General features: G+C 39.6%; 42 protein-coding genes and 1 pseudogene (1 of these 43 running past the window's edge). 37 read left to right on the top strand and 6 right to left on the bottom strand.

The features are described from left to right. Nucleotides 1-98 carry the start of a DeoR/GlpR family DNA-binding transcription regulator gene (locus IGI79_RS08210; RefSeq protein ID WP_071866246.1) on the bottom strand. It extends 679 nt beyond the left edge of the window, so the window shows 98 of its 777 coding nt (coding positions 1-98); its start codon is at nt 96-98; the stop codon falls past the left edge of the window. A gap of 226 nt (nt 99-324) precedes the next feature. Between IGI79_RS08210 and lacG the strand changes: the two genes are divergently transcribed. The 5 genes and pseudogenes from lacG (at nt 325) to IGI79_RS08185 (ending at nt 5,406) form a co-directional block, all read left to right on the top strand. Further along, a complete protein-coding gene (lacG, locus tag IGI79_RS08205) occupies nt 325-1,725 on the top strand; it encodes a 6-phospho-beta-galactosidase (RefSeq protein ID WP_071866247.1) in 1,401 nt (466 codons plus the stop codon). Nucleotides 1,726-1,741: 16 nt separating this feature from the next. Beyond that, entirely contained in the window at nt 1,742-2,053 is a 312-nt protein-coding gene (locus IGI79_RS08200) for a PTS lactose/cellobiose transporter subunit IIA (protein WP_010735223.1), read from the top strand. Between the two features lie 18 nt (nt 2,054-2,071). Then, a pseudogene (locus tag IGI79_RS08195) lies at nt 2,072-3,356 on the top strand (PTS transporter subunit EIIC); the annotation flags it as partial. Continuing rightward, nucleotides 3,356-3,754, top strand: a complete 399-nt coding sequence (locus tag IGI79_RS08190) for a lactose/cellobiose PTS transporter subunit IIB (protein WP_374955056.1) — start codon at nt 3,356-3,358, stop codon at nt 3,752-3,754. The pseudogene IGI79_RS08195 and the gene IGI79_RS08190, both read left to right, overlap by 1 nt. A gap of 20 nt (nt 3,755-3,774) precedes the next feature. Next, nucleotides 3,775-5,406 carry a glycoside hydrolase family 53 protein gene (locus IGI79_RS08185; protein ID WP_438845835.1) on the top strand — a complete coding sequence of 544 codons (1,632 nt, stop codon included), beginning with the start codon at nt 3,775-3,777 and terminating at the stop codon, nt 5,404-5,406. 60 nt (nt 5,407-5,466) lie between these two features. On the opposite strand, the gene IGI79_RS08180 is transcribed toward IGI79_RS08185, so the two are convergent. Both IGI79_RS08180 and IGI79_RS08175 read right to left on the bottom strand, forming a co-directional pair. Then, nucleotides 5,467-6,204, bottom strand: coding sequence for an amino acid ABC transporter ATP-binding protein (locus IGI79_RS08180; protein ID WP_071866250.1), 738 nt, complete (start codon nt 6,202-6,204; stop codon nt 5,467-5,469). Between the two features lies 1 nt (nt 6,205). Beyond that, nucleotides 6,206-7,699, bottom strand: coding sequence for an amino acid ABC transporter substrate-binding protein/permease (locus tag IGI79_RS08175; RefSeq protein WP_086334783.1), 1,494 nt, complete (start codon nt 7,697-7,699; stop codon nt 6,206-6,208). A 294-nt stretch (nt 7,700-7,993) separates the two neighbouring features. On the opposite strand from IGI79_RS08175, the gene uvrB reads away from it, so the two are divergent. The 9 genes from uvrB (at nt 7,994) to IGI79_RS08130 (ending at nt 22,062) form a co-directional block, all read left to right on the top strand. Then, on the top strand, nt 7,994-9,988 hold the full coding sequence (gene uvrB, locus IGI79_RS08170) for an excinuclease ABC subunit UvrB (RefSeq protein WP_071866251.1): 1,995 nt from the start codon (nt 7,994-7,996) through the stop codon (nt 9,986-9,988). Nucleotides 9,989-9,997: 9 nt separating this feature from the next. Then, nucleotides 9,998-12,817, top strand: a complete 2,820-nt coding sequence (uvrA, locus tag IGI79_RS08165) for an excinuclease ABC subunit UvrA (RefSeq protein WP_438845834.1) — start codon at nt 9,998-10,000, stop codon at nt 12,815-12,817. 262 nt (nt 12,818-13,079) lie between these two features. Continuing rightward, a complete protein-coding gene (locus IGI79_RS08160) occupies nt 13,080-14,345 on the top strand; it encodes a D-aspartate ligase (RefSeq protein ID WP_065096988.1) in 1,266 nt (421 codons plus the stop codon). A gap of 3 nt (nt 14,346-14,348) precedes the next feature. Further along, nucleotides 14,349-15,053 carry an amino acid racemase gene (locus IGI79_RS08155; protein WP_019723110.1) on the top strand — a complete coding sequence of 235 codons (705 nt, stop codon included), beginning with the start codon at nt 14,349-14,351 and terminating at the stop codon, nt 15,051-15,053. A gap of 375 nt (nt 15,054-15,428) precedes the next feature. Continuing rightward, a complete protein-coding gene (gene rapZ / locus IGI79_RS08150; RefSeq protein ID WP_010735232.1) occupies nt 15,429-16,313 on the top strand; it encodes an RNase adapter RapZ in 885 nt (294 codons plus the stop codon). Then, nucleotides 16,310-17,305 carry a gluconeogenesis factor YvcK family protein gene (locus IGI79_RS08145; protein ID WP_065096810.1) on the top strand — a complete coding sequence of 332 codons (996 nt, stop codon included), beginning with the start codon at nt 16,310-16,312 and terminating at the stop codon, nt 17,303-17,305. Before rapZ ends, IGI79_RS08145 begins: the two co-directional genes overlap by 4 nt. A 36-nt stretch (nt 17,306-17,341) precedes the next feature. Continuing rightward, nucleotides 17,342-18,277, top strand: coding sequence for a DNA-binding protein WhiA (gene whiA, locus IGI79_RS08140; protein WP_010735234.1), 936 nt, complete (start codon nt 17,342-17,344; stop codon nt 18,275-18,277). A 203-nt stretch (nt 18,278-18,480) separates the two neighbouring features. Continuing rightward, nucleotides 18,481-20,184 carry a hypothetical protein gene (locus IGI79_RS08135; RefSeq protein ID WP_065096809.1) on the top strand — a complete coding sequence of 568 codons (1,704 nt, stop codon included), beginning with the start codon at nt 18,481-18,483 and terminating at the stop codon, nt 20,182-20,184. 174 nt (nt 20,185-20,358) lie between these two features. Next, on the top strand, nt 20,359-22,062 hold the full coding sequence (locus IGI79_RS08130) for a hypothetical protein (RefSeq protein ID WP_065096808.1): 1,704 nt from the start codon (nt 20,359-20,361) through the stop codon (nt 22,060-22,062). A 75-nt stretch (nt 22,063-22,137) separates the two neighbouring features. Here IGI79_RS08130 and IGI79_RS08125 read toward each other — a convergent pair whose 3' ends face one another. Beyond that, nucleotides 22,138-22,653: a DsbA family protein gene (locus IGI79_RS08125; protein WP_019723107.1), complete on the bottom strand. Its 516-nt coding sequence runs from the start codon at nt 22,651-22,653 to the stop codon at nt 22,138-22,140. A gap of 291 nt (nt 22,654-22,944) precedes the next feature. Here IGI79_RS08125 and nifJ point away from each other — a divergent pair, with 291 nt between their 5' ends. The 4 genes from nifJ (at nt 22,945) to glmM (ending at nt 30,228) form a co-directional block, all read left to right on the top strand. Then, nucleotides 22,945-26,622 carry a pyruvate:ferredoxin (flavodoxin) oxidoreductase gene (nifJ, locus tag IGI79_RS08120; RefSeq protein ID WP_065096807.1) on the top strand — a complete coding sequence of 1,226 codons (3,678 nt, stop codon included), beginning with the start codon at nt 22,945-22,947 and terminating at the stop codon, nt 26,620-26,622. 170 nt (nt 26,623-26,792) lie between these two features. Then, nucleotides 26,793-27,677 carry a diadenylate cyclase CdaA gene (gene cdaA, locus IGI79_RS08115; protein ID WP_010735241.1) on the top strand — a complete coding sequence of 295 codons (885 nt, stop codon included), beginning with the start codon at nt 26,793-26,795 and terminating at the stop codon, nt 27,675-27,677. Then, nucleotides 27,674-28,849, top strand: coding sequence for a CdaR family protein (locus IGI79_RS08110; RefSeq protein ID WP_065096806.1), 1,176 nt, complete (start codon nt 27,674-27,676; stop codon nt 28,847-28,849). Before cdaA ends, IGI79_RS08110 begins: the two co-directional genes overlap by 4 nt. A 23-nt stretch (nt 28,850-28,872) precedes the next feature. Continuing rightward, entirely contained in the window at nt 28,873-30,228 is a 1,356-nt protein-coding gene (glmM, locus tag IGI79_RS08105; protein WP_010735243.1) for a phosphoglucosamine mutase, read from the top strand. Between the two features lie 368 nt (nt 30,229-30,596). Here glmM and glmS read toward each other — a convergent pair whose 3' ends face one another. Beyond that, nucleotides 30,597-32,405 carry a glutamine--fructose-6-phosphate transaminase (isomerizing) gene (glmS, locus tag IGI79_RS08100; protein WP_438845833.1) on the bottom strand — a complete coding sequence of 603 codons (1,809 nt, stop codon included), beginning with the start codon at nt 32,403-32,405 and terminating at the stop codon, nt 30,597-30,599. 391 nt (nt 32,406-32,796) lie between these two features. On the opposite strand from glmS, the gene IGI79_RS08095 reads away from it, so the two are divergent. The 7 genes from IGI79_RS08095 to yihA all read left to right on the top strand — a co-directional run bounded on the left by IGI79_RS08095 (nt 32,797) and on the right by yihA (nt 39,590). Continuing rightward, nucleotides 32,797-33,087: a hypothetical protein gene (locus IGI79_RS08095; protein WP_065097096.1), complete on the top strand. Its 291-nt coding sequence runs from the start codon at nt 32,797-32,799 to the stop codon at nt 33,085-33,087. Between the two features lie 11 nt (nt 33,088-33,098). Next, on the top strand, nt 33,099-34,124 hold the full coding sequence (gene sppA / locus IGI79_RS08090; protein ID WP_438845832.1) for a signal peptide peptidase SppA: 1,026 nt from the start codon (nt 33,099-33,101) through the stop codon (nt 34,122-34,124). A gap of 188 nt (nt 34,125-34,312) precedes the next feature. Beyond that, nucleotides 34,313-34,990, top strand: coding sequence for an RDD family protein (locus tag IGI79_RS08085; RefSeq protein WP_065097104.1), 678 nt, complete (start codon nt 34,313-34,315; stop codon nt 34,988-34,990). An 88-nt stretch (nt 34,991-35,078) separates the two neighbouring features. Beyond that, nucleotides 35,079-36,014 (top strand): hypothetical protein, encoded by a 936-nt coding sequence (locus IGI79_RS08080; RefSeq protein ID WP_065097098.1) that lies wholly within the window; start codon nt 35,079-35,081, stop codon nt 36,012-36,014. 151 nt (nt 36,015-36,165) lie between these two features. Next, complete coding sequence (gene tig / locus IGI79_RS08075; RefSeq protein ID WP_010735252.1) at nt 36,166-37,452, top strand: trigger factor; 1,287 nt, start codon at nt 36,166-36,168, stop codon at nt 37,450-37,452. A 187-nt stretch (nt 37,453-37,639) separates the two neighbouring features. Then, nucleotides 37,640-38,887, top strand: coding sequence for an ATP-dependent Clp protease ATP-binding subunit ClpX (clpX, locus tag IGI79_RS08070; protein WP_065097099.1), 1,248 nt, complete (start codon nt 37,640-37,642; stop codon nt 38,885-38,887). 115 nt (nt 38,888-39,002) lie between these two features. Beyond that, nucleotides 39,003-39,590 (top strand): ribosome biogenesis GTP-binding protein YihA/YsxC, encoded by a 588-nt coding sequence (gene yihA / locus IGI79_RS08065; protein WP_029594239.1) that lies wholly within the window; start codon nt 39,003-39,005, stop codon nt 39,588-39,590. 68 nt (nt 39,591-39,658) lie between these two features. Here yihA and IGI79_RS08060 read toward each other — a convergent pair whose 3' ends face one another. After that, nucleotides 39,659-39,808, bottom strand: a complete 150-nt coding sequence (locus IGI79_RS08060; RefSeq protein WP_010735255.1) for an SPJ_0845 family protein — start codon at nt 39,806-39,808, stop codon at nt 39,659-39,661. 126 nt (nt 39,809-39,934) lie between these two features. Here IGI79_RS08060 and IGI79_RS08055 point away from each other — a divergent pair, with 126 nt between their 5' ends. The 12 genes from IGI79_RS08055 to pcrA all read left to right on the top strand — a co-directional run bounded on the left by IGI79_RS08055 (nt 39,935) and on the right by pcrA (nt 57,656). Next, nucleotides 39,935-41,260, top strand: a complete 1,326-nt coding sequence (locus tag IGI79_RS08055) for a hypothetical protein (RefSeq protein ID WP_438845831.1) — start codon at nt 39,935-39,937, stop codon at nt 41,258-41,260. Nucleotides 41,261-41,514: 254 nt separating this feature from the next. After that, nucleotides 41,515-42,267 carry a DeoR/GlpR family DNA-binding transcription regulator gene (locus tag IGI79_RS08050; RefSeq protein WP_065097101.1) on the top strand — a complete coding sequence of 251 codons (753 nt, stop codon included), beginning with the start codon at nt 41,515-41,517 and terminating at the stop codon, nt 42,265-42,267. Beyond that, nucleotides 42,264-43,178: a 1-phosphofructokinase gene (gene pfkB / locus IGI79_RS08045; protein ID WP_108145453.1), complete on the top strand. Its 915-nt coding sequence runs from the start codon at nt 42,264-42,266 to the stop codon at nt 43,176-43,178. Before IGI79_RS08050 ends, pfkB begins: the two co-directional genes overlap by 4 nt. An 18-nt stretch (nt 43,179-43,196) precedes the next feature. Continuing rightward, nucleotides 43,197-45,128, top strand: a complete 1,932-nt coding sequence (locus IGI79_RS08040) for a PTS fructose transporter subunit IIABC (RefSeq protein WP_438845830.1) — start codon at nt 43,197-43,199, stop codon at nt 45,126-45,128. A gap of 404 nt (nt 45,129-45,532) precedes the next feature. Then, on the top strand, nt 45,533-47,740 hold the full coding sequence (locus IGI79_RS08035; protein WP_438845829.1) for a hypothetical protein: 2,208 nt from the start codon (nt 45,533-45,535) through the stop codon (nt 47,738-47,740). Between the two features lie 62 nt (nt 47,741-47,802). Continuing rightward, entirely contained in the window at nt 47,803-48,267 is a 465-nt protein-coding gene (locus IGI79_RS08030; protein WP_438846066.1) for a hypothetical protein, read from the top strand. A 28-nt stretch (nt 48,268-48,295) separates the two neighbouring features. Continuing rightward, on the top strand, nt 48,296-48,898 hold the full coding sequence (locus tag IGI79_RS08025) for a hypothetical protein (RefSeq protein ID WP_108145451.1): 603 nt from the start codon (nt 48,296-48,298) through the stop codon (nt 48,896-48,898). Between the two features lie 21 nt (nt 48,899-48,919). Further along, nucleotides 48,920-49,162, top strand: a complete 243-nt coding sequence (locus IGI79_RS08020) for an LPXTG cell wall anchor domain-containing protein (protein WP_065096849.1) — start codon at nt 48,920-48,922, stop codon at nt 49,160-49,162. Nucleotides 49,163-50,018: 856 nt separating this feature from the next. Beyond that, nucleotides 50,019-52,223, top strand: coding sequence for a hypothetical protein (locus tag IGI79_RS08015; RefSeq protein WP_195273120.1), 2,205 nt, complete (start codon nt 50,019-50,021; stop codon nt 52,221-52,223). A 105-nt stretch (nt 52,224-52,328) separates the two neighbouring features. Then, a complete protein-coding gene (locus tag IGI79_RS08010; RefSeq protein WP_195476000.1) occupies nt 52,329-52,697 on the top strand; it encodes a hypothetical protein in 369 nt (122 codons plus the stop codon). A gap of 151 nt (nt 52,698-52,848) precedes the next feature. After that, a complete protein-coding gene (locus IGI79_RS08005; protein WP_195475998.1) occupies nt 52,849-54,999 on the top strand; it encodes a hypothetical protein in 2,151 nt (716 codons plus the stop codon). Nucleotides 55,000-55,412: 413 nt separating this feature from the next. Further along, on the top strand, nt 55,413-57,656 hold the full coding sequence (pcrA, locus tag IGI79_RS08000; protein WP_065096853.1) for a DNA helicase PcrA: 2,244 nt from the start codon (nt 55,413-55,415) through the stop codon (nt 57,654-57,656). Nucleotides 57,657-57,671: the final 15 nt, after the last annotated feature.

Raw genomic sequence — 57,671 nt, 5'->3', positions numbered from 1 at the left:
TCAGAGACATTCAATTGTTCGATGATCTCACTGACCGTTAAAATCCCTTTTTTATTCACCATCTCACTAATTGTTAGTAAGCGCTCTCTTTTTAACATCTAATCACTCCCAATTCACAAATAATCTACCATATAATAGAATGGAGGTCAACAAAAACAAACACATGCAAACAAAAATAATCAACCTAAACAAACAATCCCCCCTTTTATTTCAAATAAATGCAATTTATTGATTGAATTTGTTTGTTTTTGTTGACAAATGTTTTGAATGCGATTACAATTCGTGTTGTTATATAAATTAGTAGACAAGAAGGTAGGGGAAGAGATGCTGAAATTACCAGAAGATTTTATTTTTGGCGGAGCAACAGCGGCATACCAAGTAGAAGGCGCAACAAAAGAAGGCGGAAAAGGTGAAGTTGCTTGGGACGAGTTTTTAGAGAAACAAGGAAGATTCAGTCCTGATCCGGCAAGTGATTTCTATCATCAATATGAAAAAGATATTGAATTATGTGAGAAGTTTGGTGTGAATGGGTTACGTTTATCCATTGCGTGGAGTCGTATTTTTCCTGATGGAACTGGGAAAGTGAATGAAGAGGGTGTGGCATTTTACCATAAGGTCTTTGCAGCTTGTGAGAAACATGGTGTACTTCCTTTTGTGACGCTCCATCATTTTGATACCCCAAAAGTTTTATTTGATCAGGGTGATTTTTTAAATAGAGACAATATAGAAGCGTTTGTTGCGTATGCAAAATTTTGCTTTGATGAATTTAAAGAAGTACGTTACTGGAGTACCTTCAACGAGATTTATCCAGTGGCAACGAATCAATATTTATTAGGGATTTTCCCACCAGGAATAACCTATGATTTTACCAAAATCATTGCTTGTTTGCATAACATGATGTATGCGCACGCAAGGGTGGTGAACTTGTTCAAGGACGAGGGATATGCCGGTGAAATTGGTGTGGTTCATTCTTTAGAAACGAAATATCCTGCATCGGACGCTTTGGAAGATCAACATGCAGCGTTCTTAGATGATGCGTTGTCGATCCGTTTCCTCTTAGATGCCACTTACTTAGGATATTACTCTGATGAAACATTGTCAGCGCTTGCTGAGATTTGTGAAGCAAACGGCGCAAGTTATGATTTTCCGGAAGAGGATTTGGCGGAGATGAAGCGTGCCTCGCACCGTAATGATTACTTGGGTATCAACCATTATCAATGTCACTTTGTCAAAGCGTATCATGGAGAGAATGCGATCCATCATAATGGAACAGGGGACAAAGGAACTTCTGTTTATAAAGTAAAAGGAATTGGAGAACGGATCTATAAAGAAGGAATCCCTCGAACGGATTGGGACTGGTTGATCTATCCAGAAGGGTTATATGATCTATTGTTACGTATCAAGGAAGATTATCCTCACTACAATAAAATCTACATCACTGAAAATGGGATGGGATTCAAAGATCAGTTCGATGATGGTGTGATCATGGACCAACCGCGGATCGAATATTTGAAAGTCTATTTAGAATCATTGAGCCAAGCTATATCTGCTGGAGTAAACGTGAAAGGCTATTTCCTATGGTCGTTAATGGATTTGTTCTCTTGGTCAAATGGTTACAACAAACGATACGGACTCTTCTATGTCGATTTCGAAACACAAAAACGTTACCCTAAAGAGTCCGCCTATTGGTACAAATTCGTCAGTGAAACAAAAACAATCATTTAAGTTGGAGGAATGGAAGATGAATAAAGAAGAATTGCAAATGTTAGGTTTTGAGATCGTGGCTTATTCAGGGGATGCACGTAGTACGTTACTCACATTATTAAGAGAAGTCCGTCAAGGAAAATTTGATCGTGTGGAAGAAGCCTTGAAGGATGCAGATGAGAATTTGACATTAGCCCATAATTCGCAAACAAAGATCTTAGCAGAAGAGGCTTCAGGAAAAGATATGGATATGGGATTTATTTTTATCCATGGACAAGATCACTTGATGACTACTTTATTGCTAAGAGATTTGATCCAAGATTTCATTGAGTTATATAAAAACAAATAATCACTAGGAGTGAAAAGCATGAATGGGATCATCAAGCAAATTGAAAAAGGCAAACCGATCTTTGAAAAAATCTCACGTAACATTTACTTAGGTGCGGTCAGAGATGGATTCTTGACGGCTATGCCAGCAATTTTATTTTCAAGTATCTTTATTTTGATTGCGGCAGTTCCTGAGATTTTTGGTTTTCAATGGCCAGAAGGAGTATCGACCTGGTTGTGGAAAATCTACAATTATTCGATGGGGGTCGTAGGCATATTAGTTTCTACAACTACTGCACGCTGTTTAGCTGAATCGATGAATCGGAGAATGCCGAAAAATAAAATCATCAATACTACATCGGTAATGCTTGCTTCTTTAGTTAGTTTCTTATTGTTGAGTGTTTCACCGATCGAAGGTGGTTTTTCAACAGAATATATGGGAACGAAAGGGTTGCTTGCTTCGTTCATCGCTGCATTTATTACTGTAAACATTTATAAGTTTTGTGTACGAAAAGATATTACGATCAAGATGCCAAAAGAAGTACCAGGAACAATTTCTCAAACGTTCCGCGATATTTTTCCATTTTCATTTTCTGTCTTTGCCGCCGTGTTGGTCGACTTAGCTGCACGTAGTCTTTTTGGCATCTCTTTTGCAGAAGCCATCATCACTTTATTGCAACCACTATTTACAGCAGCAGATGGCTATTTGGGGATAGCCGTGATCTGGGGTGCTATGGCATTTTTCTGGTTTGTTGGTGTCCATGGTCCATCGATTGTTGAACCAGCGATTGCAGCGATCATTTATGCGAATGTCGAAACCAATTTACAACTGTTCAATTCTGGGGAACAAGCTTCACATGTATTGACTGTTGGTTTAGGGAATTTTGTCGGAACGATGGGTGGAACAGGTGCGACTTTAGTCGTTCCGTTTATCTTTTTGCTATTTGCAAAATCCAAACAGTTAAAAGCGGTTGGTAAAGCTTCAGTTATTCCAGTCAGCTTTGCAGTAAATGAGCCGTTGTTGTTTGCGGCACCGATGATTTTGAATCCGTATTTCTTTGTTCCATTTTTATTGACGCCGATTGTAAACGTTTGCTTGTTCAAGTTTTTTGTTGATGTGTTTGGAATGAATAGTTTCATGTATGTCTTACCTTGGGCAACGCCAGCTCCGATTGGTTTAGTCTTAGGAACTGGCATGGGGGTTTTGGCGTTTGTATTAGCCGCAGTTTTGATTCTCGTCGACTTTGCCATCTATTTCCCATTCTGTAAGGCGTATGATGCGACGCTAGTCGAGCAAGAAGCGCGACAAGCAGAACAAGTAGCCATGCAAGAAAACGAAACAAAAGTGACCGTGACGATTCCGGCGAATGAAGTATTAGCAACAGAAGCGAGTTCTTTGGCTGATTCAGGTAAAGAAATCAATGTATTAGTTTTATGCGCAGGCGCAGGTACAAGTGCTATGCTTGCAAATGCTTTGAAAGAAGGAGCAAAAGAATTTGATGCACCAATCAGTGCTTTAGCAGGTGCTTATGGTTCTCATTACGAGATGATGGAAGACTTTGATATGATCGTCTTGGCGCCGCAAGTCCAATCTTACTATGAGGACATCAAGGAAGACACAGATCGTTTAGGGATTAAATTGGTTGCCACAAAAGGTGCAGAATACATTGGTTTGACAAGAGATCCTGAGAAAGCTGTTCGGTTTGTTTTAGATCAATTTTAAATCAAAGGAGAGATCGTTAAATGAACAAAGTAAAAGGTTGGCGAGTGTTGGTTGTCGGATTATTTGTTTCGTTAGTCAGTGTGGCATTAGGTTCAAAGCAAGTGGAGGCAAAGGAATTGATACGTGGAGCAGATATCTCGATATTAGCGGATATGGAAAAATCTGGTGCAGGATATTACGAAAATGGTGTGAAAAAAGATGCATTACAGATTCTAAAGAACAATGGCGTCAACTATGTTCGTTTGCGATTATGGCAAGATCCTTATGATGATCAAGGGAATTCATATGGTGCAGGCACGAATGATTTGAACACGACGATTGCTTTGGCGAAACGTGCGAAAAACCTAGGATTGAAAGTGTTACTTGATTTTCATTATAGTGATTTCTGGGTGGACCCTGGCAAACAAAACCTTCCGAAAGCATGGGAAAACTATAGCTTTGAGCAACTTGATGCAGCCTTATACGGTTATACGAAAAGTGTATTGACAGAAATGAAAAACAATGGTGTATATCCTGATATGGTCCAGATAGGCAATGAATTGAACAGCGGCATGCTTTGGCCTTATGGAAAATCATGGGGGGAAGGTGGTGGCGAGTTTGATCGATTAGCCACTTTCTTGAAGTCTGGGATTCGGGGAGTAAAAGAAACGCAACCAGTCGACACCCCAATCATGCTGCATTTAGCTGATGGTGGAGATACGGATGTCTTTACTTGGTGGTTTGATGAGATTACAAAACGTGGGGTAGATTACGATTTGATCGGCCTTTCCTATTATCCTTATTGGCATGGCTCGATGAATGCCTTGCAAACGACAATGAACACAATCAGTGCCAGATATGATAAAGAAGTCAATGTGGTAGAGACTGCATATGGACACACAACTGCCAATGCGGATAGTATGCCCAATGCTTTTGGACCAGAACAAGAGATTGCAGGAGGATATGCGGCAACACCAGCAGGGCAACGAGAATATTTAAATGATTTGGTGACTCGTATCCAAACCGTGCCAAATGAGAAAGGGAATGGCTTTTTCTATTGGGAACCTTTATGGTATAACGGTAATGTCTCTTGGGCAACAGCTGCTGGAATGAACTATTTAGGCGTACAATCCCAAACAGGAAATGAGTGGGATAACCAGGCAATGTTTGATTTCAATGGGCAAGCACTTCCTAGCTTAAAAGCGTTTAAAGAAGCAGGGAGACAGCAAAATCTTCTGAAAAATCCTAGTTTTGAAAATGACGGTTTCACGAACACACCTTCAAATTGGTCTGTGTGGCGAGGCAATGGTGCAGCAATCGATACATTGAAAACTGAAACTGGTGGGTTTTCCGGAGCGTATAAAGCAACCTTTTGGGATGATCAAGCGTATCAAATGTCGATCTATCAAACTGTTGATGGATTAAGCAAGGGAACGTACACATTAACTGCTTATACCATGGCAGGTGGCGATTTGACCGCTAGTCAGATGTATGTCAAAAATCATGGTGAGAAAGAGCTGAAGGCTTCGATCACTAAAAGTGGCGAGTGGACAAAAGTAACGATCAAAGATATACCGGTTACTTCCGGCACGAGTGAGATTGGCATTTATGTTGATGCAAAAGCGCAAGGATGGGTATCGGTGGATCATGTAACATTCGTTAAAAATCAATAGTAAAGAGCCCCTAAGAACGCTTGGTTTTTCCAGACGTTCTTAGGGGCTTTCTTTAGTCGATCAGATATCTAATACTTTATCCAAGAAATCTTTCGTTCGCTCATTTTGCGGATCTTCAAATATTTGTTGTGGTGTGCCATCTTCAAGGAAGTTGCCGCCATCTATAAACATGACACGGTTCGCGACTTCTTTAGCAAAGCCCATTTCATGTGTCACGATGACCATAGTCATTCCTTGTTTCGCTAATTTTTTCATGACATTCAATACATCGCCGACCATTTCTGGGTCCAAGGCTGAAGTAGGTTCATCAAAGAGCATGATATCGGGATTCATTGCTAATGCACGAGCAATAGCAACCCGTTGTTTTTGTCCACCAGATAAGTTATCTGGGTACATATCTTTTTTGTCTTCTAAGCCAACTGTTTCTAACAATTTGATTGCTTTTTTCTCTGCTTCTTCACGAGAGAGTTTTTTTAGATCCATCGGTGCTAAAACGATGTTTTCCAACACAGAAAGATGTGGGAAAAGATTGAAATGCTGGAATACCATGCCTATATGTTGCCTTACTAAGTTGATATCTGTGTTTTTATCCATCAAATGAGCACCATCAATGATGATATCACCGGATGTTGGATCTTCTAAACGGTTCAAACAACGTAAAAAAGTACTTTTACCTGAACCAGAAGGTCCGATCACACAAACAACATCGCCTTCATTGATCGACACGTTGATGTCGTTCAAGACAGTGTTGTCTCCATATTTTTTTACAAGATGTTCGACTAAGATTTTTTCTGTCATCTTATTTCACCTTCTTTTCTAAAACTTTCGCTAATTTCGTCAATGCAGTGATCAAGATCAAGTACATTACTGCGATGATCAAGTAGACATACGTACTTTGAGTGGTTCGAGCAACGATGATCCGTCCAGTTTGTAACAACTCGACCACACCGATCGCTGAAATGATCGTCGTATCTTTCAATGAGATCACGAATTGGTTGACGAACGATGGAATCATGATTTTAAATGCTTGTGGTAAAATGATCTTTTGCATCGTACGATTATAAGACAGACCTAAACTTCGTGAAGCTTCCATTTGTCCTGTAGGAACAGCATTGATCCCGCCACGTACGATTTCGGCGATATAGGCACTCGCGTTCAAGGTCAATGTGATGATCCCTGCAATAAAGTCAGGAATCGTAAAGCCCACGATACTTGGTAGACCGAAAAAGATGAAGAAAGCAAGTACCATCATCGGAATTCCGCGAATGATATCTACATAGATGCTTGCAACTGTTCGTAAGGCGCGGATCGGTGCAACACTGAAAAGACCGAAGATCACGCCGACAACTAAAGCTAGTGCAAATGAAATCAAGGTTAATAGGATCGTTTGCCATAAGCCTTTCAATAGCGCTTTGTAATTGTTTTGGATCAAGCCAGTCAATGTCGATTCATCAACAGCTGGTGCTGCTGCACTTTCGTCTGTAGAGATGTATTGATTGATGATCTCTTCATATTGACCTGTTCGTTTTAATTCTTTTAAGCCTTCGTTGAACATTTCTAATAATTCAGGATTTTCTCCTTTTTTCACTGCGAAACCATAAGAGCCGCCAGTTTCTCGTTCGATTGGCGTTTCTAATTCCTGGCCATTTTTGATCGCATAACCGATTACTGGATAGTCATCCATCATTGCGTCAATTGCTCCGACTCTCAAACTATCATATAGCTGATCTGCGGCATCGAAATATTTGATTTCGTAGCCGTATTTCTCTTGGTTAGCGACCAAGAAATCTGCACTTTCGGTACCAACTTTCGCACCGACTGTTTTTCCATCTAAGTCTTCATAAGACTTGATCGAAGTATTGCCTTTTTTGACTGCGATTTGGATACCACTTTGGAAATAAGGGTCTGAAAAATCAAACGTTTTTTTACGTTCATCTGTAATCGTCATCCCCGCGATCATTCCATCTGCTTGTCCGGATTCCAATGCCTGTAACGCAGCAGAGAAACCTCGGAAGTCCATGCGGATATTGAACCCATGCATTTCTGAGATAGCTTCCATTAAGCTGACATCGATCCCCACATATTCGCCATCCGCATTTTGGTACTCGAATGGAGCGAAGGCCGAATCACTTGCAATCACATAAACGTCTTTTTTAGGTTCTATTTTTTGCATCGTCTCGCTAGTTGCTGTAGTCGATTGCGTCTCGTCAGCTTGCACAGGCGTATGCAGAGCGAATGTAACAAGTCCTGTCATTATGAAAAGGAATGTCTGTAACATGTTTCTTTTTTTCATAAATAACCTCCTATATAAATTTCGATAATTTCCAATATTTAACTATTATAGGCGAAAAGATATTCCTAACACAAGATTCCAAGAAAAAATAATTTAAAAAAGTAGCGATTTATTACATGCTATGTAAGAAAACATGACATGCGATAAAAGAAGGAGATTACAGGTAAGATCCAAAACTTTCAATTGGCGAAAGTATGTTCGCCGTGATATAATAGAAGAACAAGGAATGCCTTTGCTTTCCTTTTCTTTTTTTGATGAAATGAGAGAAGGAATGAACGAAAAGGAGGACGAACAATGATTGAAAGAGATACCTCCCGTCATTTTGAGTTGGTGTCAAAATACCAACCAGCCGGCGATCAACCAGAAGCGATCAAGCAGTTGGTCGAAGGTGTAAATGAGGGTAAAAAAGCGCAGATTTTATTAGGTGCGACCGGAACAGGGAAAACCTATACGATATCTAATTTGATCGAAAAAGTAAATAAACCAACTTTGATCATTGCACATAATAAGACACTTGCTGGCCAATTATATGGGGAATTCAAAGAGTTCTTTCCGAACAATGCGGTCGAATATTTTGTTTCTTACTATGATTATTATCAACCAGAAGCCTATGTACCTTCGAGTGATACGTACATTGAAAAAGATTCAAGTGTCAACGATGAAATCGATAAATTGCGTCATTCCGCCACAAGTTCATTGTTAGAACGAAATGACGTGATCGTGATTGCTTCGGTTTCTTGTATTTTTGGGTTAGGTTCACCATTTGAATATCAAAAACAAGTCGTGTCGATCAGACAAGGTGCGGAGATGGACCGTAATCAATTGATCCGAGATCTAGTCAGCATCCAATTTGAGCGAAACGATATTGATTTTCAGCGCGGTCGTTTTCGAGTGCGTGGTGATGTCGTGGAGATCTTTCCAGCTTCACGTGATGAGCGAGCATTACGCGTTGAATTTTTTGGTGATGAAGTCGAAAGAATCCGTGAAGTGAATGCGTTGACAGGTGAAGTATTAGGCGAAACAGAGCACGTCGCTATTTTCCCAGCCACTCACTTTGTGACCGATGACGATCATATGGAACATGCGGTCGCAAATATCAAAGCAGAACTTGAACAACGCTTGACTGTGTTGCGTAATGAGAACAAATTACTAGAGGCGCAACGCTTAGAACAACGGACGAACTATGACATCGAGATGATGTTAGAGATGGGCTATACTTCTGGGATCGAAAACTATTCACGTCATATGGATGGTCGTAAAGAAGGCGAACCGCCGTATACGTTATTAGATTTCTTCCCTGAGGATGCGCTGATGGTTATTGATGAATCTCATGTGACGATGCCACAGATCCGTGGAATGTATAACGGAGACCGTGCGAGAAAACAAATGCTAGTCGATTATGGCTTCCGCTTGCCATCTGCACTAGATAACCGCCCATTGCGTCTAGAAGAATTTGAGAAACATGTCAACCAGATCGTCTATGTTTCTGCTACTCCTGGACCTTATGAGTACGAACAAACAGATACGGTGGTCCAACAAATCATTCGACCAACAGGATTATTAGATCCAGTCATCGAGGTACGACCGATCATGGGTCAGATCGACGATTTAGTAGGTGAGATCAATGAGCGAGTTGAAAAAGACCAACGGGTATTTGTGACCACGTTGACGAAAAAGATGTCAGAAGACTTGACCGATTACTTCAAAGAGTTAGGGATCAAAGTAAAATACTTGCATAGCGATATCAAAACATTAGAACGGACAGAGATCATTCGTGATCTTCGTTTAGGCGAATTTGACGTATTAGTTGGTATCAACTTACTACGTGAAGGATTAGATGTCCCAGAAGTATCGTTAGTCGCTATTTTAGATGCCGATAAAGAAGGGTTCTTACGAAGTGAACGATCATTAGTCCAAACCATCGGACGTGCGGCACGTAACTCAGAAGGTAAAGTCATCATGTATGCGGATAGAGTGACTGATTCCATGCGTTTAGCCATGGATGAAACGTCAAGACGTCGTAGTATCCAGCAACAATACAATGAGGACCATGGCATCGTTCCGAAAACGATCATCAAAGAAATCCGAGACTTGATCTCGATTACGAAAGAATCAGAAGATGATGCAAAAGAAACGGTGCAAGTTTCTTATGAAGAGATGACAAGAGAAGAAAAAGCAACATTATTGATGAAACTAGAAAAAGAAATGAAAGATGCAGCGAAAGCATTGGATTTCGAGACCGCAGCCAATGTGCGTGATATGATTCTTGAATTAAAGGCATCTGAGTAGGGGGTAAACATGGCTAACGATAAAATTATTATTCATGGCGCAAGAGCGCACAATTTAAAGAATATCGATGTGACGATCCCACGTGATAAATTCGTGGTCGTCACCGGATTATCCGGTTCAGGGAAAAGTTCACTTGCTTTTGACACATTATACGCAGAAGGACAACGCCGATATGTCGAAAGTTTATCTGCGTATGCCCGTCAATTTTTGGGACAAATGGATAAACCGGATGTCGATAGTATTGATGGACTTAGCCCAGCAATCTCGATCGATCAAAAAACAACCAGTAAAAACCCTCGTTCTACCGTAGGGACAGTGACAGAGATCAATGATTATTTACGTCTGTTATTTGCTAGGGTTGGTCATCCGATCTGTCCAAATGACCATATTGAGATCACTAGTCAATCCGTCGAGCAAATGGTGGACAAAGTGCTAGAACTGCCTGATCGGACGAAGATCCAAATTTTAGCACCGATCGTGGTAAAGAAAAAGGGACAACACAAAAAAGTATTTGAACGTGTCCAAAAAGAAGGGTATGTTCGTGTCCGTGTAGACGGAGAAACCTATGACGTTAGTGAAGTACCTGAATTAGAGAAAAATAAAAAACACGATATTGCGATCGTGATTGACCGAATCGTGGTGAAAGAAGGCGTCCGCTCTCGTTTATTCGATTCGATCGAAGCAGCGCTTCGTTTAGCGGATGGCTATGTATTGATCGATGTGATTGGCGAAGAAGAGATGCTCTTTAGCGAACATTATGCGTGTCCGTACTGTGGGTTTACAGTAGGAGAATTAGAACCGCGCTTGTTTTCTTTCAATGCACCATTTGGCGCATGTCCGGATTGTGATGGTTTGGGAGTCAAATTAGAAGTCGATATCGATCTAGTGATCCCAGATAAAACAAAAACGTTGAACGAAGGAGCAATCATTCCTTGGAATCCCATCAGTTCGCAATATTATCCACAAATGCTGGCACAAGCTTGCGAAAGTTATGGGATCGATATGGATACACCATTTGAAGACTTACCTATTGAACATCAAGAAATCGTGTTGAATGGTACCTCAGAGCCCTTCCATTTTCACTACGAAAATGATTTCGGTGGAGTGAGAGATGTTGAAACGTCATTTGAAGGCGTGATGACCAATATCAAACGCCGTTACCATGATACGAACAGTGATTTTACGAGAGAACAAATGCGTCTTTACATGACAGAATTGACGTGTAAGACTTGTGACGGTTATCGATTGAATCCACAAGCTTTATCCGTACAGATCAATGGGACGAATATTGGTCAGACGAATGAGTTGTCGATCCAACATGCCGTTGAATTTTTTGAAAATCTAACTTTATCAGAGCAAGAAAAAGTCATCGCTCGTCCGATTCTAAAAGAAGTCAATGACCGTTTGTCATTCTTAGAAAATGTCGGTCTTGATTATTTGACACTTAGTCGTGCTTCGGGCACTTTATCAGGTGGCGAAGCGCAACGGATTCGTTTAGCCACACAAATCGGTTCAAATCTATCGGGAGTTCTTTATATCTTAGATGAGCCTTCCATTGGCTTACATCAACGGGACAATGATCGCTTGATCGGTTCATTGAAGAAAATGCGAGATCTTGGCAATACCTTAGTGGTTGTGGAACATGATGAAGATACGATGCGTGCAGCCGATTATTTGATCGATGTTGGTCCTGGTGCAGGACATCAAGGTGGCGAGATCGTTTCTGCTGGGACACCCGCTCAAGTTGCTAAGGATAAACATTCATTGACCGGACAATATCTGTCTGGCAAAAAATCGATCCCTGTTCCTGAAACAAGACGAAAAGGTACAGGTAAAGCGATCAAGATCACAGGTGCGACAGAAAACAACTTGAAAAATGTGTCCGTTGAGTTTCCTTTGAGTGAATTCGTGGCGGTCACTGGCGTCTCTGGTTCAGGAAAAAGTACGCTTGTGAACAGTATCTTGAAGAAGGCATTAGCACAAAAAATCAATCGGAACTCAGCCAAACCAGGAAAGTTCAAAACGATAACTGGTTATGAAGGAATCGAAAAAATCATTGATATCGATCAAAGCCCGATCGGTCGGACACCAAGAAGTAATCCGGCGACTTATACGAGTGTCTTTGATGATATCCGTGATCTGTTTGCTCAAACCAATGAAGCGAAGATGCGTGGTTACAAAAAAGGCCGTTTCAGTTTCAACGTGAAAGGTGGTCGCTGTGAAGCTTGTCGCGGTGATGGGATCATCAAGATCGAAATGCATTTCTTACCAGATGTGTATGTCCCATGCGAAGTCTGTCATGGGAAACGTTATAACTCAGAAACACTAGAAGTTCATTACAAAGGAAAAAGTATTGCGGATATCTTAGAGATGACGGTTGAAGATGCCGTTGAGTTTTTCCAACCGATCCCTAAGATCCATCGCAAACTACAAACGATCGTTGATGTTGGCTTAGGCTACGTCACAATGGGACAACCAGCGACGACATTGTCCGGCGGAGAAGCACAACGAATGAAACTTGCGAGTGAACTGCACAAGATTTCTAATGGGAAGAATTTTTATATTTTAGATGAGCCGACTACAGGGCTTCACACTGATGACATTGCTCGATTATTGCATGTTTTGCAACGATTGGTTGATGCAGGAAATACTGTGTTAGTCATTGAACACAATTTAGACGTCATCAAAACAGCGGATCATTTGATCGATCTAGGACCTGAAGGTGGCGAAGGTGGCGGTACGATCCTAGCAACTGGTACACCAGAGGAATTAGTGAAAGTCAAAGAAAGCTATACAGGACATTATTTGAAAAAAATCATGGAAAAATAATAAAAGTGATGATGATAGTTAAAAAAATATTAAAAGAATACAATATGTATTGTTTTCTTTTCATGAGTATTCTAGAATATTTTATATGGTAGTTCTTTCTACACTTATTGGTATAGATAAAAACTTCCTATAAGTTCAATCCGTTCAAAAAAGAATTGAGCAATCGGAGGAGATTCCTTTGATTGCTTTTTTCTTTATGGTATGATATTCCTTGTGTAATTGTAAAAGAAAAAACAAGAGATTATTAAGTTAGTGAGAGATAATGATGAACAGTAATGAAAAAAATGAATTTATCCCTATTTTATTAGGTAGCGATATGAACGTTTATGGTATGGCCCGTTCATTTCACGAGGCATATGGCACAGTTTGTCAATCCTATGCGTCGAATCAATTAGCGCCTACCCGCTATAGCAAAATCGTAAACGTTGAAGTGATTCCAGGATTTGATCAAGATCCGGTCTTTATAGAGACGATGAGACGTTTAGCAAAAGAAAAATATACGGATAAAAATAAAAAATATTTACTGATAGCTTGTGGCGACGGATATGCTGAGTTGATTTCTCAGCATAAAGAGGAGCTGTCTGAAACTTTTATATGTCCTTATATCGATTATTCACTTTTCGAGCGATTAGTGAATAAAGTGAGTTTTTATGAGATATGTGAAGAATATCAGTTACCTTATCCCAAAACATTGATCATTCGAAAAGAAATGTTGAACAATGGCCGCTTAGAACAAGAGTTACCTTTCAATTTTCCTGTAGCACTAAAACCGGCAAATAGTGTGGAATATTTATCTGTCCAATTTGAGGGACGAAAAAAAGCGTTTATTATTGATAATCGCGAGGAATTTGATTTGATGCTAGGTCGGATCTATGAAGCGGGCTATACGAGCGAAATGATCGCACAAGACTTTATTCCTGGGGATGACAGCAATATGCGGGTCTTGAATGCCTACGTTGATGACCAGCATCAAGTACGAATGATGTGTCTAGGACATCCATTACTTGAAGACCCAACACCAGCGTCTATCGGAAACTATGTCGTGATCATGCCTGACTATAACGAGAAGATCTACCAAACGATCAAAGCATTTCTAGAAAAAATCGAGTACACTGGCTTTGCAAACTTTGACATGAAGTATGACCCACGAGATGGCGAATATAAATTATTTGAGATCAATCTTCGTCAAGGAAGAAGTAGTTTCTTTGTTACGCTCAATGGCCTGAATTTAGCACGTTTTCTAACAGAAGACCGTGTCTTTGGTGTGCCGTTCGTGCAAACGACCTACGGAACGAACCAATCAGACCAAGCGAAGCTATGGCTGGGCGTGCCTAAAAAAGTCTTTTTGACTTATGCCAAAGAGAACGAACAAAAACAACGTGCCTTGCAGTTGATCAAAGAAAAACGCTATGGAACGACTGTGTTTTATGAGAAAGATCACTCACTTAAACGCTGGGTATTGATGACTTATATGTTCCGAAACTATATTCCAAGATTTAAAAAATACTTTCATTCGAAAGAAGGCTAGTTCATGGAGAATTTTTTCAGTATCTTAGGTGGGATGGGAACGATGGCAACGGAAAGCTTTGTCCGCTTGATCAATCATCGTGTCAAAGCTGCCAAAGATCAGGATTACTTGAACTATGTATTGTTCAATCATGCGACAGTTCCTGATCGAACGGCCTACATTTTGGATCAAACGAAAGAAAATCCTGTCCCTTATTTAGTAGAGGATGTCAAAAAACAAAATTTACTACAACCGAATTTCATTGTTTTGACTTGTAATACAGCTCATTACTTTTTTGATGACTTACAGGCAGAGACGACGATTCCGATTTTGCATATGCCACGAGAAGCGGCAAAAGAGCTTGTCCGTCAAAAAACAACGGGTAAAGTAGCTGTTTTAGCAACTCAAGGAAGTATTCTTGCCGGTGTTTACGAAAAAGAGATCAAAGCATTAGGTTTTGACGTGGTGATTCCTGACCAAGAACTACAAGAAAAAGTGAACTACTTGATTTATCATGAAATCAAAGAAGCGGATCGGTTGAATAAAGAACTTTATTTTGAGATTCTAGAAGAAGTTGTTCAACGCTTGGCGTGTGAAAAGATCATCTTAGGCTGTACAGAATTGTCTTTGATGCAAGAAGTTGCCTCCGATAATCCTTATCCTGTGATCGATGCGCAGTCGATACTAGCTGATCGAACAATCGAGATGGCACTATCTGCTCGAAAGTAAGATACGTTTTTAGTGTAATAATAGTTGTGGGCTGAGTTTGATCTACAGGGGTTCAGCTCCTATAAATTAGCGCGAAAAGAGTTAGAGACAGAAATGTTTCCCCTCGAGAAATAAGACGCCATCCACGAAAATTGTTCTTCAAATTTTTGTGGATGGCGCCTTATTTCCGAAGAGGTTACTTTTGTTTCCATCGTTTATTCAGTGTTAGAATCTGCGAGAGGACTAATGTGCCCCTCACTTTTCGCGCTTATTTTGAAGTCGTTTGATTTTGCTTTACAGCCTTTGAATAAAAACCAAAGAAATCGAATTCGAACTAGCAATGATACGCCCGGGATGATATAATTTTATAGGAGAACGAGAGAGGAGGCCATACGGATGGCTGATAATTTAGAACTAGTAATCATTACAGGAATGAGCGGGGCAGGTAAAACTGTGGCCATTCAAAGTTTTGAAGATATGGGGTACTTTTGTATCGATAATATGCCCCCAACACTGATCCCAAAATTCTGGGAACTGATCAAGGAATCGGGGAAAGTCACAAAAATGGCACTTGGTGTGGATCTACGTTCACGCTCTTTCTTTGAAGAGATCCAAAGTATGTTGATCGAGATCGAAAATACAAATTTTATTGATACCTCTGTCTTATTTTTAGATGCCTCTGACGAAGAGTTGGTTGCTCGTTACAAAGAAACCAGAAGAACCCATCCGATGGCTATGGATGGACTAGTAACGGAAGGCATCCGTAAAGAACGGGCGATTTTAAATGACATCAAAGCACAAGCTTCTGTCATTATTGATACGACGACTTTAACTCCACGACAACTACGTGAGAAAATCAATCAAACATTTAAAACAAAAGATGATCAAGGATTCCGCATTGAGTTTGTTTCGTTTGGTTTCAAATACGGGTTACCGATCGATTCAGATATTGTGATGGATGTTCGTTTTTTACCGAACCCTCATTATATCGCTGATTTAAGACCATTGACTGGGAAAGATAAACCAGTCTATGATTACGTCATGTCCTTTGACGAAACAGAATTATTTTATTTGAAATTCCTTGATTTATTAAAAACAGTCATGCCAGGATACATCAAAGAAGGAAAAAGCAGTTTGACTGTAGCGATTGGCTGTACGGGTGGACAACACCGTTCAGTTGCTTTAACAGAAAGGTTATCTCAAGCGCTTAGTGAAACATATAAAGTCAATGTAACTCATCGTGACAAAGATAAGCGCAAAGAGACGGTGAACCGCTCATGAAAATGAAAACTTACCGAATTCGAAAACCCAAAATCGTTGTAGTCGGAGGCGGTACAGGCTTACCTGTTATTTTGAAAAGTCTACGTAATCAAGGAGCCGATATCACGGCAATCGTAACCGTCGCAGATGATGGCGGTAGTAGCGGTGAGATCCGCCAGTCGATTGCGATGGCTCCTCCAGGCGATTTAAGAAATGTGTTAGTCTCGCTATCTGATATGCCTCAATTTTACGAAGATATCTTTCAGTACCGTTTCAAAAAAGAAGACCAATTTTTAGCCAATCATACCATTGGTAACTTGATCATTGCGGCAGTTGCTGAAATGAGAGGGAGTACTTATGAAGCAGTACAACTATTGTCTCGAATGATGCACGTGGATGGACACATCTATCCCTCTTCTGAAACGCCGTTGACCTTACATGCGGTCTTCAAAGATGGAACGACAGCGATCGGAGAATCTAAAATCGCTGTTGACCGCAAAACGATCGATCGGGTATTCGTACGTAATACAGAAGACGAAAGTGAAGCCAAAGCAGGGCGCAAAGTTGTTTCTGCGATCATGGAAGCAGATATGGTCGTCTTAGGGCCGGGAAGCTTGTTCACGAGTATTCTTCCTAACTTAGTCATACCAGAAGTTGGTGAAGCCATGCTTCAAACGAAAGCAGAGGTCGTATACATCTGTAATATCATGACACAAAAAGGGGAAACAGAACATTTTTCAGATGCAGATCATATTCGTGTGTTGCATCAACATTTAGACCAACCCTTTATTGATACTGTCTTAGTCAATACAGAAAAAGTACCAAAAGATTACATGGACCCGGAAATCTACGATGAATACCTTGTCCAAGTAGCACATGATTTTAATGGCTTAAGAGAAGAAAATTGTCGGGTCATCTCGACTGACTTTTTAGAGTTGAAAAATGGCGGAGTCTTCCATGATGGTGAAAAGGTAGTCGAAGAACTATTCCGCATCGTCTTTGGCTCAAAGTAATTAAAGGAAAAATTTTGTGAAAAGGAGGTGGATAACGTGTCATTTGCAGCTGAAGTCAAGAAGGAATTGACTGGTTTGGAAGTCCATCGAGAACATGCAAAAGCGGAATTAGCCGCATTATTACGAATGAATGGCTCACTTGGAATCGTCAACCAGCAATTCATCTTGAACGTACAGACAGAAAACGCCGCAATTGCTCGACGGATCTACTCACTTTTAAAAGATCATTATCAAGTACGAAGCGAACTGCTCGTACGTAAGAAAATGAAATTAAAGAAGAATAATGTCTACATCGTTCGCTTGAAACAAGGAACGAAAAATGTATTGATGGATCTGGATATCATGGATGGTATGATGTTCAATGGGCATGTTTCCGATGAGATCATGGGAAATGCGCAAAAGATGCGTTCGTATTTACGTGGCGCATTTATGGCGTCGGGTTCAGTCAATAACCCGGAAACAAGCCGTTATCACTTAGAGATTTATTCGATCTACGAACAACATAACCAAGATATTTGTAATATGTTGAATTACTATGGTTTACACGCGCGTACACTAGAAAGACGTAATGGCTATATCTCTTATTTAAAAGGGGCCGAAAAAATTGCTGATTTCTTGACTCTGATTGGGGCAACAAATTCGATGTTGCGCTTTGAAGATGTGCGGATCGTGCGTGATATGAGAAATTCAGTGAACCGGTTAGTCAATTGTGAGACGGCTAACCTGAACAAAACCATTGATGCAGCATCAAAACAGATTGAAAATATTGAATTGATCGAAGCACGAGTGGGTTTACAAGCACTTCCGGAAAAGTTACAAGAGATTGCTGAATTACGCTTGCAACATCCTGAAGTCAGTTTAAAAGAACTAGGAGAAATGATCCCATCCGGAGCAATCTCGAAATCAGGGATCAATCATCGGATTCGAAAAATCAACGAATTTGCTGAAAAATTAAAAGAACAAGCATCCTAATGAACAATGAATTTATTGTTCATTAAATCGAAATATAAACATATTGTGGTTTGACTAATTTGTCTTTTGCTTTTAGGGTTCATCGAAGCAAGAGGATAGATGTCAGACCACTTTTTTTTCTTTTTCTTAAAAATGGGCATGAATCTAAAGTTTAGGTACTTATAATGAATGTAAATTAGTGATAGTGAGGAGGAGATTGCATTATGGAGGAAGCACATAAAAGTAAGAAACGTAAAATAGATGAACTATATCCTACAAGAGACCTAAAAGAAAAGCGTGATCAAGCCATTTATCGTGAGTTAATATCAGGTCAGTTGGAAAAAGACATCATGAACAAGTATCAAATCAGCAGAGAGCGCCTCTATACAACCAAGAAAAAGCTGGCAATCCAAGAGATTATCGGGCAAAAAAGCCAAAAAACAATTGCCTATCGGTTGAAATTGACAGTCTCACAAGTTCGTAAGTATCGAAATGATTATATTTATACCGCATTAGCAAAAAACGGAGAGATAGCAGCATTAGCAGCTGAATTTCAGATGAGTGAAAAACAAATCTTGCAGATTCGCAATAAAAGGATTGCCACTGAATTGATAAAAGGATCGAGTGTAACAGAAGTAGCAAAAGATTCACAGTTATCAGTCAATAAAATTCGTTCAATCAGAAATGAACAGATTATCGAACGATTGAAAGAACAACATCCTGAAGAAATTGCCAGAGATTTCAATTTATCAATGGAACAAGTATTTTTGATCAAGCAACGTTCGCTAGAATCAAATAATAAGACAAAAGAGTTGTCTCCCGCGAACAAAAATCTCTTGGATCAATTAGAGGAACGCAAAGCGAAGGTACTAAGTTTACTTGAAGAAAGCAAAACAACAAAAGTTGTAGCACAAGAATTAAAGATCAGTCAACGAGCAGTCATCGATATCCGTAATCGTGAAATCGAAAAATCATTCGAAGCTGGACAGACTGGCCAAGAAATCAGTCAGCGATTCCACATTGGAATCGAGGAACTCTATCGACTAAGAGATGTTCGTCTATTGATACAAAGCGATCAAGGGAAAACGAGTAGTCTTCTTTCAAAAAGATTTAACGTGTCATTATCCAGAGTTGGATCGATTTTGTGTCGGAATAATGCTTCTAATAAGCTTGATCATACTACAGCAAGCTCTCGAAAAACATTTGATATTTCAATAGTATCTGATGAGACAAGACGAGAAATTCTGAAACGAATCAAAGAAACAAAAATAACGAAGGCTTTGGGAAAAGAATTAGGAGTAATCGTCCCCCTGATCTATAAAGTGAGAAATCATGGGATATTAACAAAATTGAACAGTGGAGAATCCACTCAAGCGGTCGCAGAAGAATTCAAAATGGATATCAAAAATGTTCGTGAAGTTATTTTCCGAGCAAATTTGGCAGAATTTCCCAATATCAAGCGACGTACTTTAGATTATTTGACACCTGAACAAGTGCAAACAGTTAGAAACTGCATCAATCGCAAGATGACGATCAGAGAAATCTCTGAAGTACTAGGAATCAAAGACTCGCTGGTCAGATGTGTGCAAACAAAAATGAAATCACAAAAAGGAACAATCAAGATGAAGCATCGAGTCACAAAAGAACAAAAAAAGCAGATCATGCAAGACCTAAACTACATGACTCCATTTGTGAATTCTTCGAAATCAGGGGTTAGTGAGTCGACCATCCGCGTTTTGGCTACTAGGTTTGAAGAAATCAAGGGGAGAGAAATCCAAGAAAAACGAAAAACAGCAAAAATGAAGGCACTACAAAAGATGGATGAACTACTTACTAAGGTAAAAGAAGAAGCGAAAATCCGCAATATTCAGCAAATTATTCAAAAAGAAAAAATGCCAAAAACGAAATTGATGACACAACGTGAATAAATAGATACGAGTAATGGACAGTATTCTAAAGAGCATTAGCCCTCTTTTTGATCAAGACGAAGTAGAATCATTCCCTTAATCTCTTTTTAGCATATGTTAAAAAAAAGAAAGATCGATCAAAGAAATACTCCTATAACGAGAGAATGAAACAAACAAGTTAGGAGGAAACTGTAAATGAGTGATTATGAAAAACAGGTAGTGACATCCAAAAGAAGATTTCAAATACGTACGCAAGCAATTGAAAAAAAACAAGACGTATTAGCGGAAATAAGACATCGCAAAACGAACGTATATATCATAAAAAAACATCACCTTACTCTTTGGCAGGTCAGATTCGTTATAAAAAGAGAAATTATACGACAGATCAAAAAAGGTACGCGTATGGAAATAATCGCTCACCGATTGAATATGTCGCTAGATCAAATTCGAGAGGTACGCAATAACTATATCAAACATCATCTAATAAACGGTGCTTCAAAGAATGATCTCGCTAAAAAGCTACATATGGAGCATCAACAGATACTTACTATTCGAAATCATATGATCGAGAAAAAGTTAGTTCAAAAATTGACCATCAAAGAAGTTGCGCACAGGTGGAAATTGGCAGAGAGTAGTGTAGAAAAGATACGAGAACAAGCCATTTTAAGACGATTACAAATGACTCATCCAGAAGATGTTGCCACTACTTTTCGATTATCCGTTGAAGATGTTTTACGTATTCGTCAGAAAATTAGCCAACCACTTGCCTTGCAAGGTCATGTCACAAAAGAAAGTAAGAAATGGCTAAAAAATATCAATCGACAAGAACAAGCAATTGTCGCGAGCTTAGAACAAGGAAAGCCAACAAGAATCGTTGCCCAGCAATTGAATATCAACCAAAAATTTGTGATTCGGACACGTACGCGTCATATTGAACAAGCATTCGAGCAAAAGCAGCCACTAGCAGAAATCAGCAAACGATTTTATACACCTGTGGATGAACTAAGAAAACTTAGGAATCAGCGGATTTTGTATTATCGCGAGGATGGAATCAAAGCAAGTATCTTAGCTAGAAAGTTCAATATGAAAACTACTGCCCTACAGAAAGTCGTTTATCATAATCAGGCAGTACAACAACCCATGAAAAAAGATAAGAAAGAGAATAAAACTGAGCCACTAACGTCGTTTTCAGTTGAAGCATGTGCCAAATTTATGGAGGAATTAAAAAAAGGGAAATCAATGGCCGAAATTGGTCTCTCTCTTAACTTGGATCACCATAAAACTTGTGCAATTAGAAATCACCTGATTTTAACGAAGCTTAATAACGGGGAGAAAACAGAAGCTATCGCAAAGCAATTCAATACGAATTTGACCAACATCTATCAAATCACGTTTCAAGCGGATCTAGTAAACTATCCCAATATCAAAAAACGGACAAATAGTTATTTGACAGAGCAACAAACGCAGGATGTTAAGCGGATGATAGGGGAAGGAAAAACAAACAGCCAAATTGCGCAGCTACTTTCGGTAAAAAAATCATTAGTCATCAGTAAAAGGCGATCATTGAAAAGACTGACAAGATTATCTAACAAAAAGCATAGAATTACAGATGAACAAAAATCAGCGATCCTTGCAGATGCTAGGTATCTCGATAAGGTCACTAATGCCATGAAACATGGGGTAAGCATAGAGTCAGTTCGAATCATCTCGAAGCGCAATAATAAAATGAGCATAAAAAAAATCAGTGAACGAAAAAATGATGTGGAGAAACTAAAAAAATTCAAGGAAATAGAAAAAGAAATCAAACGACAAGCAAAAGTAGAGAATATCAAGCGGGTCCTCCAAGAAAAGCCGCAACAGTTTCGTTCAACCAAACATACTTCGTTACTACAACGATAAAAAATAGACCGAAAAAGCCAATCGCTTTTCGGTCTATTTTTGATTTTAAACATCAAGGAATGATCAAATGATGAATTATTTAACCAATTCACTCAATTCTTCTGGTGTAATCGATTCATCAAAGATATGTTCATCGATGATTACAGTAGGGACGAATTGGATGTGAGCAGCATTTGCTTCATCGATGATTGCTTGAGTAGTTGCTTGGTCTTCTTGTTCGGTTAAACCAAGTGTTTCTGTTGCATATTCGGCAATGCCGTCTAAATCAAGTTGTTTCCATTCATCTTGCGCATCGAAAATCGCTTTGATTTGTTTTAATGCGACTTTTCCATCCGTCGTAGTGATATGATGATGCATCACATTTCCTTTTTGTAAACTAGGTTTTTCTTTGTCGAACAATTTGATGATTCGTAAGAGTCTTCCAGATTGAACCGCCTCTTCTAAAATGTCATAAGATTCGATAAACCATTGTCGACAATAAGGACAAGCAAGATTAACAAATTCGATCATTTGTTTTGGTGCATCTTCGTTTCCGTACATGATTCCAGTAGTTTTGTTTGTTTTTGTTGCATCAATAATTGAAATATCCATTTTTTAACACCTCTTTATTCTATTGTAATAACTTTGCCCTAAAAAAGACAATGATTTGTTCAAAGAAATAAATGTGTGTGAATCGCTAATCTCTCATTTCCTAGATTAAAAAGCTAAAAGTTGTAAGAAGGGAAAAGCTATTTTTTTATTTTTTACCTGTCGATTCTGGTCGAAGCATTTCTGTCATATCTTTAGCATGTGATTTTTCTTTCAAAATTAGGAGGTTTTCTTTGTTCGTTTACGGTATAATAATAAAGATTATTTAGATAAATTGAGCAAAGGTGATGAAACATGCGAAAAATGAAGACGATGGATGGGAATACTGCTGCGGCATATATTTCATATGCCTTTACAGAATTAGCAGCGATCTATCCAATTACGCCTAGTTCAACAATGGCTGAACTGGTTGATCAATGGGCAGCTTCAGGTAAAAAAAATATTTTCGGACAACCAGTGAAAGTCGTAGAGATGCAATCAGAAGCTGGTGCTGCTGGTGTCGTACATGGGTCATTAAAAACCGGAGCATTGACAACAACGTACACTGCTTCACAAGGATTATTATTGATGATCCCAAATATGTATAAGATAGCCGGTGAACTTTTACCTAGTGTTTTTCACGTAGCTAGTCGAGCGGTGACGACGAATGCGCTGAATATTTTTGGTGATCATGGCGATGTGATGGCCGCTCGCCAAACAGGATTTGCGATGCTTGCGGAAAGCAGCGTCCAAGAAGTGATGGATTTAGCGCCAGTTGCGCATCTAGCTTCCTTAGAAGGAGAAATCCCTTTTGTCAACTTTTTTGATGGTTTTCGAACGAGTCATGAAATCCAAAAAATCGAAGTGTTGGAATATGATGAATTAGCTCCTTTGATTCCTCAAGAAAAATTGGAGGCCTTTCGTGAACGTGGAATGAATCCTAATCGGCCGACGACCAGTGGGACGAATCAAAACCCTGATATCCACTTTCAACAACGAGAAACGATCAACCGATACTATGATCGTTTGCCTCAAATCGTGAAAAAGTATATGGATAAAATCAATGAACTCCGAGGAACTTCTTATGATCTGGTCACTTATTATGGAGCGGCTGACGCAGAAGAAGTCATTATTTCAATGGGATCAGTTGCGCAAACGATCCAACAAACAGTTGATTACTTGAACAAAAACGGTCGTAAAGTCGGCTTCTTGAATATCCACTTATATCGTCCGTTTCCAATTGAAACATTGATCGAAAAACTACCGAATGCCGTAAAGGCAATTGCTGTTCTAGACCGCAGTAAAGAGCCGGGAGCAGGGGGAGAACCTTTATTATTAGACGTTCAAAGTGCGTTATATGATGCAGAACGTCATCTGAAAGTGATCGGCGGACGTTATGGCATTGGTTCAAAAGATGTCACCCCTGATCAGATTGTAGCGGTATATGATGAATTGAAAAAAGAAAAAACGGATATGAAGAAACGTTTCACGATCGGGATCATTGATGATTTAACTTACTGTTCTTTGGAAGTTGGCCCATCACTTGATTTGACTGAAGCGAATACTTTCCAAGCGAAATTCTGGGGATTTGGATCTGATGGAACAGTTGGAGCAAATAAATCAGCGATCAAAATCATTGGTGACCATACAAACAAATACGCACAAGGCTATTTTTACTATGATTCAAAAAAATCAGGTGGTCTGACTGTTTCTCATTTGCGTTTTGGCGATACACCGATCCGTTCGACCTATTTAGTCGAACATGCCGATTTTGTAGCTTGTCATACCCCTGCTTATCTTCACAGCTATGATTTAGTCAAAGGATTGAAACCTAAAGGGACTTTCTTATTGAATACACTTTGGTCAGACGAACAACTAGCTACGCATCTACCGACCCATTTAAAACGATATTTAGCTGAAAATGAGATCCAATTTTATACGATCAATGCGATGCGTTTGGCGCAAGAAGTAGGTCTAGGTCGGCGGATCAATACGGCGATGGAAACAGCATTTTTCAAGTTGGCGAATATCATACCATTCGAAGAAGTCCTACCGATTTTGAAAGAGGAAGCCTTGAAGAGTTATGGTCATAAATCAATGGCGATCGTTGAAAAAAATATCAAGGCGATCGATCGTACAGTGGAATTGTTGCATAAAGTCGAAGTGCCGGCTGAATGGGCAACATTGGCGCTTCCTGATAAGGAGAAAAATACTCAAAATCGCTATATCAGAGACATCCTTGAACCAATCAACGCTCAAGAAGGAAATCAGCTCTCAGTGAGGACCTTAGCAGAAAACGGAATGACACGAGGCGATATACCTTTAGGAACCGCTGCTTACGAAAAACGCGGGGTAGCACTTGAAGTACCTGAATGGATCAGTGAGCGCTGTACGATGTGTAATGAATGTTCGTTCGTTTGTCCTCATGCAGCGATTCGACCATTCTTAGCCGATGAGGAAGAACTAGAAGAAGCACCGGAAGGGTTCATTGTTCGAGAAATGCGTGGGCCAGATGGTTTGAAGTATCGCATCCAAGTGTCTGTCGAAGACTGTACCGGTTGTGGCTTGTGTGTCGAAGCGTGTCCAGCAAAAGGGAAAGCGTTAGTGATGAAGCCTTATGAAGAGCAAAAGAAACAGGCAATCAACTGGGCATTTGCGATGACCTTGCGACAAAAAGAAAATCCAATCAAAGGCAAAAATACAGTATTATCAACACAGTTCAATCAACCTTTATTAGAATTTTCCGGGGCATGTTCCGGTTGTGGGGAAACGCCTTACGTGAAGCTGTTGACACAGATGTTCGGTGACCGTATGATGATCGCCAACGCGACAGGCTGTTCATCTATTTGGGGCGGAGCAGTGCCGGCTTCACCATTTACCACAAATGATTGTGGGCAAGGACCTGCGTGGTCAAATTCATTATTAGAAGATAATGCTGAATTTGGTTATGGGATGCTTTTAGCCGCACAAACAAGAAGAGAAGCTTTAGCAGAGACGATGAAAAAAGTGATGCCTAAAGTCTCCTTAGAACTACGTGAATTGATGGAAGATTGGTTGGCGCATATGTTTGAAAGCGAAGGAACCCAACAACGGGCAGCTAAATTACGTGGGGCAATCGAAAATGAGCTTGAAGCTGTTCCTGAATTACAAACGATCTACCAAGAAAAAGATCTATTTGTCAAAAATAGTCAATGGATGATCGGTGGTGATGGCTGGGCGTATGATATCGGTTTTGGCGGAATCGATCACGTCTTGGCAAGTGGCGCAGATGTAAACATTTTAGTCATGGATAACGAAGTCTATTCCAATACAGGTGGACAAGTCTCAAAAGCCACACCTGCTTCAGCAATCGCTAAATTCTCAGCAAATGGGAAATATGCCTCCAAGAAAGACTTAGGCATGATGGCGATGACGTATGGGAATGTGTTTGTGGCACAGATCGCTTCAGGTGCGAATCAAATGCAAACGATCAAAGCATTTGAAGAAGCAGAAAAATTCCCTGGACCATCGTTGATCATTGCGTATACGCCATGTATTGCTCATGGGTTACTTGGTGGAATGAAAGAATCGATCAAAGAAGCAAAAGAAGCAGTGGCTTCAGGCTATTGGTCGTTGTATCGCTATAATCCTGAATTGATCGAAAAGAATAAAACGCCGATGACACTAGACTATAAAAAGCCTGATTTTACCATGATGGCTGACTTCATGCGCAAGCAAGTCCGTTTTTCATCGCTTGAAACGATCCACCCGCAGGCAGCGGAGCAGTTATTCAATAAAACGATCCAAGATGCGAAAAAACGGTTTTACAACTATGCGGCGATGACTGGTCAATTAGAAAAAATCAAAGCGAAGATCGAACCGACAGAAGGTACTGAAAGTCCAGAGATCGAAAAACCGAGAGTCAAAAAAGAACGAACGGTTGATCCGGAAGCAGAAGCTAGACGTGCTGCCAGACGTGCCGCTAGAGCGGAACGAAGAAAAACCATAGAATGATAAAACGAAACGATCCAAGGAAATAGAATAACTTATTGGTGAATAAATGGAAAATGTAAATTTCTTGAAAAAAATTGGTTTTTGTTAGGAAATTCCAAGCAGATAAGTCTCTTCTGAGGAAACATATGATATACTAAAGAGGAAATCTCAAAAGAGAAGAGAGGCTGTCTATGTCATTTCAAATCGGAGAACTTTTTAATTTAGACTATTGGCGACAAATGTTTTCCGGTGACTTGTTTTCTCAGAATTTTTTGGTGAACATACTCGATGTATTGGTTGTTTGGTATTTAGTTTATAAACTCATTCAACTATTGCGAGGAACAAAAGCAATCCAATTGCTAAAAGGGGTAGGGATTTTTGTTGTTATTCGGATCTTAGCCGAGATTATTGGTCTACATACCTTATCTTGGTTGATGAATCAAGTGATCACGTATGGTGTGATTGCGGCTATCGTCATTTTTCAACCAGAGATACGGCGTGGATTAGAACACCTCGGTCGTAGCTCACTTTTCAAACAATCGAAGAGTGAGAAGCAAGAAGATGAACAGATGATCCTTTCTTTCGACAAAGCGATCCAATATATGTCCAAACGTAAAATCGGTGCCTTGATCACGATCGAACGCCACACCGGTTTGGATGAATATATCGAAACAGGGATTGCTTTAGATGCCGATATCACTGGCGAATTACTGATCAATATTTTTATTCCGAATACACCGCTGCATGATGGTGCAGTGATCGTAAAAGATGGAAAAATTGCAGTAGCCAGTGCCTACTTGCCTTTATCTGAAAGTATGTTGATTCCGAAAGAATTCGGAACCCGTCACCGAGCGGCTGTCGGAGTCAGTGAGGCGAGCGATGCGATTACGATCGTTGTCTCAGAAGAAACAGGAGATGTCAGCATTACGTTGGATAACCAATTGATGCCTGGCTTATCTCAAGAAGAATATTTGACGATCTTGCGTAAAAATTTGATCGTCGAAGAAAAAAACAAAAATAAAAATACGCTCCAAACCTTCTTAGACGTGATGACTAAGGGAGGGGATCACAAATGATCTCAAAAGAGAGGCGTAAAAGTATCTTATATGCGTTTGTTGCGTTATTATTCAGTATTGTGCTGTATTTTAATGCGAATGGACAATCTGTCCAAGACACGCTGTCAGGAAATGAAGCCTATACGCAAAACGTTTCTGATGTGTCAGTACAACTTTTATACGACACGGATCAATATTATATCCATGGATATGAGAGTACGGTCACAGCGAAGTTGTCCAGTGCCAATCGTGTTCAGTTGAATGCCGAAGCAATTGAAGATACAAGAATGTTTCGGGTGACAGCAGATCTCACTGGTTTAGGTGAGGGAACACATGAAGTACCATTGAAAATCAGAAATCTGAGCAGTGCGGTCAAAGCAAAACTAGAGCCGGATACGATCACAGTGACTATCGAGAAAAAAGTGACAAAAGAATTTGAGGTCACGCCTTTACTCACAACAGAATCAACTCCAGCTGGATTCGAATTGAATGACCTTGAATTATCACCAAAAAAAGTGACGGTCACGACTGGCGATCAGACACTAGAAGAGATCCAACAGGTCGTAGCGAGGATCGAACCTGCGATGATCACGGACGATGGGGTCGACACGAGAGTCACTGTACAAGCATTGAATAGTGCAGGAGAACCTTTAAGTATTGTTTCAGATCCAGTGCAAGTCACTGCAAAAGCAACGGTAACAAAGCCTACGAAAACGATTCGACTTTATGGAACAGCACAAGGGACCCCCGCAAATAATGTGGAGAGTTACGATTTCAGTTTCTCTGACATTGAAGCAGAAGTCACTGGTTCAGAGAGTCAACTGGCTCAACTAGGAAATAGCATCACGATACCAATCGATATTTCTGGGATCGTCCACCGGACGACAAGAAATATTGATATTCCGGTAGAGAGTGGACTTAGTATCACACCAACTTCAATCGATGTTGAGATCACACCGATCCTGAAAACAAGCACGGAAAACACTAGCCGTTCTAATTCGGGAAATTCCGGAAATTCGGGAGGAAGTACAACTTCTGGTGCAGGGTCGACACCTGCGAACTCTTCGTCATCGACGACACGTCATTCCGAAGAGACGCAGTCAACATCAAGTGAAGGGTCGAATGAATCATCAAGTGAGACAACACAATCAAGTAGTCAACCGAATAGTCAAGAGGATTCATCGGAAAATTAAGTTAAAGGAGCAAATTTACAGCTATGGGTAAATATTTTGGAACGGACGGTGTCCGTGGAGAAGCGAATAAAGAACTAACACCGGAATTGGCCTTCAAATTAGGACGTTGCGGCGGCTATGTACTGAGCCAACATGAGAAAGATGGAAAACGTCCACGTGTATTGGTTGGACGTGACACAAGAATTTCAGGTCAAATGCTCGAAGAAGCGTTAGTTTCTGGTCTGTTATCTGTCGGGATCGAAGTTTTTCAATTAGGTGTGATCTCTACACCAGGAGTGGCTTACTTGACACGTTTACAAAAAGCAAGCGCAGGTGTCATGATTTCTGCTTCACACAATCCAGCTCAAGATAACGGCATCAAGTTTTTTGGTGCAGATGGATTTAAATTAGATGATGACCAAGAATTAGAAATCGAAGCATTGTTAGATGCGGAAGTCGATGAATTGCCACGACCTTCTGCTGAGGGATTAGGTACAGTCGAAGAGTTCCCAGAAGGGTTGCTGAAATATTCACAATTCTTAGTACAGACGATCAATGGCGATCTTTCAGGCTTAACGGTCTGTGTAGATGCGGCAAATGGTGCAACAGCAACATCTGTCAATCGTTTGTTTGCTGATTTGGAAACTGATTTCTACACGATGGGAACAAATCCGAATGGCTTGAACATCAATGACGGTGTCGGATCAACGCATCCTGAGCGTCTAGCAGAAATGGTAGTAGAAAAAGGAGCAGACGTCGGTCTTGCCTTTGACGGCGACGGCGACCGTATCATTGCGGTGGATGAATTAGGAAATATCGTAGATGGCGATAAGATCATGTTTATCTGTGCGAAATATTTGTCAGCTAAAAATCGTCTGAAAAAAGATACGATCGTTACAACGGTCATGAGTAACCTCGGCTTCCATAAAGCGGTCGAAGAAATCGGTTTGAAAGATGTTGTGACACAAGTGGGCGACCGCTATGTGGTCGAAGAAATGCGTAAAAATGACTACAACTTCGGTGGTGAACAGTCTGGTCATATGATCTTCTTAGATTTCAATACAACAGGAGATGGTATGCTTTCTGGTATCCAATTGTTGAATATCATGAAACAAACTGGTAAAAAATTATCAGAATTAGCAGCAGAAGTAACGATCTATCCGCAAAAATTAGTCAATATCCGCGTAAGCAACAAAAACGGTGCAATGGAAGTTCCTGCAATCAAACAAGTCATTGAAGAAGCAGAAGCTGAAATGGCCGGTGAAGGACGTATCTTAGTTCGCCCTTCCGGAACAGAACCATTACTACGCGTGATGGCAGAAGCACCATCTGATGAAAAAGTAAACTATTATGTTGACAAAATCGCAGCAGTTGTCAAAGCTGAGATTGGAATCGATTAATAGAATGATATAAAAAAGAGAGTCAATCTTTGGATCATAGAGATTGACTCTCTTTTTGTGCTCGTTTCTGAAATAATGGGTCATTACACATAAGGTCATTTAAAAGACGATGGCTGTCGCATGATACAAAACGAGCGAGCAACTGCTTTACTAGATCAAATAAAAGGTGTGTCTGGAACATTAGTCCTCTGTACCACCTAAAACCGAATAAACGGCGGGAACAGAAGTAACCTCTTCGGAAATAAGGCGCCATCCACAAAAATTTGAAGAACAATTTTCGTGGATGGCGCCTTATTTCTCGAGGCTGAACACTTCTGTCCCGACCTCATCTCAAAGAGCATTGACTATTTAAAGGGTCACTTGATTGATTATTCAACCGTGACTGATTTAGCTAAGTTTCTTGGCTTATCCACATCATAGCCGCGTAGCAATGTCGCATAGTAAGCAAGCAATTGCGTCGGGATGACCATGGCAAGAGGAGAAAGGTATGGATGGACAGCAGGAATCACTAATTGATCCGTTTCTTTTTCTAATCCATGTGCCGCGATCACTAAGGTTTTGGCACCACGACTTTCAACTTCTTTTAAGTTGCCACGTGTATGAGCCCCAGTGATTTCCTCACTAATAATCCCAATTACTGGTGTGCCTTCTTCAATCAGTGCAATGGTACCGTGTTTCAATTCACCGGCAGCAAAACCTTCTGCTTGGATATAGCTGATTTCTTTTAGTTTCAAAGCAGCTTCTAAAGCGACATCGTGATCGTTGCTACGACCGATATAAAAAGCGTTGCGCGTGTCATTCAAGAATTCCGCAGCTAGTTCTTGGAGTTCATCTTTTTGGGTAATTACTGTTTCCATTGCATTCGCAACCATACTCAATTCATGCGCTACATCAAATGTCAATGAACGTTTATTGCCTTTTTGATCACCGACTGCTTTTGCAAGTAAAGCTAGTACAGCGATTTGAGCAGTATAGGCTTTAGTTGAAGCAACAGCGATCTCCGGACCTGCATGTAGCAACAGAGTGAAGCCAGCTTCTCTTGATAACGTAGAACCAGCAACGTTCGTGATCGTCAATGAAGGATGACCTAATTGATTGATCTTGACTAACACCTGACGACTATCAGCGGTTTCACCACTTTGACTTAAAAAGATAAAGAATGGTTTTTTCGATAATAAAGGCATGGTATAACCAAACTCACTGGCCAAATGGACTTCTACTGGAATGTCAGTCATTTGTTCGAAGGAATGCTTGCTCGCTAATCCTGCATGATAACTTGTGCCGCATGCCACGATGTAAATACGGTCACTTGCTAACAGTTCGTTCATCAATTTGTGATCTAAAGGAATTTCATTGTCCTCATTTAAATAGGTTTGCGCGATTTTACGCATGATGATCGGCTGCTCGTCGATTTCTTTCAACATATAGTAAGGGTATGTTCCTTTTTCAATGTCAGAAGCATCTACTTGTGCTTCATAAGAATCACGTTCTATGATCGTACCAGTCATTGTTTGGATCGTGATATCATCTACTTGAACGATCACCATTTCTTGGTCTTCGATTTCAATAAATTCTTTAGTGTAAGCAAGCATCGCCATCGCATCACTTGCGATCACATTGAATCCTTGGCCTTTACCGATCAATAAAGGGCTTTTGTTTTTGGCAACGAAAATTGTTTCAGGAGCTGTGCGATCCATCAAGGCAAAAGCGTAAGAACCTTCGATGACTTCTAGCGCTTTTCTAAATCCTTCTTGTGTATCTTGCGTTTCTTCCACGAATTTTTCAATCAAATGAACAACGATTTCCGTATCTGTTTCGCCAATGAAGTCATCAGTGGCTACGTATTGTTGTTTCAATTCTTCAAAATTTTCAATCACCCCATTGTGGACTAAAACAAAACGTCCGCTTTGTGAGTGGTGGGGGTGCGCATTTTTCTCAGCGGGTTCCCCATGAGTTGCCCATCTTGTATGACCGATACCTGCTGTACCAGTTGTTTCTAGAGATAATTTATCTTTAAGGTTTTGGATTCTACCGCGTGCTTTGACTAAATGGTCCTGTTTTCCATTTGAGACAAAGATACCCGCCGAATCATACCCGCGATATTCTAATTTTTCTAAACCATTGATCAACCCTGGTGTCACGTTCTCTAATCCAATCATTCCAACAATTCCGCACATAAAAAAACATCCTACTTTCTGTTATAAACTTGATATTAGCGTTTCCAACTGCGTAAGAAACCTTTTGTTCTACCTTCACAGATAGTTTTTATGTTTCTTTTTAGGGTGCAGTCCCTAGGGCCATCCGCCGAATCCTTCGATCAACCCTTTCCTCGTCATCTGTTAAAACAGACCTGGCGCTATTCCGTATTGGTCTAATTATCCTCCTGTTATTATTTTCTTTGGAAACATCTAAAATCATAACGTTAATGTGTGAGGTTTGTCAATGAAAAAGACAAAAAAATAAATTGGTATATATCTAATTGGGATGAACGAAAGAAAAATATCAAATTCGACTATCATCTTTTCTTGTAGTTCGGTACAATAATTATAGATAGAAGGAGGATGAAAGATGGAAGAGAAGATAGAAATCATGACGTTGGGGATGTTAAAAAAACAAATTGCAGCATTTGAAAAAACAGAACACGTGACGGATGACACTAAAATCTTTTTGGATACCGGATGGGACAGTATCCAAGAAATCGCCCCTGATGCGTTCGAAATCGAACATGCGCAACAGTTTGTCGTTGAAGATGAATTGACCCACGAACAGTTTACTGGTTACACCCTTGAAGAAAAAGCAGAAAAGATGAATGCGATACCTGGTTCTGAAACGGTGATCGTGATTAGAAATCTATATTAGGAGTGTGTAAAATGAATAAGAAACGTTGGATAGCAGTACTGATTGCTGCCGGCTTATTGGTTGTTTCGTTGGTATCATCAAGTATGACGCAACCGCAAGAAGAGGTGCAGATGGGGAACATCAATAGTTGGTTATATGGGGACGATGAAATGTCACCGGTGGTACTTGAAGAAGGCAGTGGCATGGGAAGGATCGCAAAATTGTCCGTTGATGGTGCCATAGCTAGTGGAGGCTCTTCTGGTTTATTTGCTACTGAGAGTTATAATCATGAAGACTTCTTGAAACAAATTGAAGCGATCGAAGCCGATGAACGCGTCAGTGGGATTTTATTGGAAGTCAATTCTCCGGGTGGCGGAGTTTATGAAAGTGCAGAAATTGCCAACTTACTCAACGAGGTCCGAACAGAACGTGATCTACCGATGTATGTCAGCATGAAAAATATGGCTGCCAGTGGTGGTTACTATATTTCCGCACAAGCAGATAAAATCTTTGCAACGGAAGAAACAGTGACTGGTTCAATCGGTGTCATCATGTCCGGACTCAACTATTCGGGCTTACTTGAAAAAATCGGTGTCGAAGATACAACAGTAAAAAGTGGCGCACTAAAAGATATGGGATCGGCTACTCGACCTGAAACTGAGCAAGATCATGCAGTGTTGCAAGCTTACATCGATAACGCCTATAATCGTTTTGTTAAAGTCGTTAGTGATGGAAGAAACAAATCAGAAGATGAAGTGAAAAAAGTCGCAGATGGTCGTATTTACGACGGTGTACAAGCGAAAGAAGCAGGTTTGGTGGACGAAATCGGCTATCCAACAGATGCTTTAGCTGCGATGAGAAAAGATCTTGATCTACAAGATGCTGAGTTAGTCGAATACTCAACTAGTTCTACTGGATTTGGCAATACTTGGTTTGGTGCAAAATTAGCAGAATTACAAGGGTTGCAAGCTTCTGAAACAAGTCAGATCTTGTCGTTACTTGAAAGTCTAGGAACAGCAGAATCTCCAAGAGCAATGTATCTATATGGAGGTGAGTAAGCATGAATGAGAAATCAACGAACGCGTCAACACCCGAAGAACGCTCAAAGACCAATGAGGAACCGAAAGTAGCTGAACGCACAGAGGGATCATCTAAACAAGTTTTTAAGGTAGAAGAAAATAAATTAGTAGATCCTACTAGTAGAAACCAGGATACAGTAGACGCTTCAGTTGCTCCTAAAGACGAAATTACAGCTGACAAAAACACAAGTAGCTCGTCGGAAGAACTTGAGTTTGCAGCACAAGCAAAAAATGACCAACCGGCTGTAGGACCAGATCCGGGATTTTCTCAAAAGGTGCTAAGTTCCTTTGAAGAAAAACCACTGTCAGAAACTGAGATCAAAGAAAATCAGAAAAAATGGAAAAAATATACACAACAAAAAACCGAGGAACCAAGTATCAATCGTTTTCCTTATTATTTCTTTGCCGGTTTTTGGGTTCGTTTTGCTGCGTTTTTGGTTGATTTGATTTGTATTGGGTCAATCACTCGCTTAACGTTAGGTATCGCAGTGAACCTAGGATGGCTTCAAGTTTCTGATTCTTATTTGAGTATCTATGGTAGTTTGTCGTTGATCGCCTATTTAGCTTATTTTATTTTATTGACGAAATGGAATCACGGACAGACGATTGGAAAAATGATTTTTGGTATTCGAGTGATCAGTTTTGATGAAGAGGAACTTTCATGGAGTACAGTATTAGTCCGTGAGGGCGCTTGTCGTTTCATTTTGAGATTTCCGTTACTTTTTATCGGCTATCTCCCAGTTATCTTTAGTAAGAAAAAACAACACATCGGTGATTATTTTTCAAATACGAGTGTAGTAACCATCAATATGATCAAAGCATTTAATCAAGAGATGAATGCTTGATGCTTTAGGTAGAGAAAATGGCTGAATATGGTTATTATTCAATAAGTCGTGTTAGACAAATGATAAAACAGTGAAGGGAAGAACCTAAGTGAGACCGATCGATTTTCCTGATAAATACGACAATTTGATGCGTATTGGCCAACAGGCATTAACAGATCATCAGTACAGTCAAGCAAAAGAGCTGTTTGAACGTGCATATGAACTTGAAGCAACATTTGAAGCGAATACGTTATACGTGTTGGCGCTATCAGAATTGGATATGTGGGAAGAAGCACTTCATCAAGCACTTTTGCATGAAAAACAGTATTTGATGAATGAAGAATTGGCTACTTTTTACTTTGATTTACTGATTACAGCAAAAGATTTTTTATATGCACGAAAATTGATTGCAAGTGCTGATTTTCCCGATGATTTTGAGCAAGCAGTTTTGTTGAAAATCCAACAATCAGAAGAATTAGTCGGACAGATGCGAAGACAGAAGATTCGTGAAATCTATCAACTGGTAGAAAAATTACCTTTTGAAAAACCAACTACCCAGTTGAGTTATATCCAAGAAATCGAGCAACTGCCTTACCACGAATTTATCCAGACCGCTAGAAAGTTGATCGTTTTAAAAACGGTCCATGTTCTTGTAAGGGCTAAGTTGCTTGAGTCCCTCGTTCAAGTCAAAGAAGCAGCACCGGTTGCATACTTGACGATCGAGGGAGAGTTGATCGAAGTGATACCAAAGAAAATGGTGCGTCCAGAAGAGCAAACCTCCTATCGACGAATCAAACAAATGGCGGAAGCATATGAACGAGAAGACGCCTTGATGAGTGAGAACTTGAAAGAAGAGTTTGCGATGCAATCGGCGATCGTTTATCCGATCTATGATAGCTACATTGGGAATCTTGACAAATGGTTCAAACAAACAGTAGCAACCTATACGAATCAGCCGTGTGAGGATCTTTTGGCATCTGAACAACACGAATTCACTGAAAAAAGAAATAAAATAATGACAGAACTATTATTATTCAATACGTAAAAAAACAGAGGAAAAGATAAAAAAGTCATGAAAAACGTGGATTCCCCTCGTTCAATATGTTTACAATTTGGAAGGGTTAGTGTACTATTTAAAGGTATGCATGAAACGTTTTTGATGTATCAAATGAATTTCTAAACTCGGAGGGAAATAAATGACTGCAACATTCGAAAAAAAAGGCACAAATGATGGTGTTTTAACATTTACGATCGGGCAAGACCAAATCCAAAAAGGATTGACAACTGCCTTTAATAAAGTAAAAGGAAACTTGAACGTTCCTGGATTCCGTAAAGGAAAAGTATCTCGTCAAGTATTCAACCGTATGTACGGAGAAGAAGCATTGTACGAAGATGCATTGAACGCTGTCTTACCTGAAGCATATGAAGCAGCTGTTAAAGAAGCAGCAATCGATCCAGTTTCTCAACCTAAGATCGATGTAGCAAGCATGGAAAAAGGTCAAGACTGGACGATCACAGCAGAAGTAACTGTAAAACCTGAAGTAAAATTAGGTGATTACAAAGACTTAGTGGTTGAAAAACAAGACCGTGAAGTAACAGAAGCAGACGTTGAAGAACGTATTAAACGTGAACAAGAAGCGCAAGCTGAATTAGTCATCAAAGAAGATGCTGCAGCTGAAAATGGCGACACTGTTGTCATCGATTTTGAAGGTTTCATCAACGATGAAGCATTCGAAGGCGGAAAAGGCGAAAACCATTCACTTGAATTAGGATCAGGTTCATTCATTCCTGGTTTTGAAGACCAATTAGTTGGCCACAAATCAGGCGAAAACTTAGATGTTACTGTGACATTCCCAGAAGATTATCAAGCAGAAGATCTTGCGGGTAAAGAAGCAGTCTTCAAAGTAACGATCCACGAAGTGAAAACAAAAGAAGTACCTGAACTAGATGATGAGTTCGCTAAAGATGTAGACGATGAAGTATCTACATTAGCAGAATTAAAAGAAAAATACATGAAAGAATTGACTGAAACGAAAGAAAAAGCTGCAGAAGATGCAAAAGATGAAGCAGCAATCAAATTGGCAGTCGAAAATGCGGAAATCGTTGATCTTCCACATGTCATGGTCCATGATGAAGTTCACCGTTCAATGGACGAATTCTTGAACAACATGCAACGTCAAGGAATCTCACCAGAAATGTACTACCAATTAACTGGTTCAACAGAAGAAGACTTGCACAAACAGTTTGAAGAAGAAGCAGAAATGCGTACAAAAACAAACCTTGTGATCGAAGCTGTAGCAGCTGCTGAAAACTTAGATGCAACAGAAGAAGAAATCACTGCAGAGATCCAAGAATTAGCAGAAACTTACAATATGCCGATTGACCAAATCAAACGTGTATTGACAGAAGATATGCTAAAACATGATGTGATCATGAAAAAAGCAATCGAATTGATTACAAGTACAGCAAAAGAAGCAGAATAAGCGAATCGAATTGTTGATCTGCATCTATATGAAAGAGTCCAGGCGCTTAGATGAAGCCTAGACTCTTTCGTTTTGTTTTAAACTTCTTTGATACTTTTGCTTTTTTTTAAATTATGGTATGATAGGGAAAGACTGTAAAGTCTTTGATAGTTTCTTGCGAATCAACGCAAGTTAAGGGGTGAAGACCATGTATGATAATCCAAGTGGTAATGAGACTGTACGCTGTTCTTTTTGTGGTAAAACACAAGAAGAAGTAAAGAAAATCGTAGCAGGTCCGGGGGTCTACATCTGTAACGAATGTATCGACCTATGTAAAGAAATCATTGATGAAGAATTCTATGAAGAAGCAGTACGAGAGTTTACTGAAGTACCGAAACCTTCTGAGATTCTTGAAGTATTGGATAATTATGTGATTGGACAAGAACGTGCAAAACGTTCATTGGCTGTAGCTGTTTACAATCACTATAAGCGTGTCAATCAAGAAGCACAAGACAGCGATGATGTCGAATTGCAAAAAAGCAATATCTGCCTGATCGGTCCAACTGGTTCAGGTAAAACATTCTTAGCACAAACATTAGCAAAAACATTGAATGTACCATTTGCCATTGCTGATGCAACAAGTTTGACAGAAGCGGGTTATGTAGGTGAAGATGTCGAAAATATCTTATTGAAACTTTTGCAATCTGCTGATTACAATGTTGAACGTGCGGAAAAAGGAATCATCTACATTGATGAGATCGACAAAATTGCACGTAAAAGCGAAAATGTATCGATCACACGCGATGTATCAGGGGAAGGCGTACAACAAGCCTTACTGAAAATCTTGGAAGGAACAGTTGCCAGTGTGCCGCCACAAGGTGGACGCAAACATCCTCATCAAGAATTCATCCAAATCGATACGACGAATGTGTTGTTCATTGTCGGTGGTGCGTTTGATGGCATCGAAACAATCGTAAAAAATCGTATGGGCGAGAAAACGATTGGTTTCGGTACACAGAACCAAAAACTTTCAGAAAATGAAAGTGTCATGCAACATATCATTCCTGAAGATCTATTGAAGTTCGGCTTGATCCCAGAGTTTATCGGACGCTTACCTGTAATGGCTGCGTTAGAAAAACTAACAACCGACGATTTAGTTCGTATCTTGACGGAACCGAAAAATGCGTTAGTGAAACAATACCAAAAATTACTTTCACTAGATGACACTGCTTTAGAATTCGAACCAGAAGCACTAAAAGCTATTGCGAAAAAAGCAATTGAGCGTAATACTGGTGCACGTGGTTTGCGTTCGATCATCGAAGAAATCATGATGGATGTCATGTTTGATATTCCTTCTGATGAAACGATCGAAAAAGTGATCATTACAAAAGAAGCTGCCGAACTTACCGGCAAACCAACAGTTATTTACAAAGACTCAGAAAAAAAAGCGGGATAAAATGAAAGGAGCAGTCGTGAAAGTTTTAGCAGCTTTTTCGACTACTCCTTTTCATTCTGTCGAAGAAAGTGGAGAGGGATTGAGCCGCTTTGCCGCTTTGAAGGAGAGAGAGCATATGAAAGTCCATCATGCGGATATTGTGATCAGTGCGGTTGCACCGAAACAATATCCAGAAACAGATCTACCAGAGATTGCCTTAGCAGGTCGCTCAAATGTCGGGAAATCTTCCTTTATCAATACGCTGATCGATCGAAAGAATCTCGCACGTACATCAGGTAAACCAGGGAAAACACAAACCCTGAATTTTTATCTGATCGAAAATGCGTTGCATTTTGTCGATGTTCCAGGTTATGGTTACGCGAAAGTTTCTAAAACTGAGCGTGCGAAATGGGGACAGATGATCGAAACTTATTTGACATCAAGAGAACAATTAAAAGCAGTGGTGTCACTGGTGGATGTTCGCCATAAACCATCGCAAGAAGATATCCAAATGTATGAATTCTTAAAATACTATGATATCCCAGTGATCGTTGTTGCGACAAAAGCAGATAAGATCCCTCGTGGAAAATGGAACAAACACGAAAGCGAAATTAAAAAAGCATTGAATTTCGATCGCAATGACACATTCATTTTATTTTCTTCTGTAACTAAACAAGGAAAAGAAGAAGCGTGGAAAGCGATCGAAGACGCGATCAGCGAGTAAACAAATAAGACTTGATACTTAGGTTGAAAGGCAAACTTTCAAAAGCTAAGGCATCAAGTCTTTTTTGTTTATTTCTTTTTTTTGTCTTTTTTTGGGTCGCTTTTTGGTTTTAAAAAGCGGTCAATGTCTTCTTTTGGAGCAACGGTCTTTTCCGGATCAACGCCAAAAGATTCAAATAGTTTGTCGAAATTATCTGTACGCTCAAATTTCAATCCCATGTTTATCACCTCTTTCTTTATTTTAACATGCTACCCCTCAATCGGTGGCATAAGACGAAAAGTTTTAGTTTTTTTTTATTATTCGTTATAATTTGATTATAAATAGATTTGAGAGAGGTGAGAAATATGGTGTCGAAAGAAAAAATGATGTTCCGTCTCGTCTTGACCAGAGATCGTACGAACGAAAAAGAAGAAGCCTATGATTGGTCCATGCTGACTCGTATCTTACTTACCCCTGACTTTTTCCAAACCTCTCGTCATACGAAAGAACCATATACCTTAATTGCACTAAAAAAAGCCTTAGAAGAAGTCTCTGATGAAGAGATCGGTTGGTTTGAAATTTATCAGAATGATCTCACTTGCCGTTTCGAATTTGGCTATCATCATCTCCAAATTGATTATCAGTTTTTGTGGCAGATATTTCAAAAAAATGAATCGGTGATTCGAAACTATCTTCAAACAAAAATGCAAAAAAATGGTATTTTTGCTTATATGAGAAGTGTCGAAGAATATTTATATCATAATACGAAAGAAATCGAGAAGCGTTTATCCTTTGAATCTGCCGAGAACATCGAGAAGTTGCCTAAAATCAAAGGGCGAAATGGGCAGATTGAGGTAGATTGTAATCAGTTTCCCGGTTATGATCTAATCGTAGAAGGGCGTTGTTTTACTTCTTGTTGGGAAATGTATTATAGTCAATATTATTATCGACTGATCCCTAAAGAGATTTTTTTGGAAATGCAACAGGTGGAGGAAATCACCCAATACGAGAATCAAGTCATTGGTATCCAGTTGTATCGCGAGCCATTTCGTTGGCAAAGTGAAGCGAATTTAAAATTTCAACAATACTATCGAGATCAATTAGGCTTTGATCATTTGTCGTGGGACAATGGCGTTGGTTTACTGAAAGAGCCATTTGTCGAGTATGCCTATACTCAGGACTCCTTGCAAGCGGTCCAGTATCAAAATCATTTGATGCAACCAACAGAAAAGAAGAAAGCAACATTTTTCGTAACAAGAAGCTATGATTTTGCTACTTACGATTACAAAGAAAAAAGAGCGAGAGGTGTCCTGAATCGTCAAGCATTTTTTCCTTGGGTCGATGAAAGCCATAGCCAGTTGATCTGTTATAAAGTGATCGATCCAACATTCATGTTAGACAAGGGGATCGATGCTTATAGTTATTATATTAATGAATACTTGAATGTTGAAGCCCCCGATGAAATGTACCAAGACTATTTGACCTCATTGCGTATTTATTTGCCGACTAAGTTTTTAGCTGATTTTCCCATCGAGGAGATCCGCAATCGATTATCAGAGATCCAATTCAAACGAATACGCAAGAGAAGAGGACGTTTAAGCTTTGATGCAGTTCAAGGAAAAAAACGTCTTCGGGTCGTCTTGTTAGATCAAGCGGAATTGTCTGGGAATCTATTGATGCAGAAAAATTAGCTGATTTCAATCATTTGCAAGAAAAGCTGGATCATACTGAGATGATCGGAAAAGAGAAATGGTAAAGTAGTTTAAAATCTAAAATATCAGAAGGCATCCACAAAAATTGAAGTATGATTTTGTGGATGCTTTCTTACTTGTAGTTGAAGTTACGTGTGTATTCAAGATTTTTATCGTTTTTGAATGTTTTTGAATGAATCTTGTTGAATGTTAAATAAAAATATGCTAGAATCTATCGTGAGGTGATCGTGGAAATGCTTACAGAAGAACGTAAACAGAAAATCCTACAACTATTGGAACAACATAAAATTGTCAAATCCCAAGAGTTAGTAGTCTTGTTAGATGCTTCTGAATCAACGATTAGACGGGATCTTCAAGAGTTAGAAGATGAAGGTTTATTGCAACGTATCCATGGAGGAGCAAAAAAAGAGGATCTTTTAGGTTTTGAACAAAACATGAGTGAAAAAACGCTCAAAAACGTTCATGAAAAGCAAATGATTGCACGATTAGCAGCAGAACTGGTGAACGATGAGGAAGTCATTTATCTTGATGCAGGATCAACCACGTTAGAGATGATTCCTTTTTTAAAAGATAAACAGATCACTGTGGTGACCAATTCAGTGAAACATGCTGCCGCGCTAGTTGATCTACAAATCTCAACGATCGTCCTAGGGGGGCAAGTGAAACTCTCAACGAATGCAGTGTTAGGAGCTAATACACTTAGCCAATTACAGGCTTACCATTTTAATAAAGCATTTATGGGAATGAATGGCGTTCATCTTGAACGTGGATTCACTACCCCAGATCCAGAAGAAGCAGCGGTCAAACGCTTAGCCATTACAAATGCCCAAGATAGTTATGTTTTACTTGACCATACGAAGTTCAATAAGCAAACCTTTGTTTCTGTTGCACCACTGCAAGATGCCACGATCATAACCGAGCGTTGTCCACTAGAATTTCTTGACGACTACAGTGAACGGACGACAATTAAGGAGGCAAATCAATGATTTATACAGTAACGCTTAATCCATCCATCGATTTTATCGTACGAGTAGATGGATTAAAACTCGGTGATTTAAATCGAATGACCGAAGATTTCAAAGTCCCTGGAGGAAAGGGGATCAATGTTTCCCGTATTTTGAAGCGCATCGATTCTGATTCGACCGCTTTAGGATTTCTTGGTGGTTTCACTGGGAATTTTATTTCTGACTGGTTGAAAGAAGAACAAATCGCAACAGCTTTTACACAAGTGGAAGAAGATACTCGGATCAACATCAAATTAAAGTCTGATTCTGAAACAGAGATCAATGGACAAGGACCAACAATCTCGGATCAAGCCATTGAACGGTTGAAAGCAGAATTAGCAACAGTTGGAGCAGACGATATCGTGGTATTATCAGGAAGCGCACCTGCGAGTTTACGTGCTGGATTCTATCAAGAATTGATTGAGATCATCCGCGACAAAGGTGCTGAGTTTGTGATCGATACTACCGGCGATGATTTGAAAGAAGCATTAAAAAAAGAACCGTTGTTGATCAAACCAAACAATCACGAATTAGCTGAATTGTATGATGTGACATTCCATTCCGTTGAAGATATCATTCCTTACGGCAAGAAATTATTGGCAGAAGGAGTAAAAAATGTGTTGATTTCAATGGCTGGCGATGGTGCTTTATTGTTCACAAAAGAAGGAACCTACCGTTCCAATGTATTAGTTCGACCATTGAAAAATTCAGTGGGTGCCGGAGACTCGATGATTGCTGGTTTTATCGGTTCATATAGCAAACATAGAGATGCGGTAGAAGCGTTCAAGTGGGGCGTGGCATGTGGAAGTGCAACTGCTTTTTCGGATGATTTAGCGGTTCGCCCATTCATTGATGAATTGTTACCAGAAGTAGAAATAACAAAAATTGATTAATATCGTGGGGGATAAATCATGGAAATCAAAGACTTAATGATCAAAGATGCGATGATCATGGATCTACAGGCAACTGATAAAAAAGGCGCCATCGATGAAATGGTCCAAAAAATGTATGATGCAGGTCGTATCTCAGATATCGAAACTTATAAACAAGGGATCTTAGCTCGTGAAGCTCAAACATCCACTGGGCTAGGCGATGGCATTGCAATGCCACATGCGAAGAACGCTGCTGTCAAAGAAGCAACAGTTTTGTTTGCGAAAAGCAAGAAAGGCGTAGATTATGAAGCACTAGATGGTCAACCAACTTTCTTATTCTTTATGATCGCCGCACCAGAAGGAGCAAACGACACACATTTGCAAGCATTAGCTGCCTTATCACGTTTATTGATCGATCCAGATTTTGTTGGAAAATTAAAAGAAGCAGGAACACCGGAAGAAGTCCAAGAATTGTTCCAAACAGCTGAACAACAAAAAGAAGCAGAAGCGGTAGCAGAACAAGAAGAAGCAGCACAAACAGCGGCTTCATCTAACAAAAAATTCGTTGTTGCAGTTACTGCATGTCCGACAGGGATCGCCCATACTTACATGGCTGAAGATGCGCTGAAGAAAAAAGCCAAAGAGATGGGTGTTGAGATCAAAGTTGAAACAAACGGTTCAGAAGGAATCAAAAACCGTTTGACTGCTGAAGATATTGCTCGTGCAGATGGCGTCATCATTGCGGCTGATAAAAAAGTCGAAATGAATCGTTTTGACGGAAAAGAATTAGTCAATCGTCCAGTAAGTGACGGTATTCGAAAAACTGAAGAATTGATCAACTTAGCTGTCAGCGGCTCAGCACCAGTTTTCCATGGTGATGGAAAAGAAAATTCTTCTGACGAAGGAAATGCAGATGGAACGATCGGCCAACGAATCTATAAAGATTTGATGAACGGTGTTTCTCACATGTTACCATTCGTTATCGGTGGTGGGATTGCCATTGCCTTATCATTCATGGTCGACCAATTCATGGGTGTACCACAAGATCAATTAGCCAACCTTGGGAATTACAACCAAGCGGCAAGCTGGTTCAATCAAATTGGACAAGCCGCATTTGGCTTTATGTTACCAGTTTTAGCTGGATTCATTGCGTCAAGTATTGGTGACCGTCCTGGATTGATCGTTGGTTTTGCAGCGGGAGCATTAGCAAATACTGGCGGTGCTGGGTTCTTAGGTGCCTTGATCGGTGGTTTCTTAGCAGGTTATGTGATCGTCTTCTTACGTAAATTGTTTAAAAACTTGCCTAAGTCACTGGAAGGAATCAAAACGATTCTATTCTATCCTGTTTTTGGATTATTGATTACCGGTTTCTTGATGTTGATGGTCAATGTACCGATGAAAGCACTGAATGATGGTTTGAATAGTTTCTTATCTGGACTTAGCGGTTCAAATGCTGCATTATTAGGTGCGTTACTTGCTGGGATGATGGCTGCCGATCTAGGTGGACCAATCAATAAAGCAGCATATGTGTTCGGTACAGCAACATTAGCAACCACTGTCGCAACTGGTGGTAGTGTTGTGATGGCTTCCGTTATGGCAGGAGGAATGGTTCCACCATTAGCTATCTTCGTTGCAACACGTTTGTTTAAAAATAAATTTAGTAAAACAGACCAAGATGCTGGGTTGACAAACATTGTCATGGGTCTCTCCTTCGTAACCGAAGGATCAATTCCATTCGCCGCAGCTGATCCAATCAGAGCCATTCCAAGTTTCATTATTGGTTCTGCATTGACAGGTGGTTTAGTAGGAGCGTTTGGTATCAAATTGTTAGCACCACATGGCGGGATCTTCGTTGTCTTCTTACTAAGTCATCCGATTATGTATCTTGTATTCATTGCAATTGGTGCAATTGTTTCAGGAGTAATTTATGGTGCTTTAAGAAAATCACCAGATGCAGTCAAAGTAGCATAGTTCTTAATTCAAAACAGTAAAAGTACGGATCAGAATCTATTCTGGTCCGTATTTTTTTTGTTCTAGAAAAGACTTTTCCGTTGGAGAAGCACATGCGTTTTCTCATATGCTTTTAATAGCGCATTGTAGTCTTTAGTACATAAATAAGTGGGAGAATAAGGTTAACCGAACTTTTGCTATCATACCTACCATGATAGCCTTGATCAAACAGAATCACGAGTATTTTTATCTGTGAAAATCCGAACAGTTTAATCATTAGAATTAGGAATAGAAGTTATTAAAAAACACAAAAGTTATTTATTGACACTTTATTTACCGTTGTAGTATTATCGTTTTATCATACAAGTTTAATCTTATGCACATTATTTTATATTTATATATTAATGGTAGGGAGGTAATTTTTTTTGATTAAATTCCTTTTTTTTATTGGCTTTTTTACCTTTTTGTTTGTTCCTTTGACAAATAACTATGCGGATGATGTTTATTTTGAAGTTATTAAAAATGATGTTTCAATTGGAAATGAGAGCTATTACGAATCTGAATTAGAAAATGATGAAGAAATAATACAACAAAGCGATAGTGAAAAAGAGTATTCGTATGAGGTAGAGAACAAGGAAAATTTTGAAAGAGAGGAACGACTAAAAGAGGAAACAGGAAGCAGTGCTTTTTTACAAAATGAGGAAGGAATCAACTTGAGAGGGGATCATCTAGGCACAGAAGCAAATCCATTTCTCGCTGGAACGGCGAGTGAATTAAGAAATGTTTTGAATACGATCCGAACAGATCCAGGCACTGGGATCTATTACGTCCGCTTGACAAACAACATTTTTTATAATGCCTCAGATGTTTTTGATATCCATAAAAATGTAGTGATCGACGGACAAGGGTTTCATATGTTATATGCCAATAATGCAAGTACGATTGCAAGTAATACAGGGTTTCGCATCAGAACTTCAGGGATAGAAGCGACATTACGAAATATGAATTTTGGTAGTGATACTTTAACAGATGCGTCGGGGCGAGTGTATGACAACAATACGTATTATGGCATCATTGGTTCAGCAGGAACGACAGGGATCATCTTTACCGCAATTTTAGAAAACGTAAATTATCATGCACGTACGGGTGCTCAACCATTTTTAACATGGAATCAGCAATCAAGGTTTGTATTCAAAGGAGAAAATACATTCACTAGCCGAGCGGGTACAAGTAGTCAGGAATTTATGGAAGGCTATAATGTCATTTTTGCTGAAGGATCGAAAACGACGATCGACCATCAAACAGAACTACATACCGGTTTCTTTTTTGCCTATGGAACTGGGGGATCGGCTGGTAGCGATGGTCGTTTACGCATTACAGTAGAAGAAAATGCAGAAGTCCATATTATCTCTTCCAAGCAAAACTTTACTTTTGGGGCAGATGTCATTTTTACGATAGCAGACAGTGCGAAGTTCTTTTATCAACAAGCAGCTAACCGTCCTTTGATTTTCTCCAATGCGCGATCTACCACGATCAATATCGAAAAAAATGCACAAGCTACATTTTTAAGTCATGGTCGAATCAATTCAGGAGGGAATGTTACTTTTAATGTTAACGAACCGGACTTTATTCGTTTCCAAAATACTGGAAATACTAATGGGTTATTTGCAAGAAATATGGCATTCAATCGATTAGATGGAATTTTGGGTGAGGTTGGTGACTATCAGTTTTATTATTTAAATCAAGCACAAAACTTACAAAGAAGAGAAGTTCCTGGAAGAGTTTCTCAAACATTAGCGGACAACCAGTTTAGCCATACTGCCTTGCGACAAGCGGTCTATCAAAAAGGTATCCAAGTGACTTGGGACAATGTGGTGGATGTTGGTATTGGTAAAAGCGAATTACTCACTAAGATCGATTCCTATGAACCGGCTAGACGTATCTTGACAAAAGTGAATTATAAGTTGAGTACAGAGCGTCTGTGGAGCGGTGATTCAATTACATCGGATAGCGCACAAGCAGCCATCGACCAGGCAACACTTGATACATCAGGTGTTGTCGCCGCTGAAAAATCTACGAACTTGTCATGGCACAATGGTCAGTTACGGGCTGGAACATACTATGTCTATGTTCAGGTCGCTGCAGCGGTCAATGACGATCCGCAAATGCAACTTTTTGCAAGTGAGAGTCTATGGGAAGAAAAGCAAATTACGATTGACCGAAGTCCGATCCATGTGGAAGTTCCTTTGCAGAAACTGTTTGATATTCGTGAATCAGGGACTTTCTATAAAATTGAACACAGTCAACCAATCATTAGTCATAGCAATTTCCCAATTGATTTTTCTGTCACTTCTGTCACGAACCGTTCGGCAAACCCGACGATCACTTTAGTCGATCAGATCAATGAAGTGAGTGACGATCATTTATTGCTTAATATTGGGGCAACGGATGGACAAAAATTAGGACCATTGGTGATAGGTGAAAACAAACTAGACGCGATGGTACTACAGCCTTTCTTAACTGATCCGCTGGAACTTTTTTTAAAGGGCGAATTTTCTGGGTCTATTTTTAAAAAGCATGAAGTAGATTTTCGACTAACTTATACGCTATCAGCAAAAGGAGATGAGGATTAATGGAAGAAGAAATGGATCAAAAACGTAAAAAACAAATTATCATCATATTCATGCTTTTCTTAATGCTAATTGCCGGTTGGCTGCTTTACCGCCATTTTTCACAAGAAACGCCCGAACCAGTGACACTTGTTAGTGGGGAATTCCTTCCAGATGGAAAAGATGCGCAACGAATCTCAGAAGAAGAGTTGTTAGAATTATCGCAAACAGCAGTTGATAGAAGTAAATTCAATCTAATTATTTCACCAGAGGCGACGTTTAATCACCGAACGCTGCAAGGTGAATTGATGATCAAGAACCCACTTGAAAATGGCCATCCCATCAATGTGGAAATACGAAAACAGAGTAACGATGAACTTGTTTATACATCTGGCGCAATCCAGCCAGGGTATGAAATAAAAGAGGTGACACTTGAACAGTCACTGGAGAAAGGAGAACATCCATCTGTAGCAATGTTTAGCTTGTACGATCCAGATACGAATCAAAAAAAAGGACAAGTAGCAGCTGGGGTAACACTAATCATCGAATAAAAAATACAATAGACAGGGGAATATTAGGATGAAAAAGAAATTATTAGCAAGTTTATTCGTTTTAGGAACAACTGCGGGAGCGTTCTCGCCAACGACGATTTTAGCAACGGATGTTATTGGAGAACCAACGGCAGATATTCAAATCAACGGTTCTTTGGGATTAGACAATACAGATCCTGAAGAAGAAATCGAAGAAGGTGATACCAATTGGATCAATGTCACACTGGACACTGCGACGATTTTTTATAATCTTGCAGGCACAACCAGCATAAATTCACCAACCTACACTATCGCTAATAATTCTGGTCGGCCAGTAGCCGTGTCAGTTAAAAATTTCGCAAGCAATTCTGGCGATTATTCCGCGATCTCTGCCTTAGATATTGTTTCACCATCACCTTTATCAGCATCAAGAAGATTGATCACCACCGGTCAACTGGAAGATTTCGTACCTGAATCATCCGGAGTGATGTTCACTTTAGCAAATCATGAAGGAAGGTTGACAGCTACTGGTAATACCACAAACCCGAGCGCTACAACTTTTAGTTATAGGGGTGCTGTCACGTCACCTGATGTTTCAGAAGCAAGTCCGTCATTTACACTAACACTGCAATTAGACGCCGTGAACTTTTAAACCTAAGTTAGAAGGGATGCTATGAGTACTACAACGATTGACTTGAATGGAAGGCTAGGTATAGAAACGCCGGCACTTACACCATCACCCGACGAATCACCCACGACCGAAAGAAATCAGGTGGCTCGTACAGAAGTGAAGGTGGTTCAACCAATGCCCCAGACAAATGATCAAACAGGTATATATCTTTCGCTTTTAGGATTCGTGTTGATTTTTATGATAGTAGGGGTATGGTTCCTAAGACAGCAATTGGATAATACATGATTCAAGAAGTAAGACTTACACAATAAATGCTCAAAAATCCAAAAGAGTAGGTATTGAGAAAGTTTCAAATAAAATGAACAGAAAGTAGATGAACATCTCTTTTCTGTTCTTTTTTATATCGTCAGCAAAAAGACCTTAATAGGTAGCACTTGCTTAATTCAAAAGAAACGTAAACGCTATCGAAAACCAAAAATAGCGATGTTGTGAATAAAGCTTTAGCATGTATCGAAAACAGCTACTCATTCGCCACGTTTTTTGGCAATTTGAATCAAACATATTGTACTAGTAATATTTCCTACTGATTTGAATTCTACTAATGACAAAGATCGGTTGACGCGATACATAGATTTCATGTGGCACTTATTGCATAAACAACCTTAAAAAATGAGTATCATCTATGAGACTAAAAAATTATTTGTTATTGTTTTGTACAATTTGTACATCCGTAAATATGGATCAAGTTTGAATGGTTCGGCTGTTTAGCTACGATAATACCTCCCCTAATATTTTGATAGGAGAGATATTATTTTTTTATTGTTTATATAACAGTTGTTTTCAGCGTTTTGCAATAGAACATATTTTGACTACAAATAAAATGATGTAGTATCATTATTTTGCAATCTTTATTTAATCTTATTTTAATCAATATGGAGATAGCAAGGAGTACCAGTAAAACTTACTCGATTATTGTTTGTGATCTGATTGTCTATAAAGGGGTAAAGCATGCTTGAAGCAATAGGAAGAGTTTTATCATTGATTCATGAGCGACATAAGAGCAATGGAGAGTTTCTGTGCCGATTAACCTCGCGATGATCGGACGAGAAAGCTAGACTAACGGGAAGAAAAGGAGGTCGTTATGAAAAAATTATCACGTTTACTTATTTTTGTTTCTATTATTTGTTTTACTAGCTCTACAATGAGTCAGCATTATGCACTAACGGATAAAATGGAAAGCGACAAACCAGCAACTATTAACAATTCAGAAAGTGTTATCTCGAATGATTCAATAAATATACCAACAGAAGCTGATAGCCGGTCGCAGGAAGAAACAGACGAAATCCCTACAGACTCTCAACAAAGCTTTTCCGATAAAAACGATGAGGATGTTATACCAGCAACAATTTTAAATGATAGCTCCGATCATTCAATTACTGCCTATGCAGGAAGTGGAACTGAGATTGATCCTTATTTGGTAGGTTCTCAGGCCGAAATGATCAGCGCTTTGGCTATGATTCAAAATGATTCTGGTACTGGGATCTATTATATTGAGTTAACTGGAAATATTATTTATGACGGGGCCACCATTGTTTTTAATATTCACAAAGACGTAATAATTGATGGGAAAGGCTATTATGTATTGCATAATAATGACAGCCCCTCTAGAGCTGAAAGATTATTTAATGTCGCTGTAGCAGGGTTAACTGTTACACTCAGAAACATGAATTTTGGCAGTGATACACTGATGGATGGGAACAATATGCTCTATAATAAAAATCCGTCTCGTTTGATCTATAGAGAAAGTGTTAGCCCATCTTCTATTTATGATGTATCTGTAATTATTGAAAATATCAATTACTATGGAACAGTATATTTTGATGTGATTTCTGCAGCAAGAGTGACATTTAAAGGGCACAATTCATTTAGAAATTCGGGAAGATTTGTCATCAACCACCAAGTATTCTTTGCGGAAAATTCAACGACTGTAATTGAGGGAATGCAACCTTCAAGTTCTACGATCGATTACTGTTTTTACTTGAGTAATGCTAGTTTAAACGAACCATTTGTCATTGACAGAAATGCCGAATTATCCATAGTAACACCCACTCCTAAAGCAATATCTGCGATAAATTCTATTAGAATGGATATAAGGGAAGAGGCGAGACTATTCATTCATACGACGCACCCGACAGCTTTTTCATCCTATATGATTTATCACACTCAATATGCGAATGCTGTTGGAACAATGATACTTGTTGGACCAAACGCTACTGTCGTACATGAGAGTCAAACAATGATCGGCAATTCTTATACATTTATGGCTAATAAACCAAAATATATCGCTTTTAGAGCAGCTTCAAGACAAACATTAGCTGGGAGAGGGATATTTGCAGTTAATCGACTGGACACAGCAAGTGCGTTTGGTGGTCATTACCAAGTTAGCTATAGGTATGCCAATACGCAACTTGGCACTTTAAGTGTATTTCCAAATACGGCAGTATCAAGGGATTTAACTAATATATATAGTGGGAGTTCTGGCACGTATGATATTATCTATCAGCCAAATTTTGTGATCGACGAGGTTCAAGTAGAACCAGAGGTGGGTATAGATCTAAGTAATTTAACCACTACTATCAATACAACGAGGCCGCCTGAGCGACCGCTAACAAAGTACGATTTCAAATTAAGTAAGCAACGGTTGTGGACAGGCAGTTCAATCAATACGCAGGCTGCACAAACTCAAATCAACAATGCTACCTTAACAACGAATGGTATGGTTGCTGTTCGATCTTCCTCTACCGAAAGCTTTTGGCAAGAGCAAAAACTTTATGCTGGTACCTATTATGTCTACGTGAAAGTGACTGGTCAACTACAAGAAGATCCTGAACTAGCCCATTTGACAAGTGAAAGCTCTTGGTATGAAGTCGTTATCGAAATGCCGAAAAGTCCATTAAATGTCGAAGTTCCTTTAGAAAAAATATTTAAAATTCGTGAAGAAGGGCCATTTGATACGTTTGAATCGTCTCAACCGGTTGTCAGCCGTAGTAATTTTCCAATCAATCTAATGGTTACCGAAGTCGTGGAACATACCACAGATTCGCCTGTGGCATTGGTGAATGAAATTTTACCTGGCGCAAACAAACAGCTACGTTTGCACTTAGGGACGACAAATAACCAAGATTCTGGTCCTCTAGTTGTGGGACTGAATCAAGCATCTCCCATCGAAATACTCCCATTTTTAGATAATCCGTTGCATTTATATCTCAAGGGAGAATATGCTGGGGGACTCCAGCAAAAACATGAGGTCAGCTATTCATTTGTTTATCAGTTGACAGCCAAATAATCAAGTGGAAATGAGCAGCTAATCAGTTATGATGTTTGATTTTTGTTGATATAAGAGGAACGTTTGAAGCTGATTATCGTTGAGTAGAGGAAGGTAAGGGATAGTATGGAGACAAATATAGAGCTAAAAGGCGAATTAGGTATTGTTGATAGTCGACCGCCCACTGAAGAAAGTAAACCATCACCTGGTGAAAGTCAGCCGTCAACAGAGAGTAGTTCTTCTGAGGAGCGTACATCAACGACGGATCAAACGACCACCTCTGAACAACAGGAACAAACAAAGGATACAAGCACCGTCGTGTTGACAGATACTCAAGTAAATACCCAGATACCGATCAAAGTTGAAACGCAAACGATTGATTATTTTCCGAAAACTAATGAGCAATCGGAACCTTTATTTGTCACTTGGACTGGTATTTTTCTGGTAATTGCTGTAATCAGCTATCACATTATAGATCGTAAAATGGACAAATGATTTAGTTTATCTAATGAAAGGAAATGAAGGATCAAGTTGAGAAAACAGTAAACATCATCTAGCCATGTCGTTTATGATTACTATCAATACTTAAAGTGGAGGTTCACATAGCTGTCAATCAATACAAAAAGACTGGTACATGGAGGGGAAAATGAAACTATATAAAAAACAGTTCATCAATTGGATTTTTGTATTATTCATTCCGCTATTGTTTTTAAATCAAGCGGTTTATGCGGAAAATAATTTAGCAGATCAAACGATCGAACAGAGTCTATCTCAAAGTGAAAAAAGAGAGGAGAACCAAGAGGCAGATGACTCGGTTTTAGGAAATGAAAGGAGGGAAGGAAGTCCATCAGGAAGCAGTAGATTAGCCAGAGCGATTGGAGGAACTGGAACAGAAGCGGATCCTTTTACAGTAGCTTCCCGTACCGAATTAAGTGAAGCAATGAATGCGATAAATACGGATTCCGGTGCAGGGCCATACCATATCCAGTTCACCGCGGATATTATTTTTGTTTCTTCATCGCTATATGATATCTATAAGGAGGTCATTATTGATGGTCAAGGATTTTATATGTATGCCTCTAGTCAAAATCAAGGCACCTATTTATTCCGTATACAAACGCCAAATATCAATATGACGATAAAAAATCTCAATTTTGGAAAAGAGGGTTATATCAATGGAGGAGGAAACGAGATAAGTACCCTTCCTGCATCTGGAATAGTGACTTCTGCCAATGCTTCGATTCCATTTCATTTAAGTGTCGAAAATATTACGGTCTATTCAAATTATGTGGGGCGTCGTTTTTTTACGGAAAATCAGGAATCGACGATTACTTTTTACGGAGAAAATACAATCGCTGTCGAAGATGCTTTTCTTATACCGCAGAGTTCAATAATCGATATGTGGCATGTGACATTTGCAGAAAATTCTATAACGCATCTAAATTCTGGAAGTAGTCTCCCCAATTCAGCAATATTTTACCCTCGATTAGCAACCGGGCAAAGTTCCACTGACCAAAGATTACAAATCCAACTGGAAGATAATTCGGAAGTTATCATTAATGCCAATATTCCCCAGCTAGGGATTACACCTGTAGGGTATGATCTATATGTAGGACAAGGGAGTCGTTTGGTCTATGAGAGTAGTGGGTCTGCAAATATTGGACTTGCACAGCAGGTCTCAACGGCTACATCAGTAATAAATGTTGAAAAAGATGCACAGCTGACTTTCAATACTAATTCGGATTTTTCGCCCATACTTACGCCTAGCTCTAAAGTCATGTTTAATGTCAATGAACCTGAATTGATCAGGTTTAAAAAAAGAAGTACGATTGTGGTTAGTTCACTGGGAGGATTTCAATTCAATCGTTTGGATGGGGAATCTGGAGAAATTGGTGGCTACCAATTCAATGCGCAGGATCGGTATGGTCAAGCAGTTTCGAAAGATATCACCACAGGGCAACTATTTGATTTGTCTACGATCGGTGTAACAAATGAAGTGATTTACCAAAAAAAATTCGATATCCAAACAGTTGATACTAGCCCAGAAGTTGATTTAGATTTGAGTGAATTGACCACGACAATAGAGACGGTAACACCGAGCAACCGTCCGTTGACGAATCATCAATTCATACTGAGTAAAGAACCACTTTGGTCAGGGACGTCCATCAACACAGAAGCGGCTCAAACGCAGATTACTACTACCACCCCTGCAACTAGCGGTGTGTTAGCAATTGAAACGTCAGAGACTGAACGAACGTGGAAACAAGAAAAATTACACGCTGGCACCTACTATGTCTATGTGAAGGTAACCGGAGTCATGCAAGAAGATCCAGAACTCCAGAAATATTTGAGTAATAGTTTGTGGAAGGAAATCGTAGTTGATGTGCCTAAGAGTGTGTTGAGTGTGGAAGTGCCATTGGAGAAATTCTTTACTGCCCGTGAAGCAGGAGAATTTGATGAACTGGCAGCCGCTCAACCAATTATCAGCCGTAGTAATTTTCCGATCGATTTTTCAGTCACTGAAGTCACGGAACATTCAATTGAAGAAACACCAGTGACCTTAGTGAATGATGTGCTGCAGGATGCACACAAACATTTACGCCTCCATTTAGCAGCGACGAATGGACAACATTCCGGTCCATTGACCCTTGGTGAGAACCAATCCGATTCAATTGAAGTATTACCTTTCGTTAACGATCCATTAATGTTGTATCTAAAGGGAGAGTATTCTGGTCCGATTTTTGATAAACACGATGTAAGGTATCGATTCATCTACACATTAACTGCCCAGAGTTGAAAATTAGCGCTAAGAAGTCAAGCAATCATCGGTAGATACTGTTGATCAATTAGTTGAAAAGAGATAAACGATGTTTCCAGACGAATAGTCAAAAATAGCGGTCGGAACAGAAATATTAGCCTCGCTAAATAAGGCGGCATCTCAAAAATTGTTCTTACATTTTTGTGGGTGTTGCCTTATTTCTGCAGAGGTTATTTTGTTTCCGCCGTTTATTCAGTTTCCGCATGATAGTCAGTGGCCCTTCATGGTGTCTCAAATTCTGGCTTTTTGCTGAAGTGATTTAACTATGCGTCAGACTATTCTTGAATCAATGACTAATGTAATGCTGAAGACGTTTTACAAGAAGATTCCCTTTATCGAATAGGGGGTTAATGCTATAATTAGAAGGATTGATAATAGAAAGGATGTTGTGAATGTCATCCAAAGAAAACTTATTAAAGGGAATGAACCCTCGTCAAAAAGAAGCGGTTCTACATACAGATGGCCCGCTTTTATTAATGGCTGGTGCCGGTAGTGGAAAAACACGTGTTTTGACTCATCGAATCGCTTATTTGATTGAAGAAAAAGAAGTGAATCCATGGAATATTTTGGCAATCACCTTTACCAATAAAGCGGCGAAAGAAATGAAAGAACGGGTCAATGCCATTTTAGAAACAGGTGGTGAAGATGTCTGGGTCTCTACCTTTCACTCGATGTGTGTCCGTATTTTAAGACGAGATGTGGATTATATCGGCTATAATCGAAACTTTACGATCATTGATTCTTCGGAACAATTATCATTGATGAAACGAATTTTGAAAGAGTTGAATATTGATCCTAAAAAATACGATCCAAGAAGCTTGTTAGGATCGATCTCGCAAGCAAAAAATAGTTTGTTGTCACCAGAGGCTTTTGCCAAAATGCAAGGCAGTTATTATGAAGAAATTGCCGCAAAATGTTATGCAGCATATCAGAAAGAACTCCTATACAACCAATGTATGGATTTTGATGATCTGATCATGAATACGATCCGTTTATTTAACGAGCATCCAGATTCATTGACGTATTATCAAAATAAATTCCATTACATCCATGTAGATGAATATCAAGATACGAACCACGCACAATATACGCTAGTCAATCTATTAGCTGGACGGTTCAGAAATCTTTGTGTAGTTGGGGATGCAGATCAAAGTATTTACGGCTGGCGCGGAGCAGATATGCAAAACATCTTGGATTTTGAAAAAGATTATCCAGATGCTGCGGTGATCTTGTTAGAACAAAATTATCGCTCAACGAAAACGATCTTGAATGCAGCGAATCAAGTCATCGAAAACAACCGCAATCGTAAACCCAAAAATCTTTGGACAGAAAACCAAGACGGTAACAAAATCACGTACTATCGAGCAGACAATGAGCGTGACGAAACACGTTTTATTGTAGAAAGAATGCAAGAAGAGATCCAGACGAATCGTCGTAATTATGGAGACTTTGCTATTCTTTACCGAACAAATGCCCAATCGCGTGTCATGGAAGAAACCTTACTAAAAGCCAATATTCCGTACAAAATGGTTGGAGGTCACAAATTCTATGATCGAAAAGAAATCAAAGATGTTTTGGCGTATCTTAATGTGATGGCAAATCCTCAAGATTCATTGAGTTTTGAGCGGATCGTCAACTCACCAAAACGTGGGATTGGACCAGGATCAGTGGAAAAACTTCGTAGTTTTGCCACGATGCACGAATGGCCGTTGTTAGAGGCTGCAAGAAATGTTGAGTTAGCGAACATCGGCGGAAAAGCAGGAACACAGTTAGGCTCTTTTGGCGAGATGATGCATCAATTGACTGAAATGATCCCTTATTTGACCGTTACAGAGTTAACCAAAGAAGTCTTAGACCGTAGTGGCTATTTGGATGATCTAAAAATCCAAAATACGTTAGAATCCCAAGCACGTATCGAAAACTTAGAAGAGTTTTTGACGGTGACTCAAGAATTTGATAAACAATTTGAAAAAGAAGGGCTAGAGAATGCTGATTCGCCAGAGGACAAGCTGGTCGTCTTTTTAAATGACCTTGCACTTGTATCAGATATCGATAGCTTAGAAGAAGAAACGAAGCAAGTGACATTGATGACCTTACATGCTGCGAAGGGTCTAGAGTTTCCAGTCGTCTTTTTGATCGGTCTAGAAGAAGGTGTCTTTCCACTTTCTCGTGCCTTGATGGAGGAAAGTGAACTGGAAGAGGAACGCCGTTTGGCCTATGTAGGGATCACCAGGGCGGAAGAAGCATTATTTATGACCAATGCGTTTTCACGGACTTTATATGGCCGTACGCAATACAATCGACCTTCACGATTTTTAGAAGAAATCGATCAAGAATTATTAGATATCCACGGGATGCGACCAACATCCAATGCCTCTCAACCGTCGCCTTTTCGTGCGAATAACGCGACACCTAAGTACCAACAGCCGACAAAAACAGGTGTATCAGCAAAAGTCGCTACAGGTGGCGAAACAGGTGGTTGGAAGCCAGGAGATAAAGTCAAACATAAAAAATGGGGACCTGGTACAGTGGTTAGAGTTAGTGGTGATGCAAAAGACCTTGAGCTTGATATTGCATTTCCAAGTCAAGGAGTCAAACGTGTATTAGCCGCTTTTGCACCAATCGAAAAAGTTTAGTTCAATAGGGGGAGA

Origin of the sequence: Enterococcus sp. AZ084 (genome assembly GCF_051714905.1) — a bacterium.
GTDB lineage: Bacteria > Bacillota > Bacilli > Lactobacillales > Enterococcaceae > Enterococcus_B > Enterococcus_B pernyi.
The sequence above is the reverse complement of the archived record's forward strand: the minus strand, read 5'-3'. Positions and strand labels throughout refer to the sequence as shown.

Excerpts from the sequence above, each read along its gene's own strand:
- lacG (WP_071866247.1), top strand. The coding sequence starts at position 325 with ATGCTGAAATTACCAGAAGATTTTATTTTTGGCGGAGCAACAGCGGCA.
- IGI79_RS08200 (WP_010735223.1), top strand. The coding sequence starts at position 1,742 with ATGAATAAAGAAGAATTGCAAATGTTAGGTTTTGAGATCGTGGCTTAT.
- IGI79_RS08190 (WP_374955056.1), top strand. The coding sequence starts at position 3,356 with ATGCAAGAAAACGAAACAAAAGTGACCGTGACGATTCCGGCGAATGAA.
- IGI79_RS08185 (WP_438845835.1), top strand. The coding sequence starts at position 3,775 with ATGAACAAAGTAAAAGGTTGGCGAGTGTTGGTTGTCGGATTATTTGTT.
- IGI79_RS08180 (WP_071866250.1), bottom strand. The coding sequence starts at position 6,204 with ATGACAGAAAAAATCTTAGTCGAACATCTTGTAAAAAAATATGGAGAC.
- IGI79_RS08175 (WP_086334783.1), bottom strand. The coding sequence starts at position 7,699 with ATGAAAAAAAGAAACATGTTACAGACATTCCTTTTCATAATGACAGGA.
- uvrB (WP_071866251.1), top strand. The coding sequence starts at position 7,994 with ATGATTGAAAGAGATACCTCCCGTCATTTTGAGTTGGTGTCAAAATAC.
- uvrA (WP_438845834.1), top strand. The coding sequence starts at position 9,998 with ATGGCTAACGATAAAATTATTATTCATGGCGCAAGAGCGCACAATTTA.
- IGI79_RS08160 (WP_065096988.1), top strand. The coding sequence starts at position 13,080 with ATGATGAACAGTAATGAAAAAAATGAATTTATCCCTATTTTATTAGGT.
- IGI79_RS08155 (WP_019723110.1), top strand. The coding sequence starts at position 14,349 with ATGGAGAATTTTTTCAGTATCTTAGGTGGGATGGGAACGATGGCAACG.
- rapZ (WP_010735232.1), top strand. The coding sequence starts at position 15,429 with ATGGCTGATAATTTAGAACTAGTAATCATTACAGGAATGAGCGGGGCA.
- IGI79_RS08145 (WP_065096810.1), top strand. The coding sequence starts at position 16,310 with ATGAAAATGAAAACTTACCGAATTCGAAAACCCAAAATCGTTGTAGTC.
- IGI79_RS08135 (WP_065096809.1), top strand. The coding sequence starts at position 18,481 with ATGGAGGAAGCACATAAAAGTAAGAAACGTAAAATAGATGAACTATAT.
- IGI79_RS08130 (WP_065096808.1), top strand. The coding sequence starts at position 20,359 with ATGAGTGATTATGAAAAACAGGTAGTGACATCCAAAAGAAGATTTCAA.
- IGI79_RS08125 (WP_019723107.1), bottom strand. The coding sequence starts at position 22,653 with ATGGATATTTCAATTATTGATGCAACAAAAACAAACAAAACTACTGGA.
- nifJ (WP_065096807.1), top strand. The coding sequence starts at position 22,945 with ATGCGAAAAATGAAGACGATGGATGGGAATACTGCTGCGGCATATATT.
- cdaA (WP_010735241.1), top strand. The coding sequence starts at position 26,793 with ATGTCATTTCAAATCGGAGAACTTTTTAATTTAGACTATTGGCGACAA.
- IGI79_RS08110 (WP_065096806.1), top strand. The coding sequence starts at position 27,674 with ATGATCTCAAAAGAGAGGCGTAAAAGTATCTTATATGCGTTTGTTGCG.
- glmM (WP_010735243.1), top strand. The coding sequence starts at position 28,873 with ATGGGTAAATATTTTGGAACGGACGGTGTCCGTGGAGAAGCGAATAAA.
- glmS (WP_438845833.1), bottom strand. The coding sequence starts at position 32,405 with ATGTGCGGAATTGTTGGAATGATTGGATTAGAGAACGTGACACCAGGG.
- IGI79_RS08095 (WP_065097096.1), top strand. The coding sequence starts at position 32,797 with ATGGAAGAGAAGATAGAAATCATGACGTTGGGGATGTTAAAAAAACAA.
- sppA (WP_438845832.1), top strand. The coding sequence starts at position 33,099 with ATGAATAAGAAACGTTGGATAGCAGTACTGATTGCTGCCGGCTTATTG.
- tig (WP_010735252.1), top strand. The coding sequence starts at position 36,166 with ATGACTGCAACATTCGAAAAAAAAGGCACAAATGATGGTGTTTTAACA.
- clpX (WP_065097099.1), top strand. The coding sequence starts at position 37,640 with ATGTATGATAATCCAAGTGGTAATGAGACTGTACGCTGTTCTTTTTGT.
- yihA (WP_029594239.1), top strand. The coding sequence starts at position 39,003 with ATGAAAGTCCATCATGCGGATATTGTGATCAGTGCGGTTGCACCGAAA.
- IGI79_RS08060 (WP_010735255.1), bottom strand. The coding sequence starts at position 39,808 with ATGGGATTGAAATTTGAGCGTACAGATAATTTCGACAAACTATTTGAA.
- IGI79_RS08055 (WP_438845831.1), top strand. The coding sequence starts at position 39,935 with ATGGTGTCGAAAGAAAAAATGATGTTCCGTCTCGTCTTGACCAGAGAT.
- IGI79_RS08050 (WP_065097101.1), top strand. The coding sequence starts at position 41,515 with ATGCTTACAGAAGAACGTAAACAGAAAATCCTACAACTATTGGAACAA.
- pfkB (WP_108145453.1), top strand. The coding sequence starts at position 42,264 with ATGATTTATACAGTAACGCTTAATCCATCCATCGATTTTATCGTACGA.
- IGI79_RS08040 (WP_438845830.1), top strand. The coding sequence starts at position 43,197 with ATGGAAATCAAAGACTTAATGATCAAAGATGCGATGATCATGGATCTA.
- IGI79_RS08030 (WP_438846066.1), top strand. The coding sequence starts at position 47,803 with ATGCTAATTGCCGGTTGGCTGCTTTACCGCCATTTTTCACAAGAAACG.
- IGI79_RS08025 (WP_108145451.1), top strand. The coding sequence starts at position 48,296 with ATGAAAAAGAAATTATTAGCAAGTTTATTCGTTTTAGGAACAACTGCG.
- IGI79_RS08020 (WP_065096849.1), top strand. The coding sequence starts at position 48,920 with ATGAGTACTACAACGATTGACTTGAATGGAAGGCTAGGTATAGAAACG.
- IGI79_RS08015 (WP_195273120.1), top strand. The coding sequence starts at position 50,019 with ATGAAAAAATTATCACGTTTACTTATTTTTGTTTCTATTATTTGTTTT.
- IGI79_RS08010 (WP_195476000.1), top strand. The coding sequence starts at position 52,329 with ATGGAGACAAATATAGAGCTAAAAGGCGAATTAGGTATTGTTGATAGT.
- IGI79_RS08005 (WP_195475998.1), top strand. The coding sequence starts at position 52,849 with ATGAAACTATATAAAAAACAGTTCATCAATTGGATTTTTGTATTATTC.
- pcrA (WP_065096853.1), top strand. The coding sequence starts at position 55,413 with ATGTCATCCAAAGAAAACTTATTAAAGGGAATGAACCCTCGTCAAAAA.